This window comes from Paenibacillus sp. PsM32, from assembly GCF_030433815.1.
Taxonomy (GTDB): Bacteria; Bacillota; Bacilli; order Paenibacillales; family Paenibacillaceae; genus Saccharibacillus; species Saccharibacillus kyungheensis.
The window spans coordinates 57,672-115,342 of the sequence record NZ_JARUWY010000009.1 but is presented as its reverse complement, the minus strand read 5'-3'; the positions used below and the strand labels follow the sequence as shown (position 1 = coordinate 115,342).

The 57,671-nt window shown below is 38.7% G+C and carries 56 protein-coding genes (1 of these 56 only partly in view); 39 read left to right on the top strand and 17 right to left on the bottom strand.

Annotated elements, in window-relative coordinates; genetic code table 11:
• The 24 genes from QCD85_RS17040 to fba form a co-directional block, all read left to right on the top strand.
• Nucleotides 1-299, top strand: the 3' end of a protein-coding gene (locus QCD85_RS17040) for a DMT family transporter (protein ID WP_301263319.1). 616 nt of this gene lie to the left of the window's left edge; the window shows 299 of its 915 coding nt (coding positions 617-915); its start codon lies off the left edge, out of view; its stop codon occupies nt 297-299.
• 482 nt (nt 300-781) lie between these two features.
• On the top strand, nt 782-1,249 hold the full coding sequence (locus tag QCD85_RS17035) for a prepilin peptidase (RefSeq protein WP_301263318.1): 468 nt from the start codon (nt 782-784) through the stop codon (nt 1,247-1,249).
• The gene (gene cpaB, locus QCD85_RS17030; RefSeq protein ID WP_301263317.1) at nt 1,242-2,126 is read left to right on the top strand and encodes a Flp pilus assembly protein CpaB; all 885 of its coding nucleotides are present in this window, start codon (nt 1,242-1,244) and stop codon (nt 2,124-2,126) included. The genes QCD85_RS17035 and cpaB overlap by 8 nt, the downstream gene beginning before the upstream one ends.
• Nucleotides 2,127-2,173: 47 nt before the next feature.
• Nucleotides 2,174-3,388 (top strand): AAA family ATPase, encoded by a 1,215-nt coding sequence (locus QCD85_RS17025; RefSeq protein WP_301263316.1) that lies wholly within the window; start codon nt 2,174-2,176, stop codon nt 3,386-3,388.
• On the top strand, nt 3,354-4,700 hold the full coding sequence (locus QCD85_RS17020) for a CpaF family protein (protein ID WP_301263315.1): 1,347 nt from the start codon (nt 3,354-3,356) through the stop codon (nt 4,698-4,700). The genes QCD85_RS17025 and QCD85_RS17020 overlap by 35 nt, the downstream gene beginning before the upstream one ends.
• Nucleotides 4,690-5,631, top strand: coding sequence for a type II secretion system F family protein (locus tag QCD85_RS17015; RefSeq protein ID WP_274171981.1), 942 nt, complete (start codon nt 4,690-4,692; stop codon nt 5,629-5,631). The genes QCD85_RS17020 and QCD85_RS17015 overlap by 11 nt, the downstream gene beginning before the upstream one ends.
• A gap of 7 nt (nt 5,632-5,638) precedes the next feature.
• Nucleotides 5,639-6,565 (top strand): type II secretion system F family protein, encoded by a 927-nt coding sequence (locus tag QCD85_RS17010; protein WP_301263314.1) that lies wholly within the window; start codon nt 5,639-5,641, stop codon nt 6,563-6,565.
• Nucleotides 6,566-6,619: 54 nt separating this feature from the next.
• Entirely contained in the window at nt 6,620-6,847 is a 228-nt protein-coding gene (locus QCD85_RS17005) for a hypothetical protein (RefSeq protein ID WP_137223651.1), read from the top strand.
• Nucleotides 6,816-7,289: a TadE/TadG family type IV pilus assembly protein gene (locus QCD85_RS17000; RefSeq protein ID WP_301263313.1), complete on the top strand. Its 474-nt coding sequence runs from the start codon at nt 6,816-6,818 to the stop codon at nt 7,287-7,289. The genes QCD85_RS17005 and QCD85_RS17000 overlap by 32 nt, the downstream gene beginning before the upstream one ends.
• A gap of 179 nt (nt 7,290-7,468) precedes the next feature.
• The gene (locus QCD85_RS16995; RefSeq protein WP_301263312.1) at nt 7,469-9,040 is read left to right on the top strand and encodes a hypothetical protein; all 1,572 of its coding nucleotides are present in this window, start codon (nt 7,469-7,471) and stop codon (nt 9,038-9,040) included.
• Nucleotides 9,041-9,056: 16 nt separating this feature from the next.
• Entirely contained in the window at nt 9,057-9,353 is a 297-nt protein-coding gene (locus QCD85_RS16990; protein WP_301263311.1) for a hypothetical protein, read from the top strand.
• Between the two features lie 29 nt (nt 9,354-9,382).
• A complete protein-coding gene (locus tag QCD85_RS16985) occupies nt 9,383-10,882 on the top strand; it encodes an S-layer homology domain-containing protein (RefSeq protein ID WP_301263310.1) in 1,500 nt (499 codons plus the stop codon).
• A 79-nt stretch (nt 10,883-10,961) separates the two neighbouring features.
• Complete coding sequence (locus QCD85_RS16980; RefSeq protein WP_274171987.1) at nt 10,962-11,150, top strand: hypothetical protein; 189 nt, start codon at nt 10,962-10,964, stop codon at nt 11,148-11,150.
• A 23-nt stretch (nt 11,151-11,173) separates the two neighbouring features.
• Nucleotides 11,174-12,031, top strand: coding sequence for a hypothetical protein (locus QCD85_RS16975; RefSeq protein ID WP_274171988.1), 858 nt, complete (start codon nt 11,174-11,176; stop codon nt 12,029-12,031).
• Nucleotides 12,032-12,068: 37 nt separating this feature from the next.
• On the top strand, nt 12,069-12,524 hold the full coding sequence (locus tag QCD85_RS16970; protein ID WP_301263309.1) for a hypothetical protein: 456 nt from the start codon (nt 12,069-12,071) through the stop codon (nt 12,522-12,524).
• Nucleotides 12,525-12,651: 127 nt separating this feature from the next.
• Entirely contained in the window at nt 12,652-13,671 is a 1,020-nt protein-coding gene (locus QCD85_RS16965; RefSeq protein WP_301263308.1) for an ABC transporter ATP-binding protein, read from the top strand.
• Complete coding sequence (locus QCD85_RS16960) at nt 13,668-14,381, top strand: ABC transporter permease (protein ID WP_301263307.1); 714 nt, start codon at nt 13,668-13,670, stop codon at nt 14,379-14,381. Before QCD85_RS16965 ends, QCD85_RS16960 begins: the two co-directional genes overlap by 4 nt.
• Nucleotides 14,382-14,386: 5 nt before the next feature.
• Nucleotides 14,387-15,802, top strand: coding sequence for a GldG family protein (locus QCD85_RS16955; protein ID WP_301263306.1), 1,416 nt, complete (start codon nt 14,387-14,389; stop codon nt 15,800-15,802).
• An 18-nt stretch (nt 15,803-15,820) separates the two neighbouring features.
• On the top strand, nt 15,821-16,807 hold the full coding sequence (locus tag QCD85_RS16950; RefSeq protein WP_301263305.1) for a DUF4340 domain-containing protein: 987 nt from the start codon (nt 15,821-15,823) through the stop codon (nt 16,805-16,807).
• 275 nt (nt 16,808-17,082) lie between these two features.
• Nucleotides 17,083-18,555, top strand: coding sequence for a methylmalonate-semialdehyde dehydrogenase (gene iolA / locus QCD85_RS16945; RefSeq protein WP_301263304.1), 1,473 nt, complete (start codon nt 17,083-17,085; stop codon nt 18,553-18,555).
• 15 nt (nt 18,556-18,570) lie between these two features.
• The gene (iolB, locus tag QCD85_RS16940) at nt 18,571-19,386 is read left to right on the top strand and encodes a 5-deoxy-glucuronate isomerase (protein WP_301263303.1); all 816 of its coding nucleotides are present in this window, start codon (nt 18,571-18,573) and stop codon (nt 19,384-19,386) included.
• A 48-nt stretch (nt 19,387-19,434) separates the two neighbouring features.
• Nucleotides 19,435-20,433, top strand: coding sequence for a 5-dehydro-2-deoxygluconokinase (iolC, locus tag QCD85_RS16935; RefSeq protein WP_301263302.1), 999 nt, complete (start codon nt 19,435-19,437; stop codon nt 20,431-20,433).
• A gap of 1 nt (nt 20,434) precedes the next feature.
• Nucleotides 20,435-22,348 (top strand): 3D-(3,5/4)-trihydroxycyclohexane-1,2-dione acylhydrolase (decyclizing), encoded by a 1,914-nt coding sequence (gene iolD, locus QCD85_RS16930; protein WP_301263383.1) that lies wholly within the window; start codon nt 20,435-20,437, stop codon nt 22,346-22,348.
• Between the two features lie 112 nt (nt 22,349-22,460).
• Entirely contained in the window at nt 22,461-23,327 is an 867-nt protein-coding gene (gene fba, locus QCD85_RS16925; RefSeq protein ID WP_301263301.1) for a class II fructose-1,6-bisphosphate aldolase, read from the top strand.
• Between the two features lie 109 nt (nt 23,328-23,436).
• Here fba and QCD85_RS16920 read toward each other — a convergent pair whose 3' ends face one another.
• The 9 genes from QCD85_RS16920 to pdxR form a co-directional block, all read right to left on the bottom strand.
• Nucleotides 23,437-24,192, bottom strand: coding sequence for a DeoR/GlpR family DNA-binding transcription regulator (locus QCD85_RS16920; protein ID WP_301263300.1), 756 nt, complete (start codon nt 24,190-24,192; stop codon nt 23,437-23,439).
• Between the two features lie 161 nt (nt 24,193-24,353).
• Entirely contained in the window at nt 24,354-25,547 is a 1,194-nt protein-coding gene (gene nagA, locus QCD85_RS16915) for an N-acetylglucosamine-6-phosphate deacetylase (RefSeq protein ID WP_301263299.1), read from the bottom strand.
• A complete protein-coding gene (gene nagB, locus QCD85_RS16910) occupies nt 25,547-26,275 on the bottom strand; it encodes a glucosamine-6-phosphate deaminase (protein ID WP_273613425.1) in 729 nt (242 codons plus the stop codon). Before nagB ends, nagA begins: the two co-directional genes overlap by 1 nt.
• Nucleotides 26,276-26,277: 2 nt before the next feature.
• Nucleotides 26,278-27,138: a MurR/RpiR family transcriptional regulator gene (locus QCD85_RS16905; RefSeq protein ID WP_273613424.1), complete on the bottom strand. Its 861-nt coding sequence runs from the start codon at nt 27,136-27,138 to the stop codon at nt 26,278-26,280.
• A 177-nt stretch (nt 27,139-27,315) separates the two neighbouring features.
• Nucleotides 27,316-27,885, bottom strand: coding sequence for a histidine phosphatase family protein (locus QCD85_RS16900; protein ID WP_301263298.1), 570 nt, complete (start codon nt 27,883-27,885; stop codon nt 27,316-27,318).
• Between the two features lie 147 nt (nt 27,886-28,032).
• Nucleotides 28,033-29,823 carry an FTR1 family iron permease gene (locus QCD85_RS16895; RefSeq protein WP_301263382.1) on the bottom strand — a complete coding sequence of 597 codons (1,791 nt, stop codon included), beginning with the start codon at nt 29,821-29,823 and terminating at the stop codon, nt 28,033-28,035.
• Nucleotides 29,824-29,977: 154 nt separating this feature from the next.
• A complete protein-coding gene (gene efeB / locus QCD85_RS16890) occupies nt 29,978-31,369 on the bottom strand; it encodes an iron uptake transporter deferrochelatase/peroxidase subunit (protein ID WP_301263297.1) in 1,392 nt (463 codons plus the stop codon).
• Between the two features lie 5 nt (nt 31,370-31,374).
• Nucleotides 31,375-32,274, bottom strand: a complete 900-nt coding sequence (gene efeO, locus QCD85_RS16885; protein ID WP_273613420.1) for an iron uptake system protein EfeO — start codon at nt 32,272-32,274, stop codon at nt 31,375-31,377.
• 110 nt (nt 32,275-32,384) lie between these two features.
• The gene (gene pdxR, locus QCD85_RS16880) at nt 32,385-33,785 is read right to left on the bottom strand and encodes a MocR-like pyridoxine biosynthesis transcription factor PdxR (RefSeq protein WP_301263296.1); all 1,401 of its coding nucleotides are present in this window, start codon (nt 33,783-33,785) and stop codon (nt 32,385-32,387) included.
• A gap of 129 nt (nt 33,786-33,914) precedes the next feature.
• Between pdxR and QCD85_RS16875 the strand changes: the two genes are divergently transcribed.
• A complete protein-coding gene (locus QCD85_RS16875; protein WP_301263295.1) occupies nt 33,915-34,838 on the top strand; it encodes a DMT family transporter in 924 nt (307 codons plus the stop codon).
• A gap of 215 nt (nt 34,839-35,053) precedes the next feature.
• Here QCD85_RS16875 and QCD85_RS16870 read toward each other — a convergent pair whose 3' ends face one another.
• The 4 genes from QCD85_RS16870 to QCD85_RS16855 form a co-directional block, all read right to left on the bottom strand.
• Nucleotides 35,054-35,983, bottom strand: a complete 930-nt coding sequence (locus QCD85_RS16870) for a copper amine oxidase N-terminal domain-containing protein (protein WP_301263294.1) — start codon at nt 35,981-35,983, stop codon at nt 35,054-35,056.
• A 223-nt stretch (nt 35,984-36,206) separates the two neighbouring features.
• On the bottom strand, nt 36,207-36,824 hold the full coding sequence (locus QCD85_RS16865) for a hypothetical protein (RefSeq protein ID WP_301263293.1): 618 nt from the start codon (nt 36,822-36,824) through the stop codon (nt 36,207-36,209).
• 162 nt (nt 36,825-36,986) lie between these two features.
• Nucleotides 36,987-37,256: a hypothetical protein gene (locus tag QCD85_RS16860; protein ID WP_301263292.1), complete on the bottom strand. Its 270-nt coding sequence runs from the start codon at nt 37,254-37,256 to the stop codon at nt 36,987-36,989.
• Complete coding sequence (locus QCD85_RS16855; RefSeq protein ID WP_301263291.1) at nt 37,205-37,540, bottom strand: sigma-70 family RNA polymerase sigma factor; 336 nt, start codon at nt 37,538-37,540, stop codon at nt 37,205-37,207. Before QCD85_RS16855 ends, QCD85_RS16860 begins: the two co-directional genes overlap by 52 nt.
• A 341-nt stretch (nt 37,541-37,881) precedes the next feature.
• Here QCD85_RS16855 and QCD85_RS23955 point away from each other — a divergent pair, with 341 nt between their 5' ends.
• From QCD85_RS23955 to QCD85_RS16845, 3 genes are all read left to right on the top strand, one after another.
• Entirely contained in the window at nt 37,882-38,085 is a 204-nt protein-coding gene (locus QCD85_RS23955; RefSeq protein WP_367317656.1) for an EamA family transporter, read from the top strand.
• Nucleotides 38,086-38,270: 185 nt separating this feature from the next.
• Complete coding sequence (pgmB, locus tag QCD85_RS16850; protein WP_301263290.1) at nt 38,271-38,909, top strand: beta-phosphoglucomutase; 639 nt, start codon at nt 38,271-38,273, stop codon at nt 38,907-38,909.
• Between the two features lie 112 nt (nt 38,910-39,021).
• Nucleotides 39,022-40,236: a MalY/PatB family protein gene (locus QCD85_RS16845; protein WP_301263289.1), complete on the top strand. Its 1,215-nt coding sequence runs from the start codon at nt 39,022-39,024 to the stop codon at nt 40,234-40,236.
• A gap of 174 nt (nt 40,237-40,410) precedes the next feature.
• Here the strand turns inward: QCD85_RS16845 and QCD85_RS16840 are convergent, their stop codons facing one another.
• Nucleotides 40,411-41,766, bottom strand: coding sequence for a dipeptidase (locus tag QCD85_RS16840; RefSeq protein WP_301263288.1), 1,356 nt, complete (start codon nt 41,764-41,766; stop codon nt 40,411-40,413).
• Between the two features lie 308 nt (nt 41,767-42,074).
• Nucleotides 42,075-44,063, bottom strand: a complete 1,989-nt coding sequence (locus tag QCD85_RS16835; RefSeq protein WP_301263287.1) for a DUF4832 domain-containing protein — start codon at nt 44,061-44,063, stop codon at nt 42,075-42,077.
• A gap of 432 nt (nt 44,064-44,495) precedes the next feature.
• Here QCD85_RS16835 and QCD85_RS16830 point away from each other — a divergent pair, with 432 nt between their 5' ends.
• The 8 genes from QCD85_RS16830 (at nt 44,496) to QCD85_RS16795 (ending at nt 53,925) form a co-directional block, all read left to right on the top strand.
• Entirely contained in the window at nt 44,496-45,590 is a 1,095-nt protein-coding gene (locus QCD85_RS16830) for a Gfo/Idh/MocA family protein (RefSeq protein WP_301263286.1), read from the top strand.
• 18 nt (nt 45,591-45,608) lie between these two features.
• Nucleotides 45,609-46,499 (top strand): carbohydrate ABC transporter permease, encoded by an 891-nt coding sequence (locus QCD85_RS16825; RefSeq protein WP_301263285.1) that lies wholly within the window; start codon nt 45,609-45,611, stop codon nt 46,497-46,499.
• Nucleotides 46,500-46,511: 12 nt separating this feature from the next.
• Nucleotides 46,512-47,363, top strand: a complete 852-nt coding sequence (locus QCD85_RS16820) for a carbohydrate ABC transporter permease (protein ID WP_274172005.1) — start codon at nt 46,512-46,514, stop codon at nt 47,361-47,363.
• Nucleotides 47,364-47,394: 31 nt separating this feature from the next.
• Nucleotides 47,395-48,738: an ABC transporter substrate-binding protein gene (locus QCD85_RS16815; protein ID WP_301263284.1), complete on the top strand. Its 1,344-nt coding sequence runs from the start codon at nt 47,395-47,397 to the stop codon at nt 48,736-48,738.
• Between the two features lie 207 nt (nt 48,739-48,945).
• Nucleotides 48,946-49,995: a LacI family DNA-binding transcriptional regulator gene (locus QCD85_RS16810; RefSeq protein WP_301263283.1), complete on the top strand. Its 1,050-nt coding sequence runs from the start codon at nt 48,946-48,948 to the stop codon at nt 49,993-49,995.
• 400 nt (nt 49,996-50,395) lie between these two features.
• Complete coding sequence (locus QCD85_RS16805; protein ID WP_273613410.1) at nt 50,396-51,763, top strand: Nramp family divalent metal transporter; 1,368 nt, start codon at nt 50,396-50,398, stop codon at nt 51,761-51,763.
• A 621-nt stretch (nt 51,764-52,384) separates the two neighbouring features.
• A complete protein-coding gene (locus tag QCD85_RS16800; RefSeq protein ID WP_273613409.1) occupies nt 52,385-52,816 on the top strand; it encodes a hypothetical protein in 432 nt (143 codons plus the stop codon).
• Nucleotides 52,817-52,947: 131 nt separating this feature from the next.
• Nucleotides 52,948-53,925: an MBL fold metallo-hydrolase gene (locus QCD85_RS16795; protein ID WP_301263282.1), complete on the top strand. Its 978-nt coding sequence runs from the start codon at nt 52,948-52,950 to the stop codon at nt 53,923-53,925.
• 159 nt (nt 53,926-54,084) lie between these two features.
• On the opposite strand, the gene QCD85_RS16790 is transcribed toward QCD85_RS16795, so the two are convergent.
• Nucleotides 54,085-54,516 (bottom strand): hypothetical protein, encoded by a 432-nt coding sequence (locus QCD85_RS16790; RefSeq protein WP_274172010.1) that lies wholly within the window; start codon nt 54,514-54,516, stop codon nt 54,085-54,087.
• 125 nt (nt 54,517-54,641) lie between these two features.
• Here QCD85_RS16790 and QCD85_RS16785 point away from each other — a divergent pair, with 125 nt between their 5' ends.
• Nucleotides 54,642-55,304, top strand: coding sequence for a hypothetical protein (locus QCD85_RS16785; RefSeq protein ID WP_273613406.1), 663 nt, complete (start codon nt 54,642-54,644; stop codon nt 55,302-55,304).
• Nucleotides 55,305-55,423: 119 nt separating this feature from the next.
• Here the strand turns inward: QCD85_RS16785 and QCD85_RS16780 are convergent, their stop codons facing one another.
• Nucleotides 55,424-56,008, bottom strand: a complete 585-nt coding sequence (locus QCD85_RS16780; protein ID WP_273613405.1) for a phosphatidylglycerophosphatase A family protein — start codon at nt 56,006-56,008, stop codon at nt 55,424-55,426.
• Nucleotides 56,009-56,173: 165 nt separating this feature from the next.
• Here QCD85_RS16780 and rph point away from each other — a divergent pair, with 165 nt between their 5' ends.
• Both rph and QCD85_RS16770 read left to right on the top strand, forming a co-directional pair.
• Nucleotides 56,174-56,932 carry a ribonuclease PH gene (rph, locus tag QCD85_RS16775; protein WP_274172011.1) on the top strand — a complete coding sequence of 253 codons (759 nt, stop codon included), beginning with the start codon at nt 56,174-56,176 and terminating at the stop codon, nt 56,930-56,932.
• 5 nt (nt 56,933-56,937) lie between these two features.
• The gene (locus tag QCD85_RS16770; RefSeq protein WP_441005631.1) at nt 56,938-57,561 is read left to right on the top strand and encodes an XTP/dITP diphosphatase; all 624 of its coding nucleotides are present in this window, start codon (nt 56,938-56,940) and stop codon (nt 57,559-57,561) included.
• The last annotated feature ends 110 nt before the right edge of the window (nt 57,562-57,671 follow it).

Sequence of the window (57,671 nt, the reverse complement as noted above, 5' to 3'; positions counted from 1 at the left end):
ATATTCAGTGGACTCCTTCATTTATCGAAGTATTATTGTTTATCTCGTTGTTTGTTATCGCAGGGGGATGGATGGTTTATTTCAAATTAATCGACAGTGGAGAAGTCAGCACCGTAGGAACGTATACGTTTATGATTCCGGTGTTATCTAATATTTTTAGTATCTGGATTCTTCACGAGTCGATCACATTATCATTATTGATTGGTCTAGTTATGATTGCTTGTAGTATCGCTCTCGTCAATTGGAAAAAAGCGATAAAAGCTCCATTGGTTGTCCCTGTTCCTTTAAATAAAAAGTAACTTCGGTTACAGCTAAATAAATACATCATCATTATTAAAAGACTATTTCGATTCTAGAAATAGTCTTTTTTTGCTTTCAAATAATCATAAAAGTGAACGTGGAACCATCTATTCTAAGTTATATTGCGAAATTTTGAACAAAATCTAGGTCAAGCTGACTATGAAGTAAGTACCTTTCTAAGCTGACCAATAGACCTTATTTATATTACATATAATGGTAACCATGTCGAACGTTAATGAGGTTTGTACTATTTTTCATATGAAAATACCTAATTTTGGTTATTCATATTAGAAAAAACTACAATGCTAAATAGTAAGTTGCTATTTTTTCCTTTTATTAGGAAAGCAGCTCTATTTACCTCTGCTTCAAATTCGGACAAAATAAAAACATGTTTTTCAAAACTTATTAATGAGTCATATTTACAGTTTGATCTTTACAGCATGATTTTTACAAATTGATTAAAACAAATAGGAGACAACAAATGATAGGACTTATTTATATTCCATTTCTTGTTCTATTACTGGTCTGTATTATCACAGATTGTCGTAAGCGAATTATTCCAGATGTGATTACTTTTCCAGGTACTCTATATTTTTTACTTATTCATCTTGTTGTCAACGATATAACGATCTGGCAAAGCCTTTTTGGTGTAATAGGCTTGGGCGGAATAGCACTTTTACTTGCGGTCGTAAGCAAAGGGAAATTAGGTGGAGGTGATATCAAACTTTTTGCGATGGTTGGAGCTTGCTTAGGTTGGTCTGGTGGGATATGGGCATTCCTTTTTACATTCCCATTGGCAGCTCTGGCGGCGATTCCTTTACTGCTTTTACGCAAAGTAGCACCACAAACATTTCGTATTCCTAATGAATTACCTTTAGCACCATTTATAGCTGTAAGTTGTTTTTTACTAATTGCATTACTACAAAAGGTGGCAGAGACGTATGTTTGAATCTAAAAAGCGTGCATTTGTATTTATGTTGATCGCAATCACTTTAGGCGCTATTGCAGTTATTTTGTTTTCTAGTTATATGAAAGAAACCAAAGCCAGTCTAGGTGAATTTGTAACGGTACAAGTAGCAGCGCAAGATATTCCAGCAGGTAGCGTAATCAAGTCTGAATTGTTAAAGACTCAAGAAATTCCACGTAAATATATGATGGATTCGTTGATTACCTCTTCACAGCAATTGGAAAATAAAATATCGGTTGTTCCTATTACAGAAGGTTCTGTACTAACAACCTCAGTCTTGCGTAACAATACGTTTGTCAAAGGAGATTATCGTCAAGTGATGTTGCGTGCTCCATTGGCTGTTTTTGATGAACAGATTGATGCGTATGACAAAGTGGATATCGTCTATTCTTATGATGCAAAATCGACTAAAGAAAAAGCAGCAAATGGAGATAGTCGGATTACTAAAGTATTACTGAAAGATGTAACCGTAAATAGTGTTCAAAAAACAGGCAATGAAATTACAGCGATTGGTGTATTGGTCAGCCTCAATGATTCCAAGTCTGTGGTATGGGCGCTTAATTATGGTAAAGAAGTACGCTTATTAAAAAGTGGAAGCAGTAAAGATGTAGGTTCAGATAATAGTAATACATCAAGTAACGTATCTTCGACAGCAAGCTCACCTACAGCGAACAAAGAAGATACTCAAGCTTCATCAAAAAATAAGAAAACAGCAGAAAAAGCAGTAGAGCAATCAACATCGACTAAAGAAAAAGCGACCAATAAAGCATCAACCGATCGAATTCAAAAAGATGCTATATCTAAAGAATCGTCTCAAAAATCGAAAGAAACTTCTAATACATCTTCAACAGATAAGTAATCGAAGAACGGTTCAAACTTACTATAATCAGCAAGGAGGCAATCCATTTGTCGACAGTTAAAATATCTATCGTATCTAGCAATGAGCGCCTCACTCAACAGTTAATACAAAGTATTCATTTTTATAATATGCAACCAGGCGAAGTGATTGAAAAACCACGTGAAGCTTATATGCAAATTCATCCAAAAGAACCACGTGTTATTTTGTTAGCAGAATCGGAAGAATCAACTGATTTGACACCGATTATCCAGCAGTTAAAAAAAGTAAATGGCTCAGCACCGGTTATTTTTCTAAGTCGTACTGGAGATTTTACACAAATTCGAGAAATGTATCGTGCAGGCGTGACTGATGTACTGCGAATACCTGATGAATTGGATCATCTAGAGAATGTGCTTGAAAAAGCGATACGACTTGCACAACGAGGAACAGATCAACGTTCTATTCATGCACCTGATGCAAATGGTGGTAAAGTGATAGCTTTGTATAGCGGCAAAGGCGGTGCAGGAACAACCACAGTCAGTGTGAATCTGGCGCAGACAATAGCATTGCAAACAGATGCTAAAGTGCTGTTAATTGATCTTAATTTGCAATTTGGTGGGATACAACATTATCTGGATATTCAATTTGAACGTAATCTGGGTGATCTCAAATCAGTATTGAAAGAAATTACGTATAGTCAGCTTAGTAATGTACTGTATCCACTACAATCATCTGGCTTGAATTTGCTATTGTCACCAGCACATCCGCAAGAAGCTGAAAATTTTACCGGCGAAGATATCGAAATGTTGTTCAATACTTGTCGTCAACATTTTGATTACATCATTTTGGATTTACCTCGCGAATTAAATGAAGTCTCCATTAGTGCAATTAGTCAAACCGACGAATTAGTCTATGTGCTGAATTTGGATCGTGCTTCTATTTTGAGTTTGAAAAGTGTGATCGATATTTTGGATCGTTATCACCTGATGGATATGAATCGTATTTCTCTTGTGATTAACAAACATAGTAAACGATCCGATGTGACAACCAGTGATCTAGAAAAGATTGTTAATATCGCAACGATTGGTTCGATTTCAGAAGATCTTAAAGGTCAGTTACAGACGAGTGCGAATTTGGGGCAACCTCTATTGCTTGAACGCAAAGAAAAGTTAAAAGGGGTCAAAGGATTAATCAAAGAATTTATCAACCTTCAATCTGCTTTAAGTGTTAAAGAAGGAGGCGAGTCTCATGTCGATCTTTCAAAAGTTAAGCAGCAGGCTTGATGATTCGCAAGCCGAAGAGCAGAAGCCTTTAGATTATACTGATTATTTATTTAATCATTACAAAAATCGTTTGCTGAAAGAAACCAATTTGGATCAATTAATCAAACTGCCTAATTTTCAAAAACGACGAGCGATTGAAAAATTGATTACAGATATGATGGAGCAAGAAAAAGTTATTATTACACAGATGGATAAAACCAAATTACTCGACATGATTTTGGATGATTCTGTTGGTTTTGGTCCATTAGAACCTTTATTACAAGACGACGATATCACAGAAATTATGGTTAATGCGCCAGATGAAATTTATATCGAACGGAAAGGTCAGATCACTTTATCCGATATTTCTTTTAAAAATGATGATCATATCCGCAATATTATTGATCGTATTGTTGCTCCTATTGGACGTCGTATTGATGAAAGCTCACCGCTAGTTGATGGACGTTTAGAAGACGGTAGCCGTGTTAATGCAGCGATTCCTCCTATTGCTTTACATGGGCCTGTGATTACGATTCGTAAATTCAAAAAAGATCCATACACAATGAATAATTTAATTGGATTCCAATCCTTATCTAGTAAAATGTCTACTTTTCTAGAAGCATTAGTAGGAGCAAAAATGAATATTATTATCTCTGGTGGTACAGGTAGTGGTAAAACAACATTACTTAATGTGGTCTCAGCAGCAATTCCAATCGGTGAACGTGTGATTACGATTGAGGATATGGCAGAGTTAAGGTTAAATCGTAAAAATGTTGTTTCATTGGAAGCACGTCCAGCTAATATGGAAGGCGCTGGCGAGATTACAATCAGACAGTTGGTTAAAAATGCGCTTCGTATGCGTCCTGATCGTATTATTGTCGGGGAGGTACGTGGTGGGGAAGCTATGGATATGCTTCAAGCGATGAATACCGGTCATGAAGGATCTTTGACCACGATTCATGCAAATAGTCCGCAAGATGCAATGTCTCGATTAGAAGCTATGATTTTGATGAATAACTCATCTATGACAGCTGAAGTGGTAAGACCTTTTATCTCGGCAGCTATTCAATTAGTAGTACAGACATTACGATTATCCGATGGTACACGCAAAGTGGTGTCTATTGCAGAAGCTATCAGTGAAAATGGCAATATTCGATTGAATGATATTTTTCGTTTTCAGCGGATAGGAACAGAAGCAAATGGACGTATTCAAGGTAGTTTTGTGACTACCGGCTATATTCCGCAATGTGCAGATAAGCTTAAAACATTCGGCTATGATCTAGGAGAATCCTTTTTCACTCCGATGGAGGAGGAGATCATCGATGTCGGTTGAACATTGGTTTTTAATTATCCTTTTTATAACAGTCGTTGCGATTACGATAACAATTATGGAAATAACGGCTGTACGAAAAAAAGAAAAAGTGCTTCACAAGCGACTGGCTGATTTGCATACGGAAGAGATTAAAACCAATAAAGGAACATACCGCAGACTTGCAGGTAAGTTCAATCGTTCTGATTATGGACGAGAATGGGATAATCGTCTGGCAGGAGCAGACTTGAATATTTCAGGATTTAATTATGTATTAATTCAATGCGCATTGTTATTTATAGCGACTTACCTACTTAACGTATTGGTCGGGTTACAATTTCCGATGGATATTATCGTCGCTTATTTTCTAATCACGATTGGTTCTTCGCAGTGGCTCAAATCCAGACGACGCAAGTTTGCTGCACAGATCAATGGTCAATTACCTGAAGTATGCCGAATGATGGGAAGTTCTATTCGTGCAGGTATGAGCATACAACAAGCGATAGACATGGTAGCCAAAGAATTGAAAGCACCTGCGGGCCCTCTTTTTCAAGGAATGGCTCGTGAAATGCAATTAGGTAACAATCTGGATACTGTACTTGAAAATATGAATGAGAAGTTTAGTAGTCGCGATATTCAATTAATGACTCAGACGATTACGATCCAGCGTCAAGCCGGTGGTAATCTCGCCAAAGCTCTAGATCAATTAGCTAAGACCTTAGAAGAACGAGAACGTATGAACAAAGAATTAAGCAATCAAACAGCAGAATCGAGATATATTGCATTAACACTTGGTTTAATGCCTGTATTTCTTATTATTGCTTTTAATATTGTATTTAAAGGATTTATTACCCCTTTGTTCACGATTCCAGGTTTGATTCTATTGGTTGTTGTCGCTATTTTGATGGTGTTCGGATTTATTATGATTCGTAAAGTCACCAATATAAAGGCGTGAATAAATAATGTTATGGACGAATACTCTATTGTATACAGCACTAATTTCGTGGGGGGCTGCTGTATTCTTTTACTGGCGGTATCAGCTAAAACGACTCAGTCTCAAAAAAAGAATGGGTATGGTGAATGAAGATAAGAAAAAGAAACGTACTCTAAGTGAACGATTTAAAAAGCGAATATTTGATTGGTCAGAAAAATTAATTCCTTTAGGTTTGCGGTTCAAATTGTTTACAAATCCGACTACGATTCAACGGCAAATTGAACTTGCTGGACATCCAGGTGGATTACGATTGGATTCCTTTTATGGATTTCGCTTTTTATGTGTATTTGCAGGAATGTTATTCGGGACATTGCTAGTATGGATGGGATTCGGTAATGGTGTTGTATTCATTTTATTTATACTTGCTGGATTAGCATTTCCTTCGCTCTGGTTACGAAGTGCGGCCAAAGACAGACAAGAGCGCTTAGGTTTGGATTTGCCTGATTTTATGGATGCGATGAGCGTTACTTTACAAGCCGGTGTACCAATGGATCCTGCTATGAAACAAATTATTATGAAAATGAATGGACCTTTACAAGAAGAGTTATCTCGCTTTCAGCAAGAATTAGATATCGGAGTTCCGCGCGAAGATGCATATATCCGATTGATGAATCGCAATCAAAGTAAAGAATTAGAAACGTTAGTATCTTCACTGGTACAAGGTAGCAAATTAGGCGTTCCCATTTCTCAGACATTTAATCTGCTATCCACAGATATGCGTGAAACTCGAATCGGTATGATGAAAGAGCGTGCTGCCAAAGCAGGACCTAAAGTTACTTTGATTACCAGCTTTCTTATTTTACCTGCTGTATTGCTATGTGTTGTCGGATTGTTAGTACTTAACTTCATCTATAATCCTGAAGGTATTGGCGTCTCATGGGATGCTTTGCAATAACAAAAGGGATATTGCATCAAACCATTTGATTTTATTGAGAGGGGGTGAATAACGATGATGAACAAATTAGGTTCTTACTTATATGCCAAAGCAACAACGATTGGACAATATACCAAAAATGAAAAAGGTGCTCAAGCAATCGAGTATGTAGGTGTAGCTGCTGTTGTCGTTGTACTGATCATTGCACTAATGAGCTTGTTTGGTAAAGAGGGTGGCGGAATTGCGGAAGCACTGGTGGATAAAATTAAAGATGCAATCGATAAAATCAAAATTGGTGGATAACCAAAGTACTTATACTGGTGACGTGCCGTCTACGGGCGGCTGGCGTCAGTATCTTCATAATCAGCGAGGTGCGCAAGCTATTGAATTTGTAGGTGTGTTGCCTTTATTTATTTTAATGGTACTTATTGTTTTTCAATTTGCTTCTGCTGCGATTACAGCAGTAACAGTCAAACAAGCAGTAATGGAAGGCGCACGTGTGGCAATGGTAGAAGATCAAGGAAATGCTGGATATCAGACAGCAATTCGTAATTTTGCAGGTAAATACGACATAAAGGAAATGAGCAAGCAAGAATATTCATCAGGTGGCGATACATATGTCACCGTCAAAGTGACATTGGAATCACCGCTTGTATCTGGAGCTTTGTTCAATACATCGGGATTATCTATTCCGATCTCATCTTCAGCGACGGTACGCAAAGAAGAAGATCCGGCAAAAGAATAATTATACAGTTATTCTCAAAAACGTACGGAAAGGAAGTGTTCAATATCCGACGCGTTATGTATAAAATAAGTGGAGCACTGCTTGCAGTGCTTTTTGTTCTCACATTAGCTTCACCTGTGTTCGCTACAGCGGATACTGATCAAGAGTCTCCTTTTAAGGTTCATCTGAGTGATGTTGAAGTGAAAGATCAGAATGCTGTTCCAACTGACACTACAACCGATACAGCTATTCCGCCTGGCGATAGCACGAATCCAGATGGTACGAATCAAAATGGCATAAATCAAAACGGTACAAATCAAGGTCAGAATCAATCATCTGATCCTAATCAACAAGGAAATACGCAAACTCCTGACAATGGGCAGACACAAGGCAATCAAACTGGTGGGACATCTACTAATAGTACCCATGGAAACGGTACAACGATGCCGAATTCCACTGAATCTAATGGAGTTGTAACCCCTCTACCATCGACTCCATCGCCTACTCCAACAGGTGGTACTCAAGTCGACGGTACAAATACAGATGGTACTTCTGTAGATAAACCTAATCCAGCCAAAGCTGATCAGCAAGGAAATGAACAAGTAGATAATCGTCCGTGGTATGAACAATGGTGGGACAAAGGCAAAGAGATCGTCGCTAACCCTGTCGAAAGTTTGCAGAATTTTGGTAAAGGAGCAGCGGCTGGAGCTATAGGAGCAGGAGCCGTTATTTTAGCAGCAGTTGTTATTTTCTCAGTTATTTTAAGTGCTCCTATTTCTGTACCTGTTCTTATTGTAGCTGGTGTAGTAGGTATTATAGCTGGTGGCATATATGGATTGCTGGCTGGTGATAACTTTGAGTTTGTTAAAGGGATTGGTTATGGCGCTTTAGGTGCAATTTCTATAATAGGTATTGCTCAATCTGGAGTCGTAGGCGCTGTACGAGGAGGTTGGACTTTTTTTAGAAGTCAAGGTACAAAATTATTTTTCAAAGAAGCTAGCAAAAGATCTTGGGGATACTTAAAAGGCTTTGGTAGAGGCTTATGGGATTCGGGTAGAAGTTTAATAAGTTCACCTATTCAAACGATAAAATCTGCTATAACAAGTAAAGCATTTAAAGCTTCAGCTATTATTAATATAAGTACTGGTTTTTTTAATAAAATGGCTTTTGATGGAATAGTACCAGACTTTAAAGATATGGGGATTATTTTTTTAGAAGGTCTAGCAGGGGCATTAATATTTGATAAAGTAACAGACATATTTAAAAGTCCCGCAGGATCTCAATTTGGAAAATCTGTATCTGGATTTTTTGGCAGTATGGTAGAATCTCTTTCAATGACTAGAATCAAAACCTTAATAGATCCAGATGAAAATAAAAATCTTGCACAACAAGGAACAACTAGCTTTTTAAATTCTATGGTTTTGAGTCCTATATTTGGCCGTGTTCTTAAAAATGTACGTACTAATAATGGTATTACAACAACAACATCTGATCTTGAGGAAAAAGGAATTGAAGTTAGTCAAAGTAATGTAGGTGGTAAATCAATTACGCATCGTCAATTAGATATGATTTGGAATGATACTGCAAATAAGAGGACAGTAGAACGCTGGCAAAATAATCATAATAATTCTTTAACTCAAGCTCAGTATGATCGTTTATTAGATCAAGAAAAAGCTTTGCAAAGTATAAAGAATCCATTAGATATTACTCAAAAGGTGACGGAACAATCAGTAGAAAAGGGATCAGAATGGCTATCAAATGACAAGAAATAATAAAAGAGGTGAATGCATGATAAAATTTTTACAACAAAGTTTTACTGATAAAAGGCAACATAAGTATTTGAATATAAGTATAGTAATTGCTGTAATAGCTATGTTTGCGGTTAGTTACCTTAATCGAAGTTTAGGTGTTCTTAGTTTTAATGGAAGTCTTATTACTGTCATCATTGCTTTAATACCTAGTGTTTTAGTTTTGACAGGCATATATATATTAGCTGATGCGCCAGCACGTAAACAATACCGAATTCGTTTATATTTAGGCATTATTGTATTTACTATTATTGGATATCTAAGATATGGAAGATAAATATTAATATACGTAGGATGTGAATAGACATGAGAAAGAAGGGATATTATATCCTGTTGCTTACCGCTACGTTTGCTCTAACAGGATGCAACGATTTGGCAGAACCTGTAATATCATCTGCTGATTCAGTTAATACAACAGAGACATCATCAGAACCAACAGATGCTACCACAGAGCAATCTACCGCTACAGTTGATTCTTTGTCAGCTCCAACTCCTGTAAAAGTAATTGTACAAGGAGTAGATGCGACAGCAGATGCTCTGCCTGCGGAAGCTAAAGATATTAGTAATAATCCTGCCGAACAGCAAATAAAAAAATTGATAGACTCTGGAGCGGTCACCTTAGATGCGACAGATAATTTTAATCCTGACCAACCGATTACACGCTCTGAATTTATCAATTGGATGTATGGGTATGATAATAAACATGTCAAAACTAAAAACGCAGAAAATCCTAGTTATACGGATGTAGCTCCTGATAATCCAGATTATCGGTTAATTGAAGGATTACAAGCGGCTGGTATTATTACAGGTTTCCCCGATGGTACGATGAAGCTGGACAAAGAACTGACCCGCCAAGAATTAACATTATTATGGGGATGGTATCAACGTGAATCTGATGTTACAGATCCTATAGTTGCAGATTCTGTTCAACAATTTACGCTTAACAAGTATAGCGATATGAAGAAGATCGGTAAAACGTATTTAGCTTCTTTGAGCTATTATGCAGGAAAACAAGAAAAGCCTTATGTTAAAGTATTTTCTACAGATCAAGCATTAGATCCTCAAGAAGCTGTAACACGAGCACAAGCCGCACAATGGATTATTGATTATACTCAGATTGATGAAAAACAAGTAGAGGTTGATCAAGAAAATCAAGATGAAGATACTTCACTAAGCAACACATCTTCTTCCAGTGAGACGATAACAGTCAATGATATTTCAGATAGTCCTGTCAAAACACAGATTGTTAAATTGTTGGGATCAGGAGCAGTTACTCTTGATACAAATGGACAATTTCGTCCAGATGACTCTATTACACGACGTGATTTTATAAAATGGTTATATAAATATGATTTTAAAGATTTTGAACCTCAACAAACCGATCAATCGAGCTTCAAAGACGTACCTGTAGATGATCCCGATCATAATCTGATCGAAACGTTAAAAGCTGCAGATGCTATTGTGCCATTAGATGATAATGAGTTACAGCTCGATCAACCTTTAACTAGAGAACAGCTCACTCTGATGTGGTCATGGTATCAAGATCAATTTAGTGTAAAAGATCCTATTGTGAATGTAGATGTTTTGAAAACTAATTTGCTGAATAGTGTAGGAGAAGACGCTAAGAATATTGGTAAACTGTATCAAAATAAAGATTTATATATACAGGGTATATCTGGTTATCTAAACGGAGACCGTGAATATCGCAATATTTTTGGCTTTGTTAAATTAATCAAACCACAAGCAGAAGTTTCTAGAGCAGAAGCCGCACAATGGATTGTTACGTACACAGACAAAGATGAGTAAGAGTATTTACACTTCAAAAAATAATACGCAATCTTATGTATACATGTGACAAACGTCGAAAATGCGGAAGGGATCAACCATGCAATATACCTGTCAATCTTGCCGGGATATATCGGAACGCAAATTATTACGTAAAGAAATGGTATGTGCTAGATGTGGCGGTGAGATTGTAGCGGATCCGCAACAGATGGCAAAAGTGAATAAACAAATCATGTTAGTGCTTGTCGTAATGGCGATTATTGCTATTTGTGTTATTGTATACGGCTAATTTAAAAATGGAGATGAATACACATGAACCGATGGATGAAGAATATACAGCAGAAACTTCATAATGAACAGGGCGGAATGTCGATTTTGACAGTATCGACGCTTGCCTTTGTTATCATCGGTAGTGTGTTTTTATTTTATTATTTTACCGTTTTTATTGAAAAGCGACAGGCGCAAAATGTAGCTGATGCCACGTCGCTTACTGCTGTACAAGAAGTGAAAAAACAGTATGAACTGGCAATGCAAGAAAAAGCAGAGCAAACTATACAGGACTATTTAGAAAAGCTGGATGAACAATCTTCTGAAAGTGGAAGTAGTGGTTCTTCTTCAAGTTCACCGAATCATTCAAATTCTTCTGGTGGTGGTCACTATGAAGGTAATGCAGGTGGACATACGAATGGATCAGGTTCGACGGGTTCTAAGAGCGACAGTGGTTCTGGTTCAGGTGGTGATCAAGAATCAGATCGTGAAGAACAAATTAAAGAAGATATAGATACCAAAAAGTTAGAAGATATCTTGATTGATAATGAATTTGATGCTACAACAGATTGGATGCTAGTGGTAAAAGAACCTTATTTTGAAGAAGAATTTACAGCAACCCAAAATGGTGATTTATTGTATGATCGGATGCGACAGTATGCCAATCAGATCGGTGCTGCTGCCCGGCAAGCAATAGATAGCAACGGTGGAGATACAAGTGAGGGTAGTCTTACATTTCCTGTTGAAGGAGAACCCAAATTCAAACTTGCAGCTGCACGTACACTCAAATTAGAAAAACTAGGGATCGAAGAAGATATTTTTGCTGCTTCTGCCGCAGGTATAGGCTCTAAAGATGTACCGATTGATGTGAGCACGAAGCCAGAATTTACGATAAACTGGTAAGATGAGATTGAATATCTAGAGTGAAAGGAGAATTTCATTGTTATCACCTAAAGTTCAGCAATATTTCAAAGAACAAAACGCATGGTATGAAGAAGCTTCGACTGAATATGCAGGTGCACTGGAAACGTTGCAGATTCCACTGGATTCAGACTTTGCGCAGTTTTATCTACATGCAGAGACAGGGCCTACTTTTTACAGTCGACATCAGGAGCTTTACCATATTTGTTGGTTTGTATTGTATTCGAATTATGATCTAAGTATACATAGTGCTCGCGAGACATTGAAATTGCCTGAACAATATCTTCCGCTGGATGCTTTTGTCGGTGAAGGTGGATACTTTTACAATCGGCAGACAGATCAAGTGTTGGAGTTGAGTCTCGGTCAACGATTACAAGACTTTTGGGCAGGGCAATTACAACCGCAATGGCAGAGTTTTAACTCTTTTTTAGAATGGTTTTTTGAATTGGATCATACTTCTCATACTTTATCTTAAAGAAGTCGCTAAGATCATCATGATCTGGCGGCTTTTTTTAAGCTTTCCTTTACCTTCTTTTAAGCTGAATTTATAACAATTACGTTATAGTAAAAAGGATTTTGGGAAAAGCGGGAGGGAACGAAATATGCTGCAAGTCCAGCAAGTAAGCAAATGGTTCGATCAGCGTCGAAGTGTAGATGGGATCGATTTTGAAATGAAGCGGGGCGAAATTGTTGGCTTTCTAGGTCCCAATGGAGCTGGCAAAACCACAACGATGCGTATGATTACAGGCTATCTCACCCCATCTTCTGGACAGATATGGGTAGATGGCTTACCGATGCACGAACAATCCAGACAAGCACGTAGCAAAATAGGGTATTTACCAGAAACACCGCCACTTTATCCAGATATGACAGTGCGTTCTTATTTACGTTTTGTAGCGGACTTACGCGATGTATCGGTGCGAGAGCAGAAATTAAGAATTAGCGAAATGATTGATCGACTTGGACTACAAGGAAGAGAGCGGCAGGTAATCCGTTCTTTATCTAAAGGATACAAGCAACGTCTCGGTTTAGCTGGCGCGATTATTCATCAACCAGAATTGCTTATTTTGGATGAACCAACATCCGGGCTTGATCCGAATCAGATTATGGAAATTAGACAATTGATTCGAGAATTAGGTGAACAACATACTGTACTATTGAGCACGCATATTTTGCCTGAAGTCAGTATGCTGTGCAATCGGATGTTAATTATCCATGAAGGCAAATTAGTACTGGATCGCGATGCTGATCATATTGGTGATTCGTTACAGCAGAATTTCCAGGTGCAATTGGAAGTGAAATCGAAGCCTGCAATCGTACGCTCTGTACTGGAACATGCTGCTTTTGCACATACTGAATTTCACTATTCTCATACCAATGAACAACAAGAGCAATTGATTGCGATTAAATTAACAGGAATCGATGAGGAAGACTTTAGAGAATCGTTATCTCTTTTATTAGCAGAAGCGCGGATTCCTGTACTGGAAATGCGTAAACAAGGTCAGAGTCTGGAAGAACTATTTGCCAAATTAACAACCGATTCTCCATCTGATCTTAATGTAAATTCAACTTCTGGGGATGATCTAGATACTCCTTTACCGAAGGAGGACACAACCAAGTGAGACGCATGTGGGCAATATGTTCTAAAGAATTACAGTTGTATTTTTTGAATCCAACAACGTATTTTGCGATAGCGGTCTATGTGTTGCTATCTAGTTATATGTTTTATGTTAGTTTTGTCGGTTACCAGCCAAGTATACTGGATTACCGCTTGATTTTGGGCAATACGATTTTTATGTTATTGATTATTATTCCATTATTAACGATGCGTTTGATATCCGAAGAATTTAGACAGGGAACCGATGAATTGTTACTGACTTCCCCTGTAACCGTCATCGAGATTGTAATCGGTAAATACTTAGCTTCTCTTGGATTGTTATTAGTATTGATTGCTTGCAATCTGGTATATCCGATCACGATGTCTTTTTTCGGTACGATGAATATACCGATGTTGTTGTTATCTTTGTTAGCGGTATTTTTACTAGGCGCTGCGATGATGGCGATCGGATTATTTGCTTCCAGTCTGTCTCAACATCAGATGGTATCGGCTGTGATCGCTTTTGTACTATTGCTAGGATTATGGATTATAGATTCCTTTACGATGAATTCAGATATCGCTCAGAAATGGCTAGAGCCTTTTTCCATATCCAGCCGAATTGATAATCTAGTCAAAGGTGTACTGCATGGACCGGATATTCTGTTCTATCTCACCTTATCGTTATTGTTCCTTGTACTGAGTATACAAGTCGTGGAACGGAAAAGGTGGAGGTGAGCACAATGAAAAAATGGATACAAGGTACAAATGCAGTCGTATTTTCGGTAGCCGTTATTGGTATTTTTATTATTTTGACGTTATTTCTTAATTCGATCGGAACATTTCAAGTCGATCTAACCAAAAACAAACAATATACATTATCCGATCAGACGATCACCACCCTTCAAGGATTGGATCAGAATGTTGAAGCTCTTGTTTTTCTAAATTCACAGGATGCAGAAGTATATACACGCGAAGTGACTGATTTATTAGCAGAATACCATAAAGTGAACAGCAAGCTAGAAGTGAAAACTTATGATCTGTTGACCAATCCGACACTTGCGAAGCAATATGGCGTTACCGAAAGTGCAGTAGTATTGAAAAAAGGAGATACTACCAAAATTGTTCCTGTCTACGATATGTTCGCTGATGGTGCAGGAGCTAGTGATATGAGTGCAGAAAGCGCGGAAGCCAGTGCATCTTATCAATTTAGCGGTGAAGAAAAGTTAACGTCAGGTCTGTTATCGCTATCTTCATCTACCACACACAAAGCGTATTTGCTTAACGGACATAATGAATTTGCAACGACAGATATGAGTACACTGATGAGTCATTTAAAAGAAGAGCATATTACTGTGAGTGATCTGTCACTATTGCAAGAAGGTTCAATTCCAAAAGATGCTAATCTGCTGATGATTATTGGGCCGCAAAATGATTTGAGCGATGGAGAAACCAAGCTGATTAAGCAGTATTTGAACAATGGTGGCAAGTTATTTTTATCGCTTGGCTTTAATGAAAAAATGAGCAGTAGCTGGAAAAACTTAGACTCTTTGATGAGTATGTATGGTGTCAAAGATACACATGCTGTAGCGGTAGAACCCAAAGACACTTCATTATACGATCCACTTACGATTATTCCAGATTACAGACAACATGAGATTACAGCCAAATTAGCGGCAAATAAAATGTATACGATGATGTCACTGTCGATAGGATTGCAGTTAGAAGCAGTGAAAGGATGGACAACTACGCCATTACTGACTTCTTCAAGTAACAGTTATGGAGAAACGAATCTATCTGGATTACTAGAATCCAAAACAGAGCGTGATACCAAAGACCTTGCAGGGCCATTCGATCTTGGTTTTGCTGTAACAGATGCTAAAGGTGAACCGAAAGCTGTGATTTTGGGCGGGTCTACATTTATGATGGATCAGGAAATTGTACAACAAGCGAATTTGGATTTTGCACTGAACAGTATTAATGATCTACTGGGGAATACGAATAAAATTACGATTCGACCGCAAGTGCAAGAGCAATACCAGACCGCTAATTTATCGTTATCTCAAGCGAAAATCATTTTTATTGGAACGGTTATTGTATTTCCTTTGTTATTTGTCATTGTAGGAATTGTACTATGGTGGAGACGACGTAGAGGATAGAAAGGAGTCGTGCAGATCGTGCAACTTCGTAAATGGATGCCAACGATCATCATGGTGGCGATTTTGCTATTAGGTGGAGCCTATGCCTATTCACAGAACTTTTTTCAAAAAGATCAGACTGCTCCTGTAGAAGCGAAATGGATTACATTTACACCTGCTAACGTGCAGCAAATCGAAATGAAATCTTCATCAGATGATGCAAAAGCCACTACAACCCCATCATCGATCACTTTAGAAAATAAACAAAATCAATGGCAAATGCGTACACCTTCAAGCTATCCGACCAATGCGTATGCAATTACAGATTGGTTGACTACACTACAAGCAGCAACAGTACATGCTATTGTCGAAAATCAACCTACCGATGTTGCCAAATATGGGATAGATACCAAGCAACCTACGATTGTACTTACATCAACAGATGGCAAGCAGGATAGGCTCTATATTGGTAGCAAATTACCAACAGATGGGTATTACTATGCACGCTTAAATGAAGGAGCTATTATTCAATTATCTCAGCAGACAGTTACAGACTTATCAGCGACTGTATTTAGTTTCGTGGATACGACTCCATTCGGTTGGGATGATCAATATATGACAGCTTTGAGCTGGACAGGTCAAGATCAGAACAATCAGTGGACTTTAAAACATCAAGCTAATCTAGAAGATCCAAGTCAAGATCGCTGGACATTTAATGGTCATTCGATTAGTAGTGAACAAGCTTCTAATTTGACCGACAGTATCAAAAATATTCCAACCGATCAACTGCCACAACCGGCTTCTCAGCTATCTTCCAAGTCGCCTGTATTCACTCTTGAGGTTACTCGTAAAGAAGGGAAGCGAACAGTGACCGAGACTTATCAAGGATTCCAGTCTACCGATAACTCTGCTTATATTGAGGTGGTCGATCCTGCTCATCAATGGGCATATCGGTTGCCGTCAGAATCGATCAAGCAAGTGATTCAAGCCGCGCAAGCGATAACTTCGTCATCTGATCACCAATAAGTTCAAAGCTGTATGTCATAGATACACATTAGCGAACTCTGGATAACTAACATCTTTTATAGAGTCGATCCTATACTCTGTAAAAGATGTTTTTATTTTTGCCAAAAAGCAGTATTGTTACATAAAATGATTGACTGTAGGTAAAATTGATAATAATATCTAACTATAAATTAATCAAAACATAATCAAAAAGTGATAAATGAATCAAAATATAACAATGATCTGGATAGTGCAGTTAACTTTTATGATGTGTATTGATTAAAGGAGGAACAGAAATGACAGAAGCACGAGCAGTAGAAAAGTTAAAAAATTATATCAATGGAGAATGGGTAGAAAGCAAAACAACAGTCTACGAAGATGTATATAATCCAGCGACCAAAGAAATTATCGCCAGAGTCCCTCTTTCTACCAAAGAAGATATTGATTATGCCGTTGAAGTCGCACATCAAGCTTTTCAATCCTGGCAAAAAGTAGCTGTTCCCCGTCGTGCTCGAATTCTGTTCAATTTCCAACAATTATTATCTACTCATAAAGAAGAATTAGCTCGTCTTATCACTATTGAAAATGGAAAAAATCTAACAGAAGCGCTTGGAGAAGTAGGGCGTGGGATAGAAAATGTAGAGTTTGCCGCAGGTGCACCTACATTGATGATGGGAGATTCACTCGCTTCGATCGCAACAGATGTAGAAGCTGTTAATTACCGCTATCCTATTGGTGTAGTCGGTGGCATTGCTCCATTTAACTTTCCTATGATGGTGCCTTGTTGGATGTTCCCGATGGCTATTGCACTGGGAAATACTTTTATTCTCAAACCTTCTGAACGCACACCACTATTAACGAAACGTCTGGTGGAATTATTTACAGAAGCAGGTCTACCCAAAGGAGTATTCAATATCGTATACGGCGCGCATGATGTCGTAAATGGTGTATTGGATCATCCGTCTGTGCAAGCTATTTCATTTGTCGGTTCAAAGCCTGTCGGAGAATATGTATTTAAGCGTGGAAGCAATAACCTCAAACGTGTACAAGCATTAACCGGAGCCAAAAATCATACGATTGTATTAAACGATGCTGATCTTGAAGATACGGTAACGAATGTAATTGCATCTGCTTTTGGTTCGGCAGGTGAGCGTTGTATGGCTTGTGCCGTAGTTGCTGTTGAAGAAGGCATTGCTGACGCATTTATACAACGGTTAAAAGAAAGAGCAGGCGAGATCACCATCGGTAACGGTCTTGATGATGGAGTGTTTTTGGGGCCGGTTATTCGGGAAGAAAATCAGCAGCGTACGATAGGCTATATTGAAAAAGGAATTAGTGAGGGCGCTACATTAGTCTGCGATGGTCGTGAACAGATTTCGAATGAAGGCTATTTTATCGGGCCGACTATTTTTGAAAATGTAACGACAGACATGACCATCTGGAAAGATGAAATCTTTGCTCCGGTATTATCGATTATTCGAGTGAAACATTTGAAAGAAGCGGTTGAAACGGCTAATCAGTCTGAATTTGCAAATGGAGCGTGTATTTTTACATCTAATGCGTCAGCGATTCGTTATTTCCGCGAACATATAGATGCAGGTATGTTAGGTGTGAATCTGGGTGTACCTGCTCCGATGGCATTTTTCCCTTTTTCCGGTTGGAAATCTTCATTTTTTGGTACATTGCATGCTAACGGCAAAGACAGCGTAGACTTTTACACGCACAAAAAAGTAGTCACTGCTCGTTATGTGACACCGACGTTTGAATAAGGGAGATGGCACATGATGAGTACATTATTGCGTAAGCCTCAACAACAGCATATTCGTCCGGGTGTCACCCTTTTGCATGAAGTCAACGCAGATCATTCAACACTGCATTATGTAGGATTCAAAATGATCGACTTGGAACCCGGTGCACTATACGATGAAGTATTAGGTCGAACAGAATGTTGTATTGTAGCAGTGACCGGTACAATCACCGTTAGTGATCATGAACAGACTTTTGCAGGAGTAGGGACACGAACAAGTGTGTTTGAGAAAAAGCCTACAGATAGCGTATATATCTCGAATGATCGTTCTTTTGTAGTGACCGCAGAGACTGTAGCTAGAGTAGCATTATGTTATTCACCTTCATCTGTACAACGTCCAACTCGTCTTATTCCAGCTAGTGAAAATAGCGTAGAACATCGTGGTAAATATAATAATCAACGGCTTGTGCATAATATTTTGCCGGATTCTGATCAGACTGTGAATAGTCTATTAGTGGTTGAAGTAATCACAGAAAGTGCCAACTGGTCAAGTTATCCACCACATAAGCATGATGTAGATATGTTGCCTGCTGAATCTTTATTAGAAGAAACGTATTATCATGAAATCGATCCGGCACAAGGATTTGTTTTTCAACGGGTATACACAGATGATCGCTCGATCGATGAGACGATGGCGGTAGAACATCGAAATGTCGTTATCGTTCCTGCTGGATATCATCCTGTAGGTGTACCTGATGGATACACGTCTTATTATCTGAATGTTATGGCAGGGCCCAAGCGCATCTGGAAATTCCACAACGATCCTGATCACGAATGGATATTGCAACGTTAAGCAGATCATCAAGTCGAAAATTGTGAAGGAAACGGAGTGGAAGTACAGATGAAATTCGAATTAAAAAGTGACCGTGTATTCGATATGATTGCGATCGGAAGAGCATGTATTGATCTGAATGCTACTGAATATAATCGTCCTATGGAAGAAACGATGACCTTTACCAAATATGTAGGCGGATCACCTGTTAATATCGCGATTGGCAGTTCCAAATTAGGGCTCAAAACAGGGTTTATTGGTAAGCTTGCAGATGATCAACATGGTCGCTTTATTTCAAATTATATTCAGAATCTAGGTATTGATATTACAGGAGTCGTGATTGATCAGGCAGGTCACAAAACAGGGCTTGCTTTTACCGAGATCAAAAGCCCTGAAGAATGCAGTATTCTGATGTACCGCGAAAATGTAGCAGATCTTTATCTGGAGCCTGATGAAGTAAGCGAAGATTATATTAAACAAGCAAGCGTTCTACTGGTATCAGGCACTGCCTTATCTCAAAGCCCCTCACGAGAAGCTATTCTCAAAGCAGTGAGCCTCGCTCGCAAGCATCAGGTGAAAGTGATTTTTGAATTGGATTATCGTCCGTATACATGGACATCCAAAGAACAGACCTCGATCTACTATACACTGGTTGCAGAACAAGCAGATATTGTCATCGGCACACGAGATGAATTTGATATTTTGGAAAATCGTATAGGAGAAAATGAGCAGACGATCGCTTATTTATTTCAGCATACCCCTCAATTGATTGTGATCAAGCATGGAATCGAAGGATCATACGCGTATACAAAGTCAGGCGATGTTTTTCAAAGCAAAGCATATATGACTAAAGTGTTAAAAACATTTGGTGCTGGCGATTCGTATGCTTCTGCTTTTTTGTATGCTTTATTTGCAGGTAAAGATATTGCTACAGCGCTCAAATACGGTAGTGCTTCTGCTTCGATCGTGGTTAGCAAGCATAGTTCTTCTGAAGCGATGCCTACAGTAAGTCAGATTGAACAATTGATTGCAGCAGATGAGACAGAGGCACAATACAGATCGAGGTGAAATAATGCAAACGATTCGGCTTACAACAGCACAAGCATTAATTCGTTTTTTGAATGCGCAATATATCCATATAGATGGGAACGAATTTCCTTTTGTAGAAGGGATATTTACCATTTTTGGACATGGCAATGTACTTGGGATCGGTCAAGCATTAGAACAAGAATCCGGTCATCTCAAAGTGATACAAGGTAAAAATGAACAGGGCATGGCTCATGCGGCGATTGCCTATAGTAAGCAAATGCTACGCCAAAAAATATATGCAGTCACTACTTCTGTAGGACCAGGAGCCGCCAATCTAGCAGCGGCGGCAGGAACAGCACTTGCCAATCAGATTCCGGTACTTTTTCTACCGGGAGATACATTTGCTACCCGCCAGCCTGATCCGGTGCTTCAACAGATCGAGCAAGAATACAGTGCCGCAGTCACAACCAATGATGCTTTAAAACCGTTATCACGCTATTGGGATCGTATTACTCGCCCGGAACAATTGATGTCTAGTTTACTGCGAGCTTTTGAAGTGATGACCGATCCTGCCAAAGCAGGGCCTGTAACGATCTGTATTGCGCAAGATGTAGAAGGCGAAGCTTATGATTATGATGAGACCTTTTTTGCTCGTCGTGTACATTATGTAGATCGCAAATTGCCAACCACACGTGAATTAACAGGAGCAGTAGCATTGATCAAAGCAAGTCGCCATCCGGTTATTCTTGTCGGTGGTGGAGCTAAATATTCAGAAGCAGGCGATATATTAAAAAGATTATCTGAAAAGCATCATATTCCATTAGTAGAGACACAAGCAGGTAAAGCGACTGTTGAATATACATTTGCGAACAACCTAGGTGGGGTAGGAGTTACCGGTACATTATCGGCTAATAAAATAGCTCGGCAAGCTGATCTGATTATTGGTATCGGTACACGCTATACTGACTTTGCAACTTCTTCCAAAACGGCGTTTGATTTTGAACATGGTCAATTTTTGAATATTAATGTTAGTCGTTCTCAAGCGTACAAATTAGATGCTTTTCAAGTAGTGGCGGATGCAAAAGTAACATTAGAACAACTGGCTCCACTGTTGGAAGGATATACCAGTGAATTTGGCAATCAGATACAGGAGCTCAAAGCGGAGTGGGATCAAGAGCGAGAACGATTAAGTCAGATTACATTTAACCGTACAGACTTTACGCCAGAAGTGGATAATCAATTTGATCAAGCGGCACTTAATGAATATGCAGACGCACTTCAGACCGAATTGCCACAGACTACGGCTTTGATCGCTATGAATGAATCTATACCGGCAGATAGCATTATTGTTGGTGCAGCAGGATCGTTGCCAGGTGATCTGCAACGGATTTGGAATCCGAGCATTACCAATACGTATCATCTGGAATATGGATATTCTTGTATGGGTTATGAAGTATCCGGTGCGCTTGGTGTTAAGTTAGCCGCTCCTGATCAAGAAGTATATTCGATTGTGGGTGATGGAAGTTTTTTAATGTTACATTCCGAGTTGGTTACTGCTATTCAATATCATCATAAGATCAATATTATTCTTTTTGATAATGCAGGCTTTGGTTGTATTAACAATCTACAGATGGAGAACGGTGGAGGCAGTTATTTGTGCGAATTCCGTACGCCAGACAACCGTATATTAAATATTGATTATGCCAAAATAGCCGAAGCCTATGGAGCCAAATCGTACAAAGTGAACAATATCAAGCAATTGCAAGATGCTCTGGCAGATGCACAGCAACAGTCATCTTCTACATTGATTGAGATCAAAGTATTACCGAAAACGATGACTCATGGATATGAGAGCTGGTGGAATGTAGGAGTAGCCGAAGTATCTGATCATGAAAGTATTCAGCGTGTTTTTGCGGCGCAACAAGAAAAGTTGAAAACAGCTAAACAGTATTAATATTTTTCTTTAACTATCTTTTAATGATCTACGGATAGCAGGCTAGATTTGAAGTTAAATCACAACAAGATGTGCTCTTCTAAATGCAAAATGATAATAAGGAGAGATGAAGTTGAGAACGGTATCTATGAAACAGATGTTACTTCAAGCGCAAGCTGATGGATATGCAGTAGGGCAATATAATATTAATGGTGTGCAATGGGTACAAGCTATTCTTAGAGCTGCTCAAGCAGAGCAAGCACCTGTTATTTTGGCGGCTTCTGATCGACTGGTATCATTTCTTGGAGGATATGCTTTAATAGCAGCTATTGTCGATAAGTCGATACAAGAATTATCGATTACTGTACCGGTGGCTTTGCATTTAGATCACGGAATGAGTGTAGAACACTGCAAGCAAGCTATTGATAATGGATTCAGTTCAGTGATGATTGATGGTTCACATTATCCTATTGAACAGAATATAGCGATGACGCTAGAAGTCGTAGAATATGCTAGTTCTTTTGGTGTATCAGTTGAAGCAGAAGTTGGCACTGTTGGTGGGATGGAAGATGGATTAATCGGAGGTATCCAATACGCAGATCCGCTTGAGTGTGATCGACTGGTCAAAGAAACAGGAGTAGATGCACTAGCCGCTGCTCTCGGTTCTGTGCATGGTCCTTATCAAGGAGAACCTGTACTTGGATTTGCTGAAATGAAACATATTGCCGACCTCACAGGTGTACCGTTAGTGTTACATGGAGGTTCAGGTATTCCAGCGCATCAGATTAGGCAAGCAATCGAATTAGGGCATGCCAAAATTAACGTTAATACTGAATGTATTCAGGCATGGGCATCAGCTGTACGTACAGTGCTGAACCAGAATCCTCAACTTTACGATCCTAGTCAAATTCTTACACCCGGTACAGAAGCTATCCAACAAGTAGTTCAAAATAAAATGCAAGAGTTTGGTACCAGTGGTCAGGCGATGCACACGGTATAGCAGATACTTATGAATGATCCAATCAGCAGAACAAATAATATTTTATAGCAAAAAGACAATTCTTTCTCTAATCATAACTTAGAAAAAAGAATTGTCTTTTTTGGATCGTTTATTTACAAATATATAATTCAATCTGATGCTCCCGACAGAACGAATGATATTCATCAGATAAGGTGCCAGAAGTAATTAGCACATCGACCTCTTGCAAAGGAGCATACGTAAGCTGAGTAGACTTGCCGAATTTGGAAGCATCCGCAAGTAAATAGACAGACTGTGCTTTTTCAGCTATTCGCTTTTTTATTTCATATTCCAAAATATCTGAATTCGTCAAACCATGTGCAATAGATACTCCAGTTGCCGCCATAAAAGCTTTACTAATATTGTACTTATCTAAAATATGTAGATCATCAATACTGACAAACGATTTGGTTTTGCGTTTGTAGCGATTACCGATCGTAATCAATGTAATATTTTCAAAAGCAACAGCCGCATTGATCACATCCAGACTATTGGTCAAAATGGTTAACTGTTGAGAGGACGGAAGAAATTCAACAATATTACGTGTGGTTGTACCGGAGTCGATAAAAATCAAATCTTGATCTTGTACCAATGCCGCTGCTTGTTTGCCGATTTTTACTTTTTCGGGATGATTGGTATGATCACGATTTTCAAATGGGATCAAAGCAGGAGTGACTGACGTAACACCGCCGTATACTTTTTGAATCGTTCCTTTTTCTAAAATCTGATTTACATCACGACGTACTGTATTTTTAGAAACGTTAAAATATTCACAAAGTTCATCTAAAGAGACGGTCCCTACCGAATGGATATAATCTTCCAGATGTTGTAGACGTTTTTCTTTCATGAAAGTAAACTCCTGTCTCATCAAAAATGGTACTCAGAATATAACATATGACCAAAAGTTAATCAATAGTTTATCTTTAAATAATAATTTGAGAGTAAAGAGCACTAAAAAAGCAAGTTCTCTAGTAATTATACCTGGAGAACTTGCTTATCTATTGCATATTAACGATAAGATTTGAGCAATCCTTTGATAAAAATATGCTGTAATTCCATTTCTGGATTCAGCACCAGTATATCAGCACGTTTGCCAATATCTAGACTACCTGTCTGTTCATACAAGCCTAGTTCACGAGCAGGATTACCACTTGCGGCAGCAGAAGCTTGCATAATCGATAGACCTGCTTGCTGGATCAAAAAGCGGAAACCTTCGATCATTGTTAAGCGGCTACCTGCTAGTGTTCCACTATCATCCGGTAATGTCGCTATTCCATTGATCACATTTACAGGCTGATCGCCAAGCATATACTGACCATCTCCAAGTCCAGCCGCAGACATTGCATCGGTAATCAGAATAAGATTATGGGCTTGCTTTAACTGTGCTAGCAAAGCAACCGCCGCAGGATGAACATGAATGCCATCGGCTATCACTTCAGCATGAATAGCAGGAGTACTTAGTACAGCACCAGCGACTCCTGGTTTGCGATGATGCAGTGGAGTCATGGCATTAAATGTATGAACTGCGTGATTAAGCCCCATTTCTACAGCAGCTATAACCTCTTCATAAGAAGCATCTGTATGTCCGGCAGCGGCTGTAATTCCATGCTCACGTAACCATGAGATCAAGTCCAAAGCACCTTCCCGCTCAGGAGCGAGAGTAAGTTGCTTGATCAGCCCGGGATAACGTGCCTCCCATTGTTCTAACCATTCGATATTCGGTAATACGATATGTTCTGGATTTTGAGCACCCGGCCACTTCGGACTGATAAATGGGCCTTCCAGATGAACACCTTCGACTTGAGCACCTGGCATTTGTCCATGATGCATATAATTGTAGACCTGTTCTAATACATGATCGATATCCGCATGAGGTGCTGTCATCGTCGTAGCTAGAATAGCAGTTGTTCCTTGACTAGCGTGAAAAGTAGTAATCGTGTCCAATACTTGTGGATCAGCATCCATAAAGTCTGCACCCATTCCACCATGCACATGAATATCAATAAAGCCAGGAATCACCAAGCCACCTTGAGCATCGTATGTAGTCTGGTGTTGCCATATAGGAGCATTGGCTGTTGAACCCACATACGTAATCATTTGATCTTGTACTTGCACAGTTCCATTTTCAATAATATGTGTAGGTGTTACCACACGCCCATGAATAATTTGAAATGAATGAGTTATGTCTGTTGAGATCGGCATTACTGAAACAACCTCCCGGCTTCAGCATCCAGCAACACCGTAACATTGGAATGCAATTGTAACAGTGAAGCAGGGCATTGGGTTGTAATCGGACCTGTAACTGCGCGATGAATAATTTCGGCTTTGTCTGCACCACGTACGAGCAATAGTATTTGACGGGCTTTCATAATACTACCGACACCCATCGTAATCGCTTGTGCAGGCACTTCGTCGATCGAATCAAAATAACGAGAATTGGCTTCTCGCGTCTGTTCTAATAAAGTCACCACATGAGTAGCAGGATTCAAGCTATCATCGGGTTCATTGAATCCAATATGACCATTATGTCCAATACCTAGCACTTGTAGATCAATAACGGCTTCCGACAACATTTCATCATATAGACGACATTCAGCATCCAGATCAGTCGCTTGTCCATCTGGTACATGTGTATTTTCAAGATTAATATCAATATGGTTAAATAAATGCTCATTCATAAATGTACGATAAGAAGCAGGATGATCGGTAGGCAGACCTGCATATTCATCCAGATTGTAGCTTTTCACTTTGGCAAAACTAACTAATCCTTGCTTATGAATCTGAATCAATTCACGATACAGTCCTACAGGTGTGCCTCCTGTAGCAAGCCCTAATACTGCACGAGGAGAAGTCTGTACCAGACTAGCGACAATATGAGCAGCTACTTTGTGAAAATCTTCTTCATGAGTCACTTTGATTACATTAGCCATTATTAAAAACCTCCCGAGTCTTTACGATAGCGTTGCACATTTTTATAAGATAGTTCCAACTTAGCAACAGAATCATTAAATTGAGCGCTGATCATACCGGTAAACAAAATATCAATAATATGAAGCTGAGCGATTCGTGAAGCCATATCCCCGCGGCGTACTCCTTGTTCAAGAGACGAAGAGAATAATGCAATATCCGCCATCGAAGCTAATTTATTGTTGCTGTATTGAGTAAGTGATAATACAGTGGCTCCATTATCTTTGGCACAAGAAAGAGCATCAATCGTTTCTTTCGTTTCCCCGGAATAAGAGATCGCTAGAGCTACATCTTCTGAAGAAAGGGTAGAAGCAGAAGTGATCTGCATATGAGAATCAGAGAACGATGTGCTGTTTTTACCGATCCGAATTAATTTCTGATAAAAGTCTTGTGCTACGATCGACGAAGTTGCAATACCGTACAGATCTATACGACGCGCACGGGTAAGATAACCGATAGCTTGTTCAAGCTTAGGTAGATCCAGAAGACGGGTTGTATCATTAATCGATGTAATATGATTGGTTTCTATCGCTTTGACAATCTCTGCTAGCGGATTACCTGCAATAATATCTTGATAAGAACTTGGAATCGATTGTTGTGCTAATTCACTAGCCAACTTCATTTTAAAATCAGGAAATCCTTCGAAATGGAACGTTTTGCAAAACCGAGTAACTGTAGCAGGACTAATACCACATTGAGTAGCTAGTTGTGTAATCCCCATACGGATCACAGTAGAAGGTTGTTGTAAAATATAATGAGCCAGTCGGCGCTCTTGAGGAGATAAACTTTCGATGCGTTGCTCCAACATATGCAAAATAGGAGACAAGTTTAATCCTCCTTAATGAAAATTATTTTTATTTTGTAATTATATATAGAGAAAATTATTTTCTTTCACCATTATCTTAAAGCACCCTAAACAAGATTGCAACCTATAAATATTCTTTTTTGAGCAATGTTATTTACAGCGTAGATCATGCCTAATAAAGAGTACGATTTAGCATACTTATATATGTAATACATAAGATTGAGATTCTTGTAAAAAATGCTGACGGGTGACTGATTCTCCGAAATAGGAGCGGTAAGCATTGATTGTTCCATCATGCGTGACAATATAGATTCTAGGTTGGTCTTGTTGGCGACACCATGTGATAAACTGATCTGCAACTGTGCTGAATTCTTGCTCACTGATTGTATTTATTCCGTTTGTCCATATGTGCTGTGAGTATTCCGCAATACGAACCCAAGGATAATCTAATCTTATTTGATGTAAAGATAGTATTTGATCACAACCATAAGCTTGATCTGGTGCTAATAAAGGAAACATTCGTGGACCGACAAATGGATGAACGATCAGCGTACAAGATATATTTTGTGACCAGATCAGAGAAGTTTGAATCGTACGTCGAGTAGGGCTTATAACTATCGTATCATCGGTATGTAAAGGGAATGTGTGTGCTAATTGCTGTGCTTGTTGTTTTCCTTTTTCAGTTAAAGAGGGATGGTACATATGTAGACTTTCTGGTGGAGATAAGGTATGTTTCCCTTGACCATGACGTATAAAAATAATTTTCATCGTATTCTCCTTTGGTATGATCAATCATACATAGAATGGATTATATATAATATGTTAACAAAAAAAGTCTATAACCTTATATAAAAGGATATAGACTCTTTCGATATACTTTATTTTATAATCATGATTGTAGTGGATTATAGCCATTTAAGCTGTCTGTTTACGGCTACGATATTCAGGTAAAATCAATCTCCATACCATCCAGATCAGTACGATCATTTGTGGGATAAAGGTCTCCCATGTCGGATACATACCAATCCAACTGATCGAAGGCAATCCAGCAACTGTATGAGCAGGGAATTTACCTGCCACTTGCAGTGCATGAATACTTTCCCCCAGAAAACGGAAAACGAGATAATAGATCAATACGGTGGCCGTTAAAAAGAATGGACGAATCGGTAGCTTCACGCTGAACTTGATAATTAGTACAGCAATGACGATCAGAATTACTAACGCAATCGCTATACCTAAGATCAATTGTGAAAGGGCTATCGCTGGAGCCATTCCAATATAGAAAATAGCAGTCTCTGCACCTTCACGCAAAATAGCGAGTCCAGAAACGATAGCTAACGACCACAGACTACCACGTTCCAAAGCGCCACTGACCTGATTTTCAATATACGTATTCCAGTTTTTTAAATTAGCTTTCTGATGTAACCAGTGTCCTACACTAAGCATCATCACAACAGCGACCAGACCGGTAATACCTTCAATCATTTCGCGAGTACTTCCGCTACTAGACACTTGAGAGAAAGCATACACGAAGATCGCTGCCATCACGCCACTCAGCACCAGTCCGGAAATAGCACCAGACCAGATATAGTTGCCGGCAGTACGACTACCACTACGTTTGGCATAAGCGAGCAAAGCAGCTAAAACTAGAATCGCTTCCAGACCTTCACGTAGCAAAATGATAGCGGCATCCCATGCGGTATAAGATGTTTTGGAAGTTAAAGGTGTTAATTCATCAAGCATCGTCACAATCACTGTATTCGCTTGTGACCATAGGGGAGGATTAGATACCAGATATCCTTGAACTTCAGCCATTTCATTTTCAATAGCTGTATACGTAGAAGCAGAAGAAATCTGTACTTCTCCTTCAACCAACGGCCACATTGAGATAAATTGAGTCATAAGATCAGAAGCTTGGGTCTGATCTTGATTAGTTACAGCAGTCTGTACTTGTTGTAGTAAAGTGACGGCATCACTCAAACGAACCGTACCACTTGCAGGAGCAGTATCCGCAATATCGCCTGCTGCATATTCGTTCAGTAAAGTAATCAATGCTTGAGTGTCTGCTTTGGCTTGTTCTTCACGCGGAGGGTCTGCTTGAAGTGCAACACGAATCATACTCATCTTAACCTCAAGCTGACTATACACTGTAAAATTATCGGCACGAATCGCATTCTCTACATCAGGCCACGAATTAACGATTTGTTTGTAACTGTCTTGAGCAGCTTGCCAATTGTGCTGATCGATATGCTCAATCGTTGTATCCGCTAAAGGCAAAATGACTTTAACTGCTGTGAGTCCCTGCTGAGAAGGCCCGGTACTGCTACTTGTTGCACTGCTTTTGGCTTGACCAGCTTCGGCAAATGTATTGACTGCACGTGCTAATGTCCCTAGAGCAGAAGTAGCTGCTTTGGGATCAGTAGACGATTTGCCAAGAGCTGTTTGAGCATCGGTCAAAGCTGTGTTTACTTCATTGGCTTCAGTTGGAGCCGCCGATGTATCGATAGCTTTCCATGCTGTAGCAAATGTATCTAATTCCTGTTGTGCATCTGTCCACTTTTGTTGCCCGGCATCTACAAGAGCGCTACCTACCAGTGGCAACAGTTGATCTACTTCCGCAGAATCATTAGAAGCAGCTTGTGCAGTAGATAGGGCTACACTCCAAGCAGAAGCAGATAAGACTATCAATAGACTCAAGCAAAGCATGAACCTGATCAACAGGGCACTTTTACGCATAGCCTAGAACCCTCTTTTCCATATCAAAATAAATAACGATTATACTGATTAGATTGTATTTCAAAAATCACTATTGTAAAAAAATATCTCTATAACCTGTCTAAATAAGCAATTACTCAAGCTGTCACACCAGTTGGTCACCGATATAACCGCCTTGTTGTACACCCGGGAAACAAGCGAAAACAGCACTTCCGATATGCTGAATATATTCATTCAACGCATCGATCTGTGCTAACCGTTGTTGCATCGGAATAAATTGTTTTTCGATACTGCGTTGATAACTAATAAAAAACAATCCAGCATCCAATTGTCCGGTAACTTTATCCATCCCACTTGAATATGAATAAGGACGACGCAAAATCTGCATAGTACCGTCTCCGCGAGCGACACGCATATGGGCATTCATTGGAATCACCGGCTTACCTGAAGTGTCTTTGGCTTCCATATCTCCGCGATCAAATTCATTGTGCGAACCGAGTGGAGCACCACTGACCCGTTCTCGTCCAAATGTATTTTCCTGATCTGCCAGACTGGAACGATCCCATACTTCAATACGCATTCGAATTCGGCGCACGACCATATAACTACCATTGGTCATCCAGCCTGCACCATCTTGTGGTTGCACCCAGACGACTTCATTCATCATCGCGTTGTCTTTGACACTTGGATTGGCGGTCCCATCTTTGAATCCCATCAGATTTCGTGGAGTCGCCTGATTGGGATCAGCTGCACTACTGCGCTGGAATCCTTCTTGGCTCCAACGTAAAACCGCAGAACCGCGGGCAATTCGAATTAAATTACGCATCGCGTGAAAAGCGACCTGCATATCATCAGCACAGATTTGTACAGCTAGATCTCCGCCACACCATTCGGATTGTAGATTGTCTCCGTTAAAAGCAGGCAGGTCTTTAAAGTTCGCTGGTCTTTTGCCAGATAGTCCAAATCGATGGTCAAATAAAGCAGGGCCTGCACCAAATGTAATTGTAAGGTTGGAAGAAGAAAGCCCTGCCGCTTCACCGGTATCCGCAGGGGGAAGATTCGGATTTTCATTTTGTCCATCTAACAATTCGCCAGCCATAAGTGAAGCACTTGCTTTGGTCCAAGCTTGAAATAGTCGGCGTAAGCCTGCGGCATCATTTAAAGTCACATCAAACGAAGCAAAGCACATAAAGTTCTGACTAGGCGTAACAATACCTGCTTGATGTGTACCATAAAAAGAATGTTGATCCCCGCCATGTGTAATACCAGTTGTTACATTTTCAGCACTACCCGGTGTATCGGACGCAGGTTGTTTGGTGAGACCAGTAGCTTTCATAATACCTAGTGCACCTGAACTTCCCAAAAGAAGCCCAACACCAGAAGCGCCTGCTAACCGCAACATATCACGACGGCTAACAGGCTTTTTGAATACTCCAGTTTGAGGTTCGTTACTTACTTCTGTAGAAGAAGTTGAATCCACTTCATATGGAACTGAAGTGGATTTTGGTTGATCTTCGGATGAATTCTTTTTGCTCATTATGATTACACCCCTAAAATAGTACCCATCTGCGACAAAGGTTCAGCCAGTGCATCAAGGTTTTGACTTAATGTACGAATATCTTCTTTAGTCAGCTTGTCATAGGTTACATAACCGCCGTCTTTGGTAGCAAAAGGAGCCAATTCTTTATTTAACGCTTCAAACCGTTCACCGATTTGTTTTTCCAGATCAGCATCTTTTTCAGCCAAACGTGGTTTGAGAATGTCATAAATTTTTTCTGCACCTTCTACGTTAGCGACAAAATCATACAAGTCCGTATGAGAGTAGCGTTCTTCTTCACCTGTAATTTTGGAAGAAGAGACTTCATTCAGCAGTTCTACGGCTCCAACCACAAGCATACTAGCATCAATGTCAACCGTTTCCACTTTAGCTCGTAACAATTGCGCATCTTGTAGAAGACGATCAGCATATTCGCTCATTCCGTCTGTTGTTTTCTTTTCCCAAAGTGCTTGTTCGATCTTGTGGAATCCACGCCAGTCTTTATCATCGACATCGCCTGCACGTGCATCAATATCAGGATCAAGATTTCCCAAAGCTTCTGCAATCGGTTCGATCCGTTCATAATGCATACGAGCTGGAGCATAAAGCGCTTGAGCTTCTTTCAACTTGCCGGCTTTGACTGCTGCTGTAAATTTCTCTGTTTCGGTTACAAATGAATCAATCTCACCGATCGCATATGTACGATACTGTTCGGTCTCATTTTTGAAATCAGCTGTAGAAGCTGTAGTCGATTCGGTAGATGGTGTAGCAGTTGTTGACTCTGTGGTAGTTGCTTCTGTTGTTGCTGGAGCTGCTGTTGTATTAGTAGGCGCTTGATTACCACAAGCGGTAAACAGTACAGAAGATAAAAGAATTGTTGCTGGTAATGTTACACGTGCTTTCATAAAATGCCACTCCTTAATAATGATAATCGTTCTCAATTATTAATCTATCATAATGGTGAACGATAAGAGCGTCAATCTTTATTTTTATGTAAATAAATATCCATAATCTATTAGCAGTCCTTATTCATAGATTGTGCCAATGCGTGTATCCCTTCTTTGATTTGATTTTCACTTAAATGTCCATATCCAATCAGAATTTTATCGTTTTGAGTAGACTTATCATCATAATAATCATTAAGCGGATAGATTTTAATTCCAGCAAGCTGACTTTGTTGTATAAAAGAAGGCGTGATATGAAGATGGGATAATTGCAAAACAAGATGAAGCCCGGACGCATCTCCCCATACTGTAGCTTTTTCTCCAAATTCGTGTTGAATACATTCCAGTAATAGTGTTCTTTTCGTTTTATAGATACGACGCATCTTTTGAATATGTTTATCTATTTTGCGAGATTTTAAAAATTCAGTTAAAGCAACTTGCTCTAATATAGGGTTTTGTACATCCATATAGATTCGTCTTTTTGTCCATTCGCTTTGTAGTGATTTTGGTACAATAGCAAACCCTATACGTAATGCTGGAAATAATGTTTTGCTAAAAGTACCTACATAAATAACGTTCGAATGATCGATAGAATAGATCGGACTGATTGGAGCACCTACATATCGAAATTCACTATCATAATCATCTTCAATAATATAAAAATTGTTCTTTTTTGCTAATTGAATTAAATCGATCCGACGTTTGGCAGACATAATCCCGCCTAATGGAAATTGATGAGAGGGAGTCACGTTTACAGCAGACCATGCTTTAGATGGAATAGTATCTATTAATGCTCCATCGTGGTCTACATTTACCCAGTGGATAGGATAGTTTTTTTGTTGAATAATTGTTCTTGTTCCTGAATGAGAAGGATTCTCCACAACAAAAGGATGATGTTCACGATACAGCAAATCGATCAGTACATGAATAGCTTGAGTGGCTCCAGCAGTTATATAAATATCTTGAGCATCTACAATCATACCTCGACTACGAAAAAGCCATTTAGCAATTTCTTCACATAAAGGTTCATATCCCTTAGAGTCGCTATATCCCCATTGATGCTCTAAAAGGTTTTCCGACGCATGACGTATCATCTTTGTCCAGATATTCCATGGAAAAAGAGAAAGATCAGGTTGACCCGTTTTAAAATCATAAAGAATAGTGTGATTGGTAGCATTTGTGGAGTTATCTGTTGTTTTGGGTGGTGAAAGAATTTCTTGATGTAGATGTAAACCAGTGGCAACTGTAGTAGGAGCCCCTTGTTGGCTAATTGTAAAACCTTCAGTCCATAGCATCTCATACGCTTCAGAGACCGTATTTCGCGAAACGTTTAAATGTGTGGCAAGTGCTCGAGTAGAAGGTAGAGATTCGCCTTGTGGCAATTGACCTGTAACGATATAGTTTTTGATCGTAGAAAAAATCTGACGAGATAAGTTCATATCTGACTTACGATCCAAATCGATTCCTAACATTATTAAGCCTCCTACTGGTCTAGTGAAAATGACTATAAACTGGATCTTCAAGAAGTCCAGTACAGTATATAAAATTGTATCAGGGTTACTAAGTAACGTCTAATTCCAGCTATAAAAAGGAGCCTTGATATGGAAAAGTATAAAGGAATGTTATATTTGTTTATTTCATTTACATTAGCAGGTACATCGGTTATCACTATGAACTTTATATCTAAAAGCTTAAATATATTTACGATTACTTTTATGAGTCTGGCTATATTGTTGATTAGTTTGCTTCCATTTTATGTAGGTTCAGTATGGAAAACGATGTGTGCTGCACAGAAGCAAGACTGGTATATGTGGATACTTCAAGCGATATTCGGCATTTTTATGTTTAGAGCATTATTACTGTTAGGATTACCTTTTACAAGCACAGGAGAAGCAGGTATATTAACAGGCACAACACCGGCGATCACTGCTATATTGGCTTTTATTTTTTTACGAGACAAATTATATAAACATACTTTGCTAGGGATAGCTTGTACTTTAATAGGCATTGTATTATTGCAAGGATCAACATTACAACATACTCAATTCTCTATAAAGCATATAGTAGGCAATGTATTGGTTATAGGTGCGGCGGCAAGCGAATCTATATTTAATGTGATTTCACGCAAACAACATCTGACTGACGGCGCATATATTCAAAAGTCGATTCATCCTATTATTCAAACGATTATTGTTTCTTCGATTGCAATGATATTATGCCTGATTCCAGCATGTTTAGAAAAACCGTATGTGGCTATCTTGACATTATCTCTCTATGGATGGTTAGCATTGGGTTGGTCTGGATTAATCGTTACTGCTGTAGCCTTTGCCTTTTTTTATGCGGGTGTTAAAAGATGTAGTGCGTATATCACCGCTTCTTTTTCAGGACTTATGCCGTTAACTTCGTTGTTATTATCTTTTTTTTGGTTACATGAACCTATTATTGCAGTTCAATGGCTAGGTGGAATATGTATTATTGTAGGTATATTATTGATCAGTATGCGACGCTCAACAACATCTGTATAACTTATCCAATAGTTTGAAAATGTGATCGATACAAAATACAAATATAAGTAACTGTTTCTCCTCTAGCTAAAATATAATTTACCGTTCTTTGTCTAGTATTCGTGTTTCGTGTTTAATAAAGAACATACTTAGTTTTGCTAATCAAACATTATCAAGCATTGAACATACTCGAGGAGGAAGTAATAAAAAGAGCTTCCCAAAGGAAGCCCTTTTTATTATTTCAATTGTTCTTCTTCTGGTATATCGAAAATCCCTTTGTCACTTTGTTCTGCTGTAGCGGTAGGAAGCTCAGTAGCTTTACCATTTTTATCAATTGTTCCATACTGGACTCCTCCAGGTAAGGAGTAGGAGAAATACACACCACCAGTTGGGTTAACAGGCATTTTGCCTTTCGATTCGAGAATTTTATACTCAACGATTGGTAGATTTGCATTTTTTGCTTTATGATCTAAATCCAATCTAGCCGTCCAAACTAGCTCAGCGCGACCATCAATAATGCGATAGTAGTTTACTACATCTAAATGTTTTTTCATAAATTCATCTACTTTATTTTTAGAAAAATAAGTAGTATATACCATATTGTCTCCTTTACTACTTTCTAGTAGAGCGCCTAATCTATCCACTGTAGGGAAGCGGATCGCTGCGTTACGAGAAGTCGCTGTATCGCTAGATTGAAGATCCTTTTTTAAATCATCAGAAGGTTTAGCTACATAGACAATGCGTTGGGCTGAATTCCAATAAGCATAAGCATCAGAAGCATCAGTAATAAAACGAATAGGGACCATAATGCGTCCGTTTTTCATTTCGGAAGCATTAGGCAAAGCCACTTTATCCCCATTAATCTTAGCTTCTTTCGATCCTGCTTTTAAAGTGGATTTTTCATTATCGTTTGTTACTGTTACTACTTTCATTTTATTGTCCCAGGAAATTGTTACATCGGGGATACTTTTAATAGCACTCAGTGGAACCAAAGTTGCTCCATTCTTGATATATGGAGATACATCCAGCTTGGGAGTCTCATTGTTTACCATGATGGAAATATCTGAAGCTTTTGCAGCGTGAGTCTGAGTAGTCCCCATTAATCCGCTAGCAAGTAAAGAAACAGAAAGGGATGAAGTTAAAAGAGCTTTTGTGAATATTTTCATAAATTAGATTCTCCTTTGATTAGTGAGGTATATGGTATAGACGAAGTTAATCCTAAAAAGTTACATATATACTTAAAGTTTATATAATATACAATACATAACATTTCTGTTTTTACATTATATCATTAAATTTACATAATAAAAAAATCTTTGCATATGAAAATTTCTATTTCTTCAAAAGATTTATAGTATAATAAAAAAGAGCCCAAAGGGCTCTTTTTTATTAAGCTTTATCGATGCGTGCAGCAAGTGGAAACGTGTTAACCAGATAAACGTGAGCATCTCCGCCAGCATCACCAAGGTTCCGTTTAATAGTTTGTTTAGAAAGACTAGCTGTCCATGGATTGTAAATAGTTCCCGCAGCGTTCATACGCAGTTGCGGCTGAGAGAAGCTAGCAGTGCTTGTCACGTTGGATCCAGTATCTTCAACACCTTGCACCATTTTAACTGTATTTAGGGTGTTCATTAATCGTGCAGTATACGTCGTCACAGGAGCCTCGTCTGCCCAAGGTACGACTTGGCTATTGATGAAGAGACTGGAACGTTTTGTCGAATGGTTATAAGTCAGTTTCATATCAACTGTTTGACCTGGTTGTAGATAGGAAACTCGTTGAGAACGCTTGTTAGGTACGTCTGCTCCTTCAACACCATTAATAAATACTCGAAAGCCTTCGCCTACTTTATAGGAAATGCCTGCTTCAATAGCGGATGGACCGATGCCAAGATACCAATCTACATAACCACTCGTTACATTAATTGTAGTCGGGAGGGTTAATTTAGTAGTTACTCCAGTATAATTAGCGTTCGATGTTTCAGATACAATTCCTACGTGTCTGTTCATTTTTCATTTCTCCTCTTTTTTTTGTATTTAAGGTGTTTGTTGTCTACCTCATATATAGAGGAGAAAATAAGATATATTTACAACACGTTTTAATTTTTTTTACAATTAGTTAAATGGCTTTAGAGCTATCTGTGAAGTAATATTACATTTAAATAAAAAAGATCAGCAGGTTTTTGCTGATCTTTTGGTAATATGACTGAAATATAAATCTGATTGTGCATCCATTAATAATTCGATCATTCCTAATTTTAAACTTTGAAGAGCATCCTCTTTAGGCATGCGAATATAACTTGATAAAAAAAGCATATCTGCTTCGAAAAGATTTAGAAAGGCATTTATTGATTCTTGGTCATGTTTCTCTTTTATTTTTTGGATTAGTTCTAAAATATACTCATCTTCGTTCTCATTTCTTTTAACATTTTTTGTTTCCATCTATTCACCGCCTGTTGTGTCATGTTTAGTGAATAAGCTACGTCCTTTTCTCTTTCTTCCAATATGTAGATTCTATAGATAATTTCTTTTCCCAAAAGGGAACTTAATTCATTTAACATTTGTTCTAAGCTGAGTTTGAAATTTATATTTTCTTCGAAACTATTAACTGCAATGATTGGATCGAACCTCACGAGTTTTTCGTTTCTTTCTGTTTTCTTTATACGATAATGAATTCGCCATGCTAAACGCTTTAACTCTTCTTGATATTGTTTTTTTAAGGTCATAGCAGCCGCTCCTTTATTTTTTCTTACCTTTATTAAAGTGCAATTAATAGTAAAAAAAACAACCATTTATATAGTTGTTTTCTAATGAATTAAATTTGAAGTTAAGTCGTAAAATTGTTATTATTTTTTCTTTACTATAAAAAAGATCGTTCCATGTTTCTATCTTAGAGGAAAGGGGCAATCGGATGGATACTGAAAGTGTTACGATCTTAGTGATCAATTTTAGATTTCCTGTAACTCTATATTTTTTTACTAAAATACGTATTGTAAAAAAATGAAAATATATTTATACGATTAAATGAAATGGTAAAAGAGTTAACGAAAGCTGTACAAAACTTGCAATTTCTACCTCAACCCGCACTATTTTCAAAAGATGTAGCGCGTATATCACCGCTTCTTTTTCAGGACTTATGCCGTTAACTTCGTTGTTATTATCTTTTTTTTGGTTACATGAACCTATTATTGCAGTTCAATGGCTAGGTGGAATATGTATTATTGTAGGTATATTATTGATCAGTATGCGACGCTCAACAACATCTGTATAACTTATCCAATAGTTTGAAAATGTGATCGATACAAAATACAAATATAAGTAACTGTTTCTCCTCTAGCTAAAATATAATTTACCGTTCTTTGTCTAGTATTCGTGTTTCGTGTTTAATAAAGAACATACTTAGTTTTGCTAATCAAACATTATCAAGCATTGAACATACCCGAGGAGGAAGTAATCATGACGATTAAAGCAGTTATTTTTGATTTAGATGGAGTTATTGTATCGACGGATCAGTATCATTTTGAAGCTTGGAGTAAAATTAGTGAAGAAGAAGGTATCCCTTTTAACGAAACGATCAATCATCAGTTGCGCGGAGTGAGCCGGATGGAGAGTCTGGATATTATTTTGCAACGTGCGACCAAAACGTATACGGACAAAGAAAAATTAGCATTAGCAGAGAAAAAGAATGAGTATTATCGCCAATCGTTACACCATTTAAGCCCTAGTGATCTATTACCAGGCGTTGAACATACATTGAAAGAATTGAAAAAAAATAAAATCAAAATTGCTATCGGTTCTTCTAGCAAAAATACGCCAACAATTTTGAAGCAGATAGGTCTGGATAAAGAATTTGATGCGATTGCAGACGGTAATGATATTACGCGCAGTAAGCCTGATCCTGAAGTGTTTTTATTAGCGGCAACTCGCTTGGATATTGCTCCAGAAGAATGTCTGGTTATAGAAGATGCACTAGCAGGTGTAGAAGCAGCGATAGCTGGCAAAATGAATGTTGCGGCTGTAGGAGAATCTTTGCGTAGTTCTGATGCAGACTACTATTTGGAAACGGTTGATGAATTACTTGAATTAGTATTATAACTTGAACACCCTTCAAAACATGCTATGATGAATATATCTTAAATTCATTCTGGGATAAAGATAATGAATAGATAAAAATATTCGGATAGTGGGCTATGGGGGGGAATCAGCAATGGATTACACGTCAACATTTGATCGTACAATTGCGCGTATAGGAACCAGTTCGGAAAAGTGGGATGCGCTTCGTAAACATTTTGGGACAGATGATGTTATTCCTTTATGGGTAGCAGATATGGACTTTGCGGCGCCATTACCTGTACAAGAAGCTATTCAGCAACGGATGGAACATGGTGTGCTTGGTTATACAGTTCGTACCAATCAGTATCATCAGTCGATAGTGAATTGGATGGAACATAGGTATCAATGGAGTATAGATCAGGACTGGATCGTATTTACACCAGGAGTGGTATCTGCGCTGAATTTTGCAGTAGAGACTTATACAGAACCCGGGGATAAAGTGATTATTCAGACACCGGTGTATCCTCCTTTTTATAGTGTCGTCAAAGGACATGGACGAGAATTGGTCGAAAATCCGTTGATCCAAGATCCTAACGGAGATTATCTTATGGATTTCGAACATTTAGAAAGTGTGCTAGACGAGAAGGTAAAAATGTTGATTTTGTGTAATCCGCATAATCCTATTGGACGGGTATGGACACGCAACGAATTAGAGCAATTAGAACGTCTCTGTGCGAAGTGGAATATTATTGTAGTATCTGATGAAATTCATGGTGATCTTGTGCATGAACCTCATTCTCATATTCCGTATGCCAGCTTGTCTGAATCTGCTAGAAACCGGAGTATTATTTGCACTGCGCCAAGCAAAACATTTAATATTGCAGGCTTGAACACATCTAACATTATTATCCCGAATGAACAATTACGGAACGCATTTGCACTGAAAATCAATCAATTTGGGATCGGGCAAATTAATGTGTTTGGAGCGGTCGCTACAGAAGCAGCATATACACATGGTCAAGAGTGGTTACAGCAATGTATGGAGTACACGTATCGCAATATGGAGTATGTACAACAGTATATAGCTGAGCATTTACCAGAATTATCAGTGCGATTGCCAGAAGCAACTTATTTACTATGGATCGATTGTAGTAAGCTCCAGATGGAACAATTGGAGTTGGTTTCTTTTTTGCTGGATCAAGCCAAGATTGCACTGAATGATGGCAATGCATTTGGTACGACAGGTCAAGGGTATATGCGTATGAATGTAGCATGTTCACGTTCTTTATTAGAAGAAGCGATGGGACGATTGCATAACGCTATAAAAGTATGGAGAACAACGCAACCAGTAACAGCTACGGTGGAATAGACTACACCTTATAAGTAACAATTGTTCAAGCTTTTTACGATATCTTCAAATTATTAAAAACAGACTGCTTTCTACAATACCGACTATAGGTATCTAGAAAGCAGTCTGTTTGCTTTGGATCATTATTGATATACAGAGTAGATTGCTATTCTGTATATCATAGCTAGGCCAATTTTAGATTTGGTTCAAGTATTCTACAATCGTAAGCAAGCCTTTATCAAAGTTTTCCAAGTTGAAATGTTCATTAGGAGCATGCAGGTTCTCGTCAGGTAAGCCGAAGCCCATCAATACTACAGTCGGAGCAATTAGACGAGAAAATGCTTCAACGATTGGAATCGAACCTCCATCTTTAGTGAATAATGCACGTGTACCATATACCGTTTTGAAGGCGTCAGCCGCTTTTTGCAACAATTCGGCAGAAGGATCGATATTGAATGCACGAGCTTTTTCACCTGGTTTAATATCAATCGTTGCGCCGGTTGGTACATTTGCTTCTAGATGTTTAATAATTTGATCCAACACATAAGCAGGATCTTGATTAGCGACTAGACGACAAGTGATTTTGGCACTGGCTTCTTTTGGAATAACTGTTTTGCTTCCTTCGCCTTGAAAACCACCATACAATCCATTGATCTCAAGTGTTGGACGAGCGCCGACACGTTCTACAAAGGAATAACCTTCTTCACCATGTAGAGATTCTAGCGCTAATGATTGTTGCAATTTCTTCTCATCGAAAGCTTGTTTTACAAATTCATTGCGCATTTCATCCGACAATGGCAATACACCTTCATAGAATCCATCAACCAGTACACGACCTTGTTTATCATGCAAAGAGTTCAGTACTTCTACGATAGAGTGAAGTGCATTTGGAACTCCACCACCGAAGCTACCGGAGTGTAGATCTGTATTAGCCGTATGAATCGTAAATTCAAGCGAGCATAGTCCGCGCAATCCTGTGCAGATCGCAGGTTTTCCTTTTTCGATCAAAGCCGTATCTGAGATCAATACAGCATCCGCAGATAGCATGTCTTTGTTGCTTTCCAAAAATGCAGGCAGATTCGCACTAGAAATTTCTTCTTCGCCTTCGATACAGAACTTCACGTTTACCGGAAGTGTTCCTTCTTGCTTTAGAATCGCTTCTACTGCTTTGATATGCAAAAAGATTTGACCTTTATCATCGGTTGCGCCACGAGCGAACAATTTGTCACCACGAATCGTAGGTTCAAACGGAGGCGTCTCCCATAAGTGTAATGGATCGACCGGTTGTACATCATAATGTCCATAGACCAATACCGTTGGCTTACCCGGTGCATGCAAATAATCCGCTGTAACAATTGGATGACCAGCAGTTGGATGAATCTCTACATGTTCGAGACCCGCTTTTTTCAACGTTTCTGCTAACCATTCAGCCGCACGTAGCATATCTGGCTTATGTTCTGAGATAGCAGAAATACTAGGAATAGATAACCATTCTTTTAACTCATTTAAATGGTGTTCACGATGTTCTTGAAAATATGTAGCATAACTCATAATTGTATATCCTCCTTAGGAAATAGAGATCATTGCTTGAATCCGATAGGATCATATCCAGTCATCAAAAAGCGTATGTTTCTATTTTACTACGTTTTGCTCCAATTGCGAAAAGTTTAACTACAAAATAAAGCAGAACGGTTCCAAAAGCGTACTTTGGAATCGTTCTGCTCTATACAATCATCATGTATTCAACTATTGATATACTTAAAAAAGAAAGATAAAGAAAAGCATAAAAAGAGAGAGAATTATAAACACAAACAACAAAAATAGATCTATTCGTTATTGTGTTTCTTTTATCACTATACTTATTTTGTAATCGTGCTTACTTTAAAAGCTCCATCTGTCAATTTACCTGTATTGGCAAAATCGACACCCGGTGTATTGGTCTCTGGATTGATAATCGCTACTGCAATATCATACGTACCTGCGGCAAGACTGCTAGCGACAGGAATCGAATCAGTTACTGTATATGATCCTGTTTTCCATGTGGTTAGATTAGCTGTTGTGGTTTTTTTGGCGACAACGGTATCTCCTTTACGCAATTGAATTTCCAACGGCCATGCAAAAGGGAAATGCTGTACGCCTTTATTTTCGACTTTGACTGTTACCGCTACAGAAGTGCCTGTAAGTGTAGTCGGATGGGATACTTCTTTGATCACAAAATGATAACCCATTCGTTTTTTCAACGTATCGATATTGGCTTGTAGTGTTCCTCCAACAGCAAGAGAAGCAGGGGAGTTAGGGCCAAGCCAGCTTGGTTTACTAAGTTCCGTCTGACGCAACGTTTCAGTAAATCCAGCACCTGTAGTGAGTGCTGCATTCATACCCGAAGCACCACCATAGAACTCACCACCCGAAATGCGTGTTTCCCAGAAATCTTTATGAGCAGGTTGCTGTTGACCAATATCATCCCAGTAGCCATTTTGCGTTCCTGTGTACCAGCCCCAATCGGCATCGAAGCTTGGTTTGTCTCCGAATACATCGTTAAACATACCCATGACAAGCCCTTTATTATTGGTTTTGGCAAGAGCAATACTGCGTCGAATCATTAATTGCATTTTATCTTCTTTGCCTGCAAAAGCATCAATATAATGTTGTACATATTGATTAGAGATCGCATTAACAGGGAATGTTCCGGTATAGTTCGTTTCTCCATTAGGTCCAACATAAGGCCATGTATGGAATTCACCCCAATGTCCAAGCGATCCAATCTGTACAAAAGCGACCGGACGATCATTCGTATTATAACGATTAGCAATGGCTTCGATCGCTAGCTTATGGCGAGCAATCAAATAAGTGGAACTATAATTAGGAGAAAATCCTGTATTGTTACCAGCACCCATGCCTCCAGTAGCATCACTATAAGCTACTCCAGCAGATTCACCTTGAGCAACAATATCATTGACTAACCAATCTGGAATATCGCGATGAGCACTTCCAGAAGGGCTATCGAGAATAAGGCGGAATACGACTTTAACGCCTTTACTTTTCCAGTATGCAAAATTGTTAGTCGCTTCGATCGCGGCGAAATCATAATTACCTTTGGTGGGTTCTAATTCTTTCCATGTAACTCCTGCATATACCAATCGGTGTTGTTGCGGATAAGAAGTCGATTTGGCAGAAGGAGACCAACCTTTAAAAGGATTATTAAGAGGGCTATCTAATTCTGTAGGCGTGACCACTGTTGTCGTGCCTGTTGATGGTGTATCTGTAGCAATAGTATACAAAGGCAATAGCAGTGAAGCGGCAGGAAGACGGTTAGTTGCTGAATTGTTATCAATATAACCAATTTTTATCGTATTGCCGACTGCTAATTGCAAGGTGGACAATGGGATAGAAGTCTCAATAGTGGAAGAATTACGTACAAATTGAGAAGCAGGTAAAGTGCTGATTGCATTCCAACTCCAACTTGTGCCATCTCCGGTGTAACGATATAACGTATTATTTTCGAGCATCCATTCAATACCGGTGACACCCCAGCCAGAAGCTTGGTAACCAGTAGCTGTATTATTGTCTGTATTGAGCCAGAAGCTTCCTGTAGCCGTGCTCAGACCAGCACCTTGAACAAGAGCATACAAGTTGGTACTATTCTGCGTTACTTTGAGACTCTGAGCAGTACCTGTATTAGTTGTTAAAGCGTTAATACTACTCCAATCGGTTGCATTCCCATCTACTCCAATCGTTGCTGCCTGACTTTGTTGAATCATGGTTGAAGGGGCAAACAGTGTACATAATATTACTAACACGATCCACATTAAAGTAAGACGCTTCGTACTCCATTGTAATAATTGCATCGTCATCCTCCTTCGTATTTATACGGTTTATTCGTGACTGAAGATATGCTTCCTCCCTGTTCAACCACCTCCTTTACGTATTAAATAGTTAATCTACCTATGACTTTTAGAAAATAAGCAATAAACTTATTTTTTTGCGGCAAATATTTAAAATGAATAGAATTGAGAAAAGTATTATGTAAGATCACATAAGCATTATAAGTCAATTATTTTCCATATACAAGCTAATTTAACCTCAAATTTGGATATTTTAGAGAAAATAAAAGAAATTAAACTTAAAATTGCGGCAAAATATAACATGAAAAAGCATAAAATAGATTGACAAGAGTCAATGTCTACTTTACTATCAAGTCATAATTAGTATTGAGTTAGCTTATTTAACATTGCTTATATTTTAATTTGCCGCAAAATTAAATAATGGAGTGTGGGAAAATGGAGAAAATAAGACTAGCATTTATTGGAGTAGGCGATATGGGGTCGCATCATTGTATCGGATTCGATCGATTAGATGATTGCGAAGTATTGTACATATGTGATACCCATGAAGCCAATGTAGAACGCACGTTAAAAGAATTAACGAATAGTCAACCTGTTATTTATCAAGATTATCGGGAATTGTTGCACAAGGACGATCTGGATGCAGTCGTGATCAGTATTCCTAACTATTTGCACCGTGAAGTAGCTGTTGCTTTTTTAGAAGCAGGCAAACATGTTTTTTTGGAAAAGCCAGTTGCTCATACATTAGAAGACTGTGATGCTATTATTGCGGCGGCAGCTCAACATAATAAAGTGTTGCAGATCGGGCTGGTCTATCGTTATTCGAATCTGTATCGCCGTATGGCAAAAGAATTAGCGAACGAACGTCTGGGCGATGTGAAATTAATGTGGTGCAAAGAGTTTCGTGATCCTTTTCCACCGACCGATTGGTTTTATGATCAGTCCAAATCGGGTGGAGCGATTGTAGAGAAAGATTGCCATCATTTTGATATCTTCAACTGGATGATCGACTCTCCACCTGTACGTGTATTTGCTTCAGGTGGGCAGCATGTACTGAAACAAGGACAGGAAAATATGATTTATAATTCATATAGTCATTATCCGGTCAAAAGTATAGAACAGACTTCGATCGTAGATCACGCTTTTATTACGATTGATTATGAAAATGGCAGTAAAGCGAATCTAGGATTGTGTATGTATCTGCAACCTAGAAATCTACTGGATGAAGGATTAGAGATCGGACTGATCGGTGAAAATGGTGTGCAAATGGTAGCCAAAAACGACCGTACGATCGATATTGCAGGTGGAGCCGATTATACACGCGAACATTTGGATATGGATGTAACTTCAGATTCGATTATGGGTGGACATACCGGTGGACAGACCCAACGGATCGATTTTTTGAAATGTATTATAGAAGGAACTGAGCCATTTGCCAATGCGGAGATCGGTCGTAATGCTTTGTTAGTCGCACTTGCAGCGGAGAAATCAATCGTAGAAGAACGGTATGTGTATTTAGCCGAACTATAAAAAGAAAGGGGGGCTCAAATGAAAGGTCTCAGAAAGTATGATACCCTGTTATTTTTTCTTTTTATTGCTCCATGGATCATCGGCTTTATTACATTTTTCTTGATTCCTTTTGGAACATCTGTTTTTTATGCTTTCACCGATGCTCGTTTACCGGGAGCCGTCACGTATCAATTTGTAGGTCTGGATAATTTTGTCGAGATGACGAATGATTCTATTTTTCTCAAAAGTTTGTTTAATACATTATATTTTGTTGTGTTTGGCGTTCCTGTTGTGACGATTGGTATGTTGTTGTTAGCATTATTACTGAATATGAATATCAAAGGCATAGCGCTATTCCGTACCTTTTACTATTTGCCGACATTGGTACCGATTGTCGCTACTGTGATTATCTGGCGGTTGGTATTCAACTCCGAATTTGGGATATTGAATGCTTCGCTTGGCAGTATCGGTATTTCCAAAATCGATTGGCTTGGCGGCGAGCATACGATAAAACCAGTTATTATTTTGCTACAAGTATGGATTTCCGGTAGTGGTGTTCTTATCTTTCTGGCTGCTCTTAAAAATGTACCCCGTCATCTGTATGAAGCGGTAGAAATTGATGGAGCAGGTAAAGTACGCAGTTTCTTTTCGATTACTCTTCCGATGATCAGCCCTTCGATTTTATTTGTTGTGATTATTCAGACCATGTATAACTTTCAGCTATTTACCGAATCCTTATTATTATCCCGGGGTGGACCCAATTATGCTTCGTATACGTTTGTGTATAGCATTTACAAATCAACCTTTACCGACCTCAAGTTTAGTATGGCGATGTCCCAGTCTATCTTTTTATTTATTCTGATTGCTGTTGTGACATGGATATTGATGAAAATTTCGAATCGTGTTGTGTATTACGAAGGGGATAAGTAGGGAGGGGAAATAATGAGAAGTACGAGAACGATATCAACCCGTTATGTCGCAGGTGTGATTGTGAAATATGTATTGTTATGTACCGCATTGTTACTATTTATAGGGCCTTTAATCTGGCTACTTTCTACCATGATGAAAACAAAAGCCGAAACGTATAAAATGCCGCCTACTCTTTTACCAGAATCGATTACGTTTGAATCGTTTGAGCGATTGTTTGCTGTTCAGCCTTTAATGTTGCAATGGATAGAAAACTCATTAATCGTATCGATCTTGGTCGTGATTGGTGCTGTGATTTCTAGTTCACTGGTTGCCTATGGGTTTGCCCGCTTCAAAACAAACTACGCTTCACGTTTATTTCCATTAGTGTTAATGACATTGATGATCCCTCCTTCGATTATGATGATTCCTTCGTACGTATTATTTACTAAGCTCGGGTGGATTGATACCTGGCTACCGCTTATCGTTCCTTCATGGTTAGGAGGAGCCTATTATATTTTTTTGTTCCGCCAATTTTTCTTAACAATTCCGCAAGAACTGGATGAAGCTACTTATCTCGATGGTGGCAATCGTTGGACGGTTTATTTTCGCGTAATTATGCCTTTGTCCAAGCCGATTATTATCACGACGATTATTTTTGCTTTTGTTAATTCGTGGCTCGATTTTTTAGGTCCTTTTTTGTATATCAAAGACAGTCAGTTATTCACATTGAGTGTAGGTTTGCAATTGTTGATCGGACAGACTAGCCAAGATTTTCCCGCTCTGGCGGCAGGTGCTTTTATCAGCATTATTCCGATAGCAATTCTGTATTTTTTTGCGCAACGTTATATTGTCGAAGGGGTTGTACTGACAGGTTCCAAAGGATAAGGTCGATCATCTGATTAAAGGGGCGCTTATTATGAAAATCAACAGTAAATGGATGTACTGTAGTGTGATCATGTTGGTGATGATGAGTATGATACTGGCAGGGTGTGGACGTGGTAATTCCAGTTCGAATTCAGCTTCTGGAACCAAAGAAGGTTCAGCAGACAGTCCGGTTGAGATTACGTATGCGCAGTGGGGAACCGCAGAAGAATTACAGCGTACACAGGAATTGTTGGATACTTTTATGAAAGCTAATCCCGATATCAAAGTGACATTAGAAGGTAAAGATTGGAGCAGTTATTGGGATGGGCTAACCGCGAATGCCGCAGGCGGTAAATTACCTGATGTGATGAAAACAAGCTATGCGTATATTGAGAAGTATGCACAGCTTGGTATTTTTAAAGAATTAGATCCGCTATTAACCAGTCAATCTTTCGATCTAAATAATATTGATCCCGGTATCTTAGCGCTTCATCAATATGAGGGCAAACAAGTGTCTTTGCCGATCGATGCCAATGTAATTGTCTGGTATTACAACAAAGCATTGTTCAATGATCCCAAAACCAATCCCAAAGGAGCCAAACCGCCTGTATTAGAACCCACATGGGACGAGATTACACAAATTGCTACCCAGATGACGATAGATAAAAATGGAAAAACAGCAGATGAAACAGGATTCGATAGTAATCAGATAGCCCAGTGGGGGATGGCGATTTCACCCGGTTCAAGTATTGATTGGTTTCTAGAACCTGAATTGTGGTCAAATGGAGCTAAATTAATCAATGATGACGGTACATTAGCGCTGAACACACCTGAAGCGAAGCAAGTGTTAGATACATTTATCGATCTAACCAAAACTAAAAAAATCAATACCACTCCTGCTCAAATTGAAGGATTGGGCGGACAGGTTAACCTAGCGATTACTACAGGCAAAGTAGCTATGAACCCTGGTGGAAGCTGGAATGTAACCAATTACCAGGAAGCAAAGACCGATTACGGTATTACGTATTTGCCTAAATTCAAAGAAAATAAAACCGTTGTTCAGCCCGCAGGCGTAGCTGTTAGCGCTATGACTGAACATGAAGAAGCGGCGTACCGTTTGGCCGCATGGTTAGCAGGGCCGGATGGACAAACAGCGCTGGCACAGCAAGGGTATTCGATTCCGTCAAATAAAGCCGCCGCCGATGCTTATTTAGCCAAAGCAGGTTCAGGTAATCAGATTTTTATTGATGCTCAACAATTTGGAATTGTGTCTCCTTTTACCGCGAAGAAAACGGATTTGGTCTGGACATATGGTGAACAAGCACTTAAGCTTCCGTTAGCAGGTGAAGGAGATGTACAAGCCGCACTAGATCAGTTAGCATCGCAAATGAATTAAAGATATGACGTTCAGAAGCAGAACAATAGTGAGATTATCGCGCTTGTTCTGCTTATTTACATAAAGATGGTATGATTGACAGAAGCAAATGAGCACTATAAAATTAATTTTGCCGCAAAATTTGCGTATGAAATAAGTATACAGATATTGAATCGTTACAATCACATGATCAATCCAAAGAATCACTTGCAAAGAAAGGACAAACTTATGGCTAAACTAAAAGATATTGCTGAACGTGTAGGTGTGTCGATCTCTACCGTTTCACGAGTAATGAAAAATGATGCCAACCGTTCGGTAAGTGAAGAGACACGTAAAAAAATATGGGATACTGCCGCAGAACTGGGATATAACAAAACTCGTTCATCCACTACCAAAAAAGACGAGCAGACTACAGCTTACCGTATCGGTTGTGTTGTAGCGAAGCCGCAAAATAAATATAATAATCCGTATTTCTCTGTGATTTTAGAAGGTATCGAAAAAGAGTTGAGTCGTCGGGGAATGCGGTTAGAATTTGTATTCAGTATCGAAAATCCTACAGATACCGAGCAATTAAAGCATCTTGTGCATGAACATCAGATCAATGGGATGCTGGTAGTAGAACGTATTGAGCAAGAAGCTTATCAATGGATCAAAGAACATGTTCAAGTGGTAGTAGGTGTTGATCTCAGCGACGCTTCGATACCTGTTGTTCATTATGATCGGACTGCTGCTGTGCAAGAAGTGGTGTCTTCACTGATCGAACAAGGACATCGACGGATTGCTTATCTAGGTGGCTCTGAATCGGATGATCATTTTCGCAGCGAAAAGCGTTTTCTAGGGTATCAACGTGCGATGCTACAAGCCGATCTTCCTATTGATGATCAATGGGTGATTGATGTGAAGTGGGATGTATCACTTAGTTATGAACTCACCAAGCAAGCTTTTGCACAGAATGAAGAATTACCTACAGCTATTTTTGCCGCTAGTGATATGATGGCGATTGCCGCGATGAGAGCAGCGAATGAACAAGGGTTGAAAATTCCGGAGGATATCGCTTTTTTTGGAGTCGATGATATTGAAGTTTCTGCCTTTACATCACCACCGTTATCTACCGTGCATGTGCCGAAGTTAGAAATGGGTATATTTGCAGTGAAGTTGTTACTGGATTATTTAGAACATCATTATGCGATTCCTGTGAAAATAACGATTCCCCATCAGATTATTGTTAGACAGTCCTCGGGCACTCTTTTATCTGAAAAAGTAGATGCGCAGGCATGATAGTTCTTTTGCAGTCATGTTGAATAAGATATCGATCAAATGAATGCTCTTTGCTTCTGTAGCAAAGGGTATTTTTTATATATGTCATCATTGTATAAAAGCATACTCTGAAAGAAATCATAGAAGTATGTCTTGAACATCCTATTTTATGGGTAATATGCGATAGGTCATATACATAATTGAAGTGGAAAAAAACAGTATTAGATGAATATTTAAATTGTTATAAGCCATAAAAATTAGCTGTTGACAAATAAGTTTCCCTGATGCAAAATATGGTCTAAGTATTATGTTGCTATTGATATAATTATTATCACTATACAGACACATAGAATGTATTGGTATTCTAGATAAAATAAGCCATTGGATAGGCTTACTGTAGAGAAAGGATGAGACACGAAGAATGGATTCCAACACAGAATTAAATACAAATATAGATGTCAAAAAATCAAACTGGTTACACTCCAGTTCAAGTATCAGTATGGAAGAAGTGAACAATACCGTTAAGATTCCTGAAAATGCTGGATTCTGGCGTAAATTTTTCGCTTTTTCTGGTCCGGGAGCATTAGTTGCTGTTGGATATATGGACCCGGGGAACTGGGCAACTTCGATAGCGGGAGGAGCACGCTTCGGATACACCTTGTTATCAGTTGTACTGATTTCTAACTTGATCGCTATGTTATTACAAAGTTTATCTGCCAAATTAGGAATTGTGACAGGGCGAGATTTGGCACAGGCGACTCGTGATACAACGAACAAAAGAACAGCCGTTTTTCTCTGGATACTGACTGAACTTGCGATTATTGCTACTGATCTAGCAGAAGTAATCGGGTCAGCGATTGCACTGAATTTGTTATTCGGGATACCGTTACTATGGGGTATTGTGATTACCACTTTTGATGTATTACTTCTATTGTTATTACAGAAAAAAGGATTTCGGATTATTGAATCTATTATTATCGTATTGATGGCGACGATTTTTTGTATCTTTGTATTTGAAGTGATTATCTCCAAGCCAGAAGTATCAGCTTTGTTAGGCGGATATGTACCGAAGTTTGAGATTGTGACCAATCCAGCGATGTTATTTGTAGCATTAGGGATTTTGGGAGCGACAGTAATGCCGCATAATCTATATCTACATTCATCGATCGTACAGACACGTCAATACAAGCGCACAGAAGAAGGTCGCAAAGAAGCAGTAAAATTTGCGAATATTGATTCTATTCTTTCATTATCTGTCGCTTTTCTAATCAACTCGGCGATTTTAATTTTAGGAGCTTCTGCTTTTTTTGGTACAGGGTTAAATGTTAGTGGGATTGAAGATGCTTATGCTCTGCTGAGTCCGACATTAGGCGTAGGAATTGCCAGTACATTATTTGCAGTAGCTTTGCTGGCTTCAGGACAGAATTCGACAATTACAGGTACACTAGCAGGACAGATTGTCATGGAAGGATTTATCAATTTACGTATTTCACCTGTGTTACGCCGTATTATCACTCGATTATTAGCTGTTATTCCTGCTTTTATCGTGACATGGATTGCAGGAGCAAAAGGAACAGGAGAGTTATTACTATGGAGTCAGGTGGTACTGAGTCTACAATTACCATTTGCAATTATTCCACTGGTTCGCTTTACCAGTGATCGTGCCAAAATGGGCTCATTTGTCAATCCAGCATGGGTCAAAATTTTAGCATGGATCGCTACTGTGGTGATCGTAGCTTTAAATATATTTTTAATTATTTATATTTTTGCAACCGGCGGTGGCTTTTAATACCCAATCAATATCAATATAGGGTGTTTAATCCGTCGATCTTAAAAAGCTTTTATCCACTTACAAGGGTAAAAGCTTTTTTGTCATATTTTGTTCAAATAATAGGCTAAAAAGGTGGGAAAAATGGAATATTTTTTTATAAAATACTAATCGTTTTGTGCAGTTTGTACGTATATATAAGTAGAACAAATTTCAATAATATATGTCATACATTTACGAATATTCATAAATAATTATTACTTTTACGATTTGTTTGATAAGCTGTGGTTAAAATATGTATACCGCAGTCTATATATCACTCAATTGCAATCCAGCGAAAGAATATAGCATTATTGTACATCTATCATTATCCTTCATCATTTACTTCTACTAATGAATTCACTCCTTTTATAAAAGTTACTATTGAGTAATAAGCACTACTTCTTCCTACTGTTTTATGGTTCTATAGGCATACTATTCCTACTCTCATACCTATGTATAGGAATATAAAAATGTCGAAAAAGAACGAATGAGAGGAAAGTGCTATAAATATTATGCAAAATTTACCGATAAACTATATAACAGGCACAAAGTCGCATGAAAAACGCAAATATTACCTAAAATCTAAGGGGGATTCAACCTATGAATTATACTAAATTATCTAACGTAAAAATTATGGAAAAAGCAAAAGCAACTTCTGGTGGATGGTTCCGATTTGTAGAAAGTAGCGAAATTAAAAACAACGCAAATGAAATGGAACAATGGGCAGCTATTTACCACGTTGCTAATGATAAATATATCGTAACTAATGATTTTCTAAATGTAGGATTGAATGACCATGCTAACCAAGTCAACGTTGTTGGTTATGGCGATAATTTAGATAGCATTATGTTCGTTATCTGGGAACACCAAAAAGAAGCAGGCAAATCTTTCACTATTTTAGATGAAATTCGTCAAATCAAAAATGAAGAGATCGAAAAAGCTAGCCAAAAATTGTGGGACTGGAACGAAAAAGCAGCAGACAGCACTTACTTCAAACACGAAATGTTCAACCCGTGGGAAGAAAGTTATTGAGCAATGAATGACCGAATCAAAAACAAGCTCTTCTGAACACCTTATGCTATAGAGGTGCAATCAGAAGAGTTTTTTGTGTTTGGATCGTTTATAATATATCTATAGACAGACTGACGGAGGATACATACATTATGGAATTACCAGAAATCACTCATTTTGAACATGGTATTATTCAGGTGAAAATAGCGATGTCTTATCCACTACGCTGGGTCAACAGTTATATTATTGTTGGCGATCATACATGGAGTGTAATTGATCCAGGGCCTCGTAGTGCAGAAAATGAAGCTGCATGGCACACCGTACTGAATACGTTGGAATTACATGTAGATCAATTGGAATCCATTATTTTGACGCATCATCATCCTGATCATTATGGATTAGCTGGTTGGTTACAAGCACAAAGTCATGCACCTGTGTATATGTCGGCACGTTCACTGGCTGAAGCTCGATTAGCATGGGGGGAAGACAATACCGCAGCTCAAGATTTGATTACGTTTTATAAGATTCATGGTATGCCTTCAGAGATTACCAATGAACTTCCTGAACATCTGCAAAGCTTTGTCACGCAGGTATTACCACAACCAGAAGTATCTATAATTACACCAGAGCAACCATTTCTGATTGCAGGGTATCCATGGTTACCGATCCAGACATCGGGTCATGCAGCAGGGCATCTCTCTTTTTATCAAGCCGATTGGAAAGCGATCATCTGTGGCGATGCAGTCTTACCTCAGATATCACCTAATATTAGTCTGATTCCGAATAGTGATCCTGAACCATTAAAGTCTTATGTAGAAGGATTACGTGTGCTTGGTCAATATGAGGTAGAGTGGGCATATCCAGGGCATCGTCGTCCTTTCACCGGATTTAGAGAACGTACTGTCAAATTATTAGATCATCATGAACAACGATTGGATGCGATGACAGAACGCATCCGTACTCAACCTGCTAACGGATATGATGTATGTATGTCTATATTCAATAGCAAGCTTACGCTACATCAACTAAGATTTGCGATGTCCGAGACGTTGGCGCATCTGGAAGAACTTATTCGCCGCGGGATTGCACATAAATATCAACAAGATGGCATTTGGATCTATGCAGTCTGATTAGTATGGATAGATTATAGTCATAATTACAGGATATCAATATAAAGAAGCAGGATATAGAGGGTAGCAACCACATCTATATCCTGCTTCTTTTCATTATCATTTGAAAAAGACTATGATAATACTAAAATATTTACATATCAATAAAAAGTGATACTATCATTCATTCAGATCACCGGTTAATTTGGCGATTGCCCGGCGAGCGATCTGTAATGTGTCTTCTGTAGTGGCTTTATTTTTGGCAGATTGCACTTGTTCTAATTGTCGTTCTGCTTGATGAATTGTATGTTGTAGACTGCGAAGCAGTACATCACGTTCATTTTCATCCAATAATGCTTTGAGCTTATCAGTCACATTAGGTTCATGAGGCATCTGGTTATATTCGGAAGCTGACATTTTACGAATATCCAGATAGCTATTTTTGTATTCGATAACGGTTTCGGTATTACGAGCATTTCGCTCTGTTTCAACAACAACCATTTTATTCGCATAATCAGGATAAACATTCACAATTTTTTGTCTAATATGCAATAATCCACATATTTTACGAAAAGGAATTTTGTGTACTCGACTGACTTCTTGTGACATCATATCAACCTCCGCAACCTATCGTCATTAGTTTTAACTCTGTTTAAGTCCATTTTCATCCAATATTAAGCTAATTCTTTTACAATACATAATAATCAACACCCCGAAATGCGAAAGGGGCTTATCATATGTTTAGCACAAATGGAACTTTATTGGATATCGCAGTCGAAGGATTGCGATTCCTTGCTTATTTATTATTGCTGATTGGTGCAGTTATCGGAATATTTAGTAATATGTCTATGATACAAGAAAAGTACCGTTCTGTCTGGTACCGTGGTCGTAATATCCTGGTCTTTATGGGACTTAGTGTTGGTATTGTTCAAGGGATCACCAGTATGATTAATATTATTGTTCATCAAGGATGGTCGGCTGCTATTATTCCATTTACCACAGCTTCAGGACGTTTGGCTAATGGCTGTGCATTAATTGCTTTCTATATTACACTAGCATATGTTATTCCTGCTATCTGGGTATGGAAAAGACATCATCAACCGTCACCTCGCTTTATTTCAGTCTTGTTGTACCCTGTATTAGAGTTGTTATTGCTGTCTGGATTATTGACCCGTAATGATTCTGGCATTTTATCGATTCACTTATTTTATGTATTTACAGGATTATGCTTAATCTGGTTATTTGTACTACAGTTTATGTCCGGTGAAAGTAGAAGACGACGTGAACGCAAGCACTGGTGGGTCAGCCCTGATATCAAAGTAGGTCACCAATCTTCTTCCAATGTTCAACCCGAATCAAAAGAAGAACCATCTTCTTTATTTCATCCCAAAGGATTTTAAAAGAATTAATCTACTATCACTTGTTGGATAACGATCATATATGCTAATCAAAAACTCTGACTCTGTATAAAGTATCTATACAGAGTCAGAGTTTTTTTGTTGGGATTGATTTGAGCAGACTAGACAGAAGGTTCGCTTTCATCATCTTCAGGCAATGGGGTATTGCTTGTATCTGCTGTAGGGTCTTGTTCTTTATATTTGCCATGAGCAATACGACTACTTGCTGCCGCTGCAATCGCACCTACAATATCGTCAAAAAACGTATGGATCGGCCCGATACTTTTATCATTTAATCGTCCCAATACACCTGGTTTTAATTTATCGACATATCCATAATTGGTAAAGCCGATACTTCCATATACATTCACAATCGCAAATGCCAAAATTTCATCGACACCATACAATCCTTCATCGTTTTCGATCATTTCTTGTAATGGAGAGATCAATTTACCTTCTTCTGCCAAAATATCTAATTGAATACCGGTCAGAACAGCATTTTGCACTTCACGCTTTAATAGTACTTTTTCGACACTTTCTACGCACTCTTCTATCGTAAGCGAAGGATAGTAACTTTTTTGAAGAAACATTACAATGTCTGCTATTTCCAAAATCGTAACGCCACGTTTGAGCAACCATTCTCTTGTCGCTTGTTCTACATTTAGACTGCTTAGATTATAAGGAACTTTGCTTGGTTGGGATTCCATAGATAGCCACCTCTTTCATAAATAACGTTATACAGTATTAACCGATTTTTTATGAAAAACTCACATATCCGCTGTAGCATCATAATCAATCGTCAGATAAGGATGCTTTTACAAGTTAGGTTTGTTAGAATAAGAAGGTGAATATGACGCAGGAGGCAACCATTTATGAGAACAGACGGACGACAACCGAATGAATTACGCCCGTTAACAATAACACCGAACGTGAACAAATATGCAGAAGGTTCTGTCTATATTGAAGTAGGCGATACCAAAGTATTATGTACTGCTTCTGTAGAAGAACGTGTACCGCACTTTATGAAAGGTCAGGGTAAAGGCTGGGTAACAGCAGAGTATTCGATGCTACCTCGTGCTACACATACCCGTAACCAGCGTGAAGCAGCAAAAGGTAAATTGGGCGGACGTACGATGGAAATTCAACGTCTGATTGGACGTGCACTTCGTTCAGTTATTGACCTACAAGCATTAGGAGAACGTACGATTACAGTCGACTGTGACGTGATTCAAGCGGACGGTGGCACACGTACAACATCGATTACCGGTTCTTTTGTTGCCTTAGCAATCGCTATGAACAAATTATCGACCCAAAATAAACTAACTAAATTCCCTATTACAGATTATTTAGCTTCTGTCAGTGTGGGTGTAGTCGGAGATCGTGCTTTACTTGATTTGAACTATGAAGAAGATTCCAAAGCCAAAGTAGATATGAACGTGGTAATGACAGGCGCAGGACAATTTGTAGAACTTCAAGGCACAGGGGAAGAACGTCCATTTTCTCGTGAAGAGCTAGATCAATTGCTAGTACTGGGTAGCGAAGGTATTGAGAAAATGATTGCGATGCAAAAAGAAATTCTTGGCCCGATCGCTTTGAAAATTGGTTCCGGTCAAGCTGGTACACAAGTATGAATCTGATGAGTAGCTCTATTGTCGTTGTTGCTACTCAGAATAAAGGGAAAGTTAGAGAGTTTGCTCATGCTCTAGCTCCTTTCGGCAAAGAAGTGCGCAGCATGTTTGATTATCCTAATCTGCCTGAAGTGGTAGAAGATGGAGCCACATTTGCTGAAAATGCACTCAAAAAAGCCAAAACTGTCGGCGATGCTTTAGGTGTTCCTGTACTTGCTGACGATTCAGGTCTATGTGTGGATCGTTTAGATGGAGAACCTGGAGTGTATTCGGCAAGATATGCAGGTGAATCGGCTACAGATGCTGATAACAATGCCAAATTGCTAGATGCACTTGAACGTTTACAAATGGGTGAAGATACCGATCAGACATTGCTCAGTACAGCGCAGTTTGTATGTTGTCTGGTATTGTATGATCCTGCTACAGGCTTAGCAATAACAACAGAAGGATCGGTAGATGGTTGGATTACATCTCAACCTTCTGGCAACGCTGGCTTTGGATATGATCCATTATTTTATTTGCCGACTCACGACAAAACGATGGCAGATATTACGATCGAAGAAAAGCAAGCGATTAGTCATCGTGGAGAAGCGTTACGTAAATTGGTCGATCAATTGAATCTTAATTCTTAAAGTAGAAACAGCTTAACCTGAACAATAGAGGTTAAGCTGTTTTTATATCAATAAGTATTCTTTTTTTGATTATCGAGAGATTTCTATTGTAAAATATAACAAATAGAATT

Coding starts and splice junctions, on each gene's coding strand:
- QCD85_RS16955 (WP_301263306.1), top strand. CDS start 14,387: ATGAAAAAATGGATACAAGGTACAAATGCAGTCGTATTTTCGGTAGCC.
- QCD85_RS16985 (WP_301263310.1), top strand. CDS start 9,383: ATGAGAAAGAAGGGATATTATATCCTGTTGCTTACCGCTACGTTTGCT.
- QCD85_RS16855 (WP_301263291.1), bottom strand. CDS start 37,540: ATGACCTTAAAAAAACAATATCAAGAAGAGTTAAAGCGTTTAGCATGG.
- QCD85_RS16975 (WP_274171988.1), top strand. CDS start 11,174: ATGAACCGATGGATGAAGAATATACAGCAGAAACTTCATAATGAACAG.
- QCD85_RS17000 (WP_301263313.1), top strand. CDS start 6,816: ATGCAATCGATAAAATCAAAATTGGTGGATAACCAAAGTACTTATACT.
- QCD85_RS16770 (WP_441005631.1), top strand. CDS start 56,938: ATGAGTAGCTCTATTGTCGTTGTTGCTACTCAGAATAAAGGGAAAGTT.
- QCD85_RS16825 (WP_301263285.1), top strand. CDS start 45,609: ATGAAAGGTCTCAGAAAGTATGATACCCTGTTATTTTTTCTTTTTATT.
- QCD85_RS16780 (WP_273613405.1), bottom strand. CDS start 56,008: ATGGAATCCCAACCAAGCAAAGTTCCTTATAATCTAAGCAGTCTAAAT.
- QCD85_RS16840 (WP_301263288.1), bottom strand. CDS start 41,766: ATGAGTTATGCTACATATTTTCAAGAACATCGTGAACACCATTTAAAT.
- iolC (WP_301263302.1), top strand. CDS start 19,435: ATGAAATTCGAATTAAAAAGTGACCGTGTATTCGATATGATTGCGATC.
- QCD85_RS16795 (WP_301263282.1), top strand. CDS start 52,948: ATGGAATTACCAGAAATCACTCATTTTGAACATGGTATTATTCAGGTG.
- QCD85_RS16965 (WP_301263308.1), top strand. CDS start 12,652: ATGCTGCAAGTCCAGCAAGTAAGCAAATGGTTCGATCAGCGTCGAAGT.
- iolB (WP_301263303.1), top strand. CDS start 18,571: ATGAGTACATTATTGCGTAAGCCTCAACAACAGCATATTCGTCCGGGT.
- efeB (WP_301263297.1), bottom strand. CDS start 31,369: ATGAGCAAAAAGAATTCATCCGAAGATCAACCAAAATCCACTTCAGTT.
- rph (WP_274172011.1), top strand. CDS start 56,174: ATGAGAACAGACGGACGACAACCGAATGAATTACGCCCGTTAACAATA.
- QCD85_RS16875 (WP_301263295.1), top strand. CDS start 33,915: ATGGAAAAGTATAAAGGAATGTTATATTTGTTTATTTCATTTACATTA.
- QCD85_RS16805 (WP_273613410.1), top strand. CDS start 50,396: ATGGATTCCAACACAGAATTAAATACAAATATAGATGTCAAAAAATCA.
- QCD85_RS16865 (WP_301263293.1), bottom strand. CDS start 36,824: ATGAACAGACACGTAGGAATTGTATCTGAAACATCGAACGCTAATTAT.
- QCD85_RS16820 (WP_274172005.1), top strand. CDS start 46,512: ATGAGAAGTACGAGAACGATATCAACCCGTTATGTCGCAGGTGTGATT.
- QCD85_RS16870 (WP_301263294.1), bottom strand. CDS start 35,983: ATGAAAATATTCACAAAAGCTCTTTTAACTTCATCCCTTTCTGTTTCT.
- QCD85_RS16810 (WP_301263283.1), top strand. CDS start 48,946: ATGGCTAAACTAAAAGATATTGCTGAACGTGTAGGTGTGTCGATCTCT.
- pdxR (WP_301263296.1), bottom strand. CDS start 33,785: ATGTTAGGAATCGATTTGGATCGTAAGTCAGATATGAACTTATCTCGT.
- nagA (WP_301263299.1), bottom strand. CDS start 25,547: ATGCCGATCTCAACAGACATAACTCATTCATTTCAAATTATTCATGGG.
- QCD85_RS16920 (WP_301263300.1), bottom strand. CDS start 24,192: ATGAAAGAAAAACGTCTACAACATCTGGAAGATTATATCCATTCGGTA.
- QCD85_RS17015 (WP_274171981.1), top strand. CDS start 4,690: ATGTCGGTTGAACATTGGTTTTTAATTATCCTTTTTATAACAGTCGTT.
- QCD85_RS16990 (WP_301263311.1), top strand. CDS start 9,057: ATGATAAAATTTTTACAACAAAGTTTTACTGATAAAAGGCAACATAAG.
- QCD85_RS16835 (WP_301263287.1), bottom strand. CDS start 44,063: ATGCAATTATTACAATGGAGTACGAAGCGTCTTACTTTAATGTGGATC.
- nagB (WP_273613425.1), bottom strand. CDS start 26,275: ATGGCTAATGTAATCAAAGTGACTCATGAAGAAGATTTTCACAAAGTA.
- QCD85_RS17035 (WP_301263318.1), top strand. CDS start 782: ATGATAGGACTTATTTATATTCCATTTCTTGTTCTATTACTGGTCTGT.
- QCD85_RS16790 (WP_274172010.1), bottom strand. CDS start 54,516: ATGATGTCACAAGAAGTCAGTCGAGTACACAAAATTCCTTTTCGTAAA.
- QCD85_RS16845 (WP_301263289.1), top strand. CDS start 39,022: ATGGATTACACGTCAACATTTGATCGTACAATTGCGCGTATAGGAACC.
- QCD85_RS16800 (WP_273613409.1), top strand. CDS start 52,385: ATGAATTATACTAAATTATCTAACGTAAAAATTATGGAAAAAGCAAAA.
- QCD85_RS16895 (WP_301263382.1), bottom strand. CDS start 29,823: ATGCTTTGCTTGAGTCTATTGATAGTCTTATCTGCTTCTGCTTGGAGT.
- QCD85_RS16815 (WP_301263284.1), top strand. CDS start 47,395: ATGAAAATCAACAGTAAATGGATGTACTGTAGTGTGATCATGTTGGTG.
- QCD85_RS17005 (WP_137223651.1), top strand. CDS start 6,620: ATGATGAACAAATTAGGTTCTTACTTATATGCCAAAGCAACAACGATT.
- efeO (WP_273613420.1), bottom strand. CDS start 32,274: ATGAAAGCACGTGTAACATTACCAGCAACAATTCTTTTATCTTCTGTA.
- QCD85_RS16860 (WP_301263292.1), bottom strand. CDS start 37,256: ATGGAAACAAAAAATGTTAAAAGAAATGAGAACGAAGATGAGTATATT.
- QCD85_RS16980 (WP_274171987.1), top strand. CDS start 10,962: ATGCAATATACCTGTCAATCTTGCCGGGATATATCGGAACGCAAATTA.
- pgmB (WP_301263290.1), top strand. CDS start 38,271: ATGACGATTAAAGCAGTTATTTTTGATTTAGATGGAGTTATTGTATCG.
- QCD85_RS17020 (WP_301263315.1), top strand. CDS start 3,354: ATGTCGATCTTTCAAAAGTTAAGCAGCAGGCTTGATGATTCGCAAGCC.
- QCD85_RS16785 (WP_273613406.1), top strand. CDS start 54,642: ATGTTTAGCACAAATGGAACTTTATTGGATATCGCAGTCGAAGGATTG.
- QCD85_RS16830 (WP_301263286.1), top strand. CDS start 44,496: ATGGAGAAAATAAGACTAGCATTTATTGGAGTAGGCGATATGGGGTCG.
- QCD85_RS17010 (WP_301263314.1), top strand. CDS start 5,639: ATGTTATGGACGAATACTCTATTGTATACAGCACTAATTTCGTGGGGG.
- cpaB (WP_301263317.1), top strand. CDS start 1,242: ATGTTTGAATCTAAAAAGCGTGCATTTGTATTTATGTTGATCGCAATC.
- QCD85_RS16900 (WP_301263298.1), bottom strand. CDS start 27,885: ATGAAAATTATTTTTATACGTCATGGTCAAGGGAAACATACCTTATCT.
- iolA (WP_301263304.1), top strand. CDS start 17,083: ATGACAGAAGCACGAGCAGTAGAAAAGTTAAAAAATTATATCAATGGA.